Genomic DNA, 42021 nt, shown 5'->3' with positions numbered 1-42021 from the left:
CCGAGCGCGCCGAAGAGCGCCTGAAAACCCTGTTCCCCGATTACCCCGTCCTGCGCGTGGACCGCGACAGCACGTCGCGCAAGGACGCCATGCATCATTTGTTCACCACCATCCAGCGCGGCCAGCCGAGCATTCTGGTCGGCACACAGATGCTCGCGAAGGGGCATCACTTTCCGCGGGTAACCCTCGTGGCCATTCTCGATGCCGATGGCGGACTGTTCTCGGGTGATTTCCGCGCCAGCGAGCGCATGGCGCAACTGATCGTTCAGGTCGCCGGCCGTGCCGGGCGGGCCGAGGAGCCTGGCAAGGTGATCGTGCAGACCCACCTGGCCGAGCATCCACTGCTGGTGCAACTGACCGAGCAGGGCTATTTCGCCTTCGCCGAGCAGGCCCTGAGCGAGCGGCGCGCCGCTGGCCTGCCGCCCTTCTCGCACCTGGCCCTGCTGCGCGCCGAAGCGCACAAGCCCGGGCAGGCGGAAGCCTTTCTCGACGAGGCCTGCGCCGCCGCAGAGGCCGTGCTGGCCGAGCAGGGCTTGACCGGCATCGAGTTGCTTGGCCCCGTACCAGCCCCCATGGAGCGCCGCGCCGGGCGCTTCCGCGCGCAGTTGTTGATCCAGGCCAATGCCCGGGCGCCGCTGCATCGACTGATCAGCAGCTGGTTGCTAGTGTTGGAACAGATGCCGTCGGGGCGGCAGGTGCGCTGGTCGCTGGATGTGGACCCGGTCGATCTCTACTGAAGCCATGAAAGCCAGCGCAATCCTGCGCGAGCCGTAAAGGTTGGCAATCAAGCCCCGGCCACGGATAATGTTCCGTTTTTCCACCTGCGCATCGAAGCGCTGCACCGCGCTTGCGGTCGAAAAGAGAACCCGATGAAAGACACCATTCGCCAGCTGATCCAGCAAGCCCTCACCCAACTCGTCAACGAAGGTGTGTTGCCTGAAGGCCTGACGCCAGCGATCCAGGTGGAAAACGCCCGCGACAAGACCCACGGCGACTTCGCCAGCAACATCGCCATGATGCTGGCCAAACCGGCTGGCATGAAGCCGCGCGAGCTGGCCGACAAGCTGATCGCCGCCCTGCCTGCCAGCGCCGACATCAGCAAGGTCGAGATCGCCGGCCCCGGCTTCCTCAACTTCTTCCAGAACACCGACGCCCTGGCCAACCGCCTGAACGCGGCACTTGCAGACGCCCACCTGGGCGTGCGCAAGGCCGGCGCAGCGGAAAAAGTGGTCATCGACATGTCGGCGCCAAACCTGGCCAAGGAGATGCACGTCGGCCACCTGCGCTCGACCATCATCGGCGACAGCGTTGCGCGTGTACTGGAGTTCCTCGGCGACGAAGTGATCCGCCAGAACCATGTGGGCGACTGGGGCACCCAGTTCGGCATGCTGCTGGCCTACCTGGAAGAAAACCCCATCACCAGCGACGAGCTGTCGGACCTGGAAAACTTCTACCGCGCGGCGAAGAAGCGCTTCGACGAATCCGAAGACTTTGCCAACCGCGCCCGTGGGCTGGTGGTCAAGCTGCAGGCCGGCGACCCCGAGTGCATGGCGCTGTGGACGCGCTTCAAGGATATCTCGCTGTCGCACTGCCAGAAGACCTACGAACTGCTCAACGTCAAGCTGACCATGGCCGACGTGATGGGCGAAAGCGCCTATAACGCCGACCTCGCCAACGTGGTGGCCGACCTCAAGGCCAAGGGCCTGCTGGTCGAAAGCCAGGGCGCGCAGTGCGTATTCCTGGAAGAATTCAAGAACACCGAAGGCGAACCCCTGCCGGTGATCGTGCAGAAGGCCGACGGCGGCTATCTCTACGCCACCACCGACCTGGCCGCGGTGCGCTACCGCAGCAATGTGCTCAAGGCCGATCGCGCCCTGTACTTCGTCGACCAACGCCAGGCGCTGCACTTCAACCAGGTGTTCGAAGTGGCTCGCCGCGCAGGCTTCGTCGGGCACCCGATGAAAATGGAGCACATGGGCTTCGGCACCATGAACGGCGCCGATGGTCGCCCGTTCAAGACCCGCGACGGCGGCACCGTGAAGCTGATCGACCTGCTGAGCGAAGCCAAGGAACGCGCCTACGCGCTGGTCAAGGAAAAGAACCCGAGCCTGGCCGAAGACGAATTGCGTCATATCGGTGAAGTGGTCGGGATCGGCGCGGTGAAGTACGCCGACCTCTCCAAGCACCGGACCAGCGACTACAGCTTCAACTTCGAACTGATGCTCAACTTCGAAGGCAACACCGCGCCGTACCTGCTCTACGCCTACACCCGCGTGGCCGGTGTGTTCCGCAAGCTGGGCAAAGGTTTCGACGAAGTCGAGGGCGACATCGTGCTGCAGGCTGCCCACGAGCAGGACCTGGCCGCTCGCCTGGCGCAGTTCGGCGAAACGCTGAACAACGTCGCCGAAAAAGGCACCCCACACGTGCTGTGCAGCTACCTCTACGACCTGGCCGGCCTGTTCTCCAGCTTCTACGAGAACTGCCCGATCCTCGCCGCCGAAACCGCCGAACAGCAGCAGAGCCGCCTGCGCCTCGCCGCGCTGACCGGCCGCACCCTCAAGCAGGGCCTGGAACTGCTCGGCCTGGAAACCCTGGAGCGCATGTAAGTTGGCTGCCAAGAAAAAACCCGCGCCCAAGCGCGGCGCCAGCCGTCACCAGCCACCCGCCAAACAGCCGATCCCGGGCTGGGTGTGGCTGGCGGTCGGCCTGACCGTAGGCGCATTCATCGTCTTCCTGATGAAGCTCGAGCCCGGCGGCGACGACATCAAGCGTGCCAAGCCTGAACAGCAGAAGCCCGCCAAGGTCGCCGAGGCGACCAAAGGCACCGCGCCGACCACGCCGCAGCCGATCAAGCCCAAGTACGACTTCTACACGCTGCTGCCGGAGTCGGAAGTGATCGTGCCGCCCGAGGCGGTACCGGAAAAAACGCCGCCCGTGCCTGCCCAGCCGGTACAGCCCGCCACGCCGGTCACGCCAGCGGAAGCGGCAAAGATCGACACCGCCCGCGCCCAGGCGGCGCTGCTGGGCCAGACACCACCACCCGCACCACCGGTGATCAAACCCGCGGCCACGACACAGTTCTTCCTCCAGGCCGGCTCATTCCGCAAGGAGGCTGACGCCGACAAGGTGCGCGCGCAGATCATCCTGCTCGGCCAGGTGGTCAAGGTGGAATCGGGAACCGTGAAGGACGAGACCTGGTACCGCGTGCTGGTCGGCCCGTTCAGCAACCGCGAGCAGTTGACCGTGGCGCAGAAGCAGCTGGCCGGGGCAGGCTTCAACAACCTGCTGTTGCAGCAGCGACAGACCCGCCAATAACGAAAAAGGCCTTGCCGCACTGCGACAAGGCCTTTTTTCCAACGGCGTCAGCGCCGCCCGCTGTTGACCTCGGACACCTGGGTGTTGAGGGTCCAGAAGTCATACAGCACGCCAATCAGGAACAGACCGCCGGTAAACAGGTAGATGAGTGCGCTGATCCACTTGCCCTGGTAGAGCCGGTGAATGCCGAAGATACCCAGGAACGTCAGCAGCAGCCACGCCACGCTGTAGTTCACCTGCCCTGGCTGGAACCGCAGGTCAGCCTCGCGGTCCATGGACGGGATCAGGAACAGGTCGATCAGCCAGCCGATACCCAGCAGGCCCAAAGTGAAGAACCAGATGGTCCCGGTGATCGGCTTGCCGTAGTAGAAACGGTGCGAGCCGGTGAAGCCGAAGATCCACAACAGGTACCCGATGACCTTGCTGTGCGTGTCATGAAGCGGCGCACCCTGTTGATACGTATTCATTCAAAACCCTCGTGGGATAGCCGAAAATTTTCTAACGAAAAATGTGACTTTTTCGTTTTGCCCCGACGTATGGTACCCAGCCACACGACCAACGGATCAGAATTTGATCAAAAACCTGTTATAAAGTTGCGCGCCGACACCTATAAACATCCATAAAGAGCTTCAACTATGCCGCCTTTCTTCAAGACATGGCTGACCCTCTGCCTATTGTTACCCCTGGCCGCCCACGCCACCAACCGTGAGCAACGACTTCCCAACGGATTCACCGGCTACACCACCAACGCCGATGCTTCCGTGAAACGCGCTCCAGCCAAGCAGGTCAGCCTGCGCGCGCGCCCGGCCAATGCCGCCAAGAACCACGCGCTCCAGGTCGCGGCGATGTCGCCCAAGCAGAGCAGCGAAGTACTCAGCCGCGCGGTCAATGTGCTCGGCACCCCCTACCGTTGGGGCGGCAGCACGCCCGGCAAGGGCTTCGACTGCAGCGGCCTGGTCAAGTATGCGTTCAACGATGTCGCCGATGTCGACCTGCCGCGCACGTCCAATGCCATGGCCCAAGGGCATGGCGTCAAGGTGGCGCGGGACGACCTCAAGCCGGGCGACCTGATCTTCTTCAACATCAAGAGCCGTCGGGTCAATCACGTTGCCATCTACCTGGGCAACGACCGCTTCATCCACGCGCCGCGTACTGGCAAGCGGGTGAGCATCGACAGCCTCGAGAAGCCTTACTGGCAGAAGCACTACGTGGTTGCCAAGCGGGTGCTGCCCAAGGAGCAACAGGCGCTGCGCCTGGCCAAGCGCTGATCTGGATACTCAGGGGCTCACTGGACTCTTCGCGGGCAAGCCCGCTCCCACGAAGAGCGGTGAGGTATCTGTAGGGCTTGCTTCACCCTGCCCCCTGAATCACCCCTCGCGCCACCAGCGCCTGCATCGCCCCTTCCATCGTCACCATCCCCTGCGCCGCACCGGTCTGCATCACCGACTGCAACTGCGCCACGCGCCCCTCGCGAATCAGGTTGCGCACCGCAGGCGTCGCCACCAATACCTCCCGCGCCGCCACGCGACCGCCGCCCACCCGCCGCACCAGCACCTGCGCCACCACCAGACGCAACGACTCGGCCAGCATGGCGCGCACCAGTGGCTTCTCTTCGGCGGCGAAGACATCCACCAGACGATCGACACTGCTCGCGGCTGTTCGCGTATGCACCGTGGCCAGCACCAGATGCCCGGTCTGCGCCGCTCGCAGCGCCAGACGGATGGTTTCCAGGTCACGCAATTCACCGATCATGATCACATCCGGATCCTGGCGCAGGGCACTGCGCAATCCCTGGGCAAAGTCACGGCTATGGCGACCGATCTCACGCTGATTGATCAGGCAACGCTCGGCGCGGTGTACGAATTCCACCGGATCCTCCAATGTGAGGATATGGTTTGAGCGCTCACGATCAAGCTGCGCGATCAACGCAGCCAGGGTACTGGACTTGCCACTGCCGGTCGGACCACCTACCAGCACCAGGCCATCACGGCTCTCGGCAATGGCTCGAAACACTTCCGTGAGGTCGAGTTCTTCGACCGTCGGCACCTGTGCAGGTATCAGCCGCAAGCTCGCGGCCAGCCCCCGATACTGTCTGTACAGGTTCAGACGAAAACGCCCAAGCCCAGGCAAATCAAGGGCCAGGTCGATTTCGTCACCTGCCAGCCATTGGTGCAGATGAGGCGCATCGAGCCAAGCCGCCATGCCTTGCTCGATCATTTCACTTTGCAGCACGGGCAACGCCAGGCGCTGCAATTCGCCGTCCAGACGCCACAGCGGCGCCTCGCCCGCAGCCAGGTGCAGGTCCGAAGCCCCCGCCGCCACGGCCCGGGCCAGCAGGTCGGTCACATCCATGAGACTCCCCAAAGGCCATCAAGCAGGTAGAATGCCGCACACCACTGAGCTGCCGGCATCGATCCATGTCCACCCTAGCAGACAACCTTCGCGCTATCAGCGAACGCATCGACAACGCGGCCCGAGCCGCCGGACGCGACACCGCCAGCGTGCACCTGCTGGCCGTGAGCAAGACCAAGCCCGCCAGCGCCATTCGCGAAATCCACGCCGCTGGCGTACGCGACGTCGGCGAGAACTACCTGCAGGAAGCCCTGGCCAAGCAGGATGAATTGCGCGACCTGCCCTTGATCTGGCACTTCATCGGCCCCATCCAGTCGAACAAGACCAAGGCCATTGCCGAACACTTCGACTGGGTACACAGCGTGGATCGCCTGAAAATCGCCCAACGCCTGAGCGAGCAGCGCCCCAGCGGCCTGCCGGCGCTGAACGTCTGCCTGCAGGTGAACGTCAGCGGCGAAGACAGCAAATCCGGCTGCACCCCGGTCGACCTGCCGGCACTGGCCCAGGCCGTGGCCAAGCTGCCCAACCTGCGCCTGCGCGGGCTGATGGCGATTCCCGAGCCCAGCGACGACCGCGCCACCCAGGAGGCCGCCTTCGCCTGCCTGCGCCAGTTGCAGGAAAGCCTCGGCCTTGGCCTGGACACGCTGTCCATGGGCATGAGCCACGACCTGGAGGCGGCCATCGCCCAGGGGGCGACCTGGGTCCGTATCGGCACCGCCCTGTTCGGCGCCCGCGACTACGGGCAGCCCTGATTCCATGCTTTACTCACTCTCTCCTTCAAGGACCTGACATGAGCAAGACTCGTATTGCCTTCATCGGCGCCGGCAACATGGCCGCCAGCCTGATCGGCGGCCTGCGCGCCCAGGGCCTGGACGCCGCGCAGATCCGCGCCAGCGACCCGGGTGCCGAGACCCGCGCCCGGATCAATGCCGAGCACGGCATCGAAACCTTCGAAAACAACGCCCAGGCCATCGATGGCGCGGATGTGATCGTGCTGGCGGTCAAGCCACAGGTCATGAAGGCCGTGTGCGAAACTCTGAAGCCAAGCCTCAAGGCCGGCCAACTGGTGGTGTCCATCGCCGCCGGCATCACCTGCCAGAGCCTGCAGAGCTGGCTGGGCGAGATCCCGGTGGTGCGCTGCATGCCCAACACGCCATCGCTGCTGCGCCAGGGCGCCAGCGGCTTGTACGCCACTGCACAGGTCTCCGGCGAACAACGCCAGCAGGCAGAGCAACTGCTGACTGCGGTCGGCACCGCCCTGTGGCTGGAACAGGAACAGCAACTGGACGCCGTGACCGCGGTCTCCGGCAGCGGCCCCGCGTATTTCTTCCTGCTGATCGAGGCCATGACCGCTGCGGGCGAAAAGCTCGGCCTGCCGCGTGAAACCGCCTCGCAACTGACCCTGCAGACCGCCCTGGGCGCCGCGCACATGGCGGTTTCCAGCGATGTCGATGCCGCCGAACTGCGCCGTCGCGTCACCTCTCCAGCCGGGACCACCGAAGCGGCGATCAAGTCGTTCCAGGCCAACGGTTTCGAGGCCATCGTCGAGCAGGCGCTGCAGGCTGCGGCCACGCGCTCCGCCGAGCTGGCCGAACAATTGGGCAAATAAGGAGCTGTCGATGAATGCATTGTCCGGCGCCGCGATCTTCGTGGTGCAAACCCTGGTCAGCCTGTACCTGGTGATCGTCCTGCTGCGCTTCGTGCTGCAACTGGTCAAGGCCGACTTCTACAACCCGCTGAGCCAGTTCGCCGTGCGCGCCACCCAGCCGCTGCTCAAGCCGATCCGCCGGGTCATTCCCAGCATCGCTGGCCTGGACACCTCTTCGCTGCTGCTGGCGATCGTGATCCAGGCACTGCTGATGGCCTTCGTGCTGATGGTCACCTACGGCACCTTCGGCGACATCCTGCACCTGCTGATGTGGGCAATTCTCGGCATCACCTCGCTGTTCCTGAAGATTTTCTGGGTCGCGATGATCGTCATGGTGATCGTCTCCTGGGTCGCGCCGAACAGCCACAATCCCGCCGCCGAACTGGCCTACCAGATCAGCGAGCCGGTGCTGGCGCCGTTCCGTCGCCTGGTGCCCAACCTCGGCGGCATGGATATTTCGCCGATCTTCGCCTTCATCGCCATCCAGGTGATCCAGTCGTTCCTGATGCCACAACTGGCTGCCTATGCCGGCATGCCGCAAGAGCTGTGGCGGATGATCTGACCCACCGCGCCATCCAGCGGCAGCCTTTGCTTGCCGCTGGGGGTAGCGCTCTTTAGACTTACGCCTCCGTCAAGCGTGAGCAGGGTCGATGTCCACTGTCTTTCCCGAAGATTCCGTCGGTCTGGTAACCCCCCAGATCGCCCGGTTCGATGAACCGCTGGCCCTGGCCTGTGGCCGCGCCCTGGCCTCGTACGAACTCATCTACGAAACCTATGGCCAGCTCAACGCCAGCGCCAGCAATGCCGTGCTGATCTGCCACGCACTGTCCGGTCACCACCACGCCGCCGGCTACCATGCCGACACCGACCGCAAGCCGGGCTGGTGGGACAGCTGCATCGGCCCGGGCAAGCCGATCGATACCAATCGTTTCTTCGTGGTCAGCCTGAACAACCTGGGCGGCTGCAATGGCAGCACCGGCCCGAGCAGCATCAACCCGGCCACCGGCAAGCCCTATGGCGCGGACTTCCCGGTGCTGACCGTGGAAGACTGGGTACACAGCCAGGCCCGCCTGGCCGACCGCCTCGGCATCCAGACCTGGGCCGCCATCGTCGGCGGCAGCCTCGGCGGCATGCAAGCGCTGCAGTGGACCATCACCTACCCCGATCGCGTGCGCCACTGCGTGGACATCGCCTCGGCACCCAAGCTGTCGGCACAGAACATCGCCTTCAACGAAGTGGCACGCCAGGCTATCCTCACCGACCCCGAATTCCACGGCGGCTCATTCCAGGACCAGGGCGTGATCCCCAAGCGCGGGCTGATGCTGGCGCGCATGGTCGGGCACATCACCTACCTGTCCGACGATTCGATGGGCGAGAAATTCGGCCGCGAGCTCAAGAGCGACAAGCTCAACTACGACTTCCACAGCGTCGAGTTCCAGGTCGAGAGCTACCTGCGCTATCAGGGCGAGGAGTTTTCGGGGCGCTTCGACGCCAACACCTACCTGCTGATGACCAAGGCGCTGGACTACTTCGACCCGGCCGCCGCCCACGATGGCGACCTGGCCGCCACGCTGGCGCATGTCACGGCGCATTACTGCATCATGTCGTTCACCACCGACTGGCGCTTCTCGCCAGCCCGCTCGCGCGAGATCGTCGATGCCCTGATGGCTGCGCGCAAGAACGTCTGCTACCTGGACATCGACTCGCCCTACGGCCACGACGCCTTCCTCATCCCGACCCCGCGCTACATGCAGGGTTTCGCGAACTACATGAACCGCATCACCCTCTGAGGACCGCATGAGAGCCGACCTGGAAATCATCCACGACTGGATCCCCGCCGGCAGCCGGGTACTCGACCTGGGCTGCGGTAACGGCGAACTGCTGGCCTCGCTGCGTGATCGCAAGAACGTCACCGGCTATGGCCTGGAAATCGACGCCGACAACATCGCCGAGTGCGTGAGCAAGGGCGTCAACGTCATCGAACAAGACCTGGACAAAGGCCTGGGCAACTTTGCCAGCAACAGCTTCGACGTGGTGGTCATGACCCAGGCCCTGCAGGCGGTGGAGTACCCCGACCGCATTCTCGACGAAATGCTGCGGGTCGGTCGCCAGTGCATCATCACCTTCCCCAACTTCGGCCACTGGCGCTGCCGCTGGTACCTGGCCACCAAGGGGCGCATGCCGGTGTCGGACTTCATGCCATACACCTGGTACAACACCCCGAACATCCACTTCTGCACCTTCGAAGACTTCGAGAACCTGTGCCGCGAGCGCAACGCCAAGGTGCTCGACCGCCTCGCTGTCGACCATCTGCACCGCAACGGGTGGGGCGGCCGGCTTTGGCCTAATCTTCTGGGAGAGATCGGCATCTATCGGGTCAGCAGTCCTGGGCTGCAAGAGCATCAGGTCGCGGTCTGATCCACCTATCGGAGGAATGGCACCATGCGTCGTCTCGCACTTTTGCTGATCAGCCTGTGCCTGGCATGGCCAGTGCTGGCTGCCGATGCCGCCCGTCCCGAGCGCAAGCAGGACTTCGGCGACGTCACGGTGCACTACAGCGCCTTCACCTCGAGCATGCTGCAGCCGGACATCGCCGCAGCCACCGGCCTTGTCCGCAGCAAGAACCAGGGCGTGCTCAACATCGCCGTGCTCAAGGCCGGCAAGCCTGGCACGGCGGTGGTCAGCGGCACGGTCAAGGATCTCACCGGCCGCAGCAGCCCGCTGTCGTTCAGGCAGATCACCGACCAGGGTGCGGTGTACTACATCGCCCAGTTCAAGATCGCACAGGCTGAAACCCTGACCTTCGACCTCAACATCGAAACCGGCGGCGTCAGCCACACACTCAGCTTCAACCAGGAAGTGTTCCCAGGCGAATGATGAATTTCCAGCAACTCGTATTGGCCAGCCACAATGCCGGCAAACTGAAAGAACTCCAGGCCATGCTTGGCGGTTCCGTGCAACTGCGCTCGATCGGCGAATTCAGCCAGGTCGAGCCGGAGGAGACCGGCTTGTCATTCGTCGAGAACGCCATCCTCAAGGCTCGCAACGCCGCGCGCCTCTCCGGCCTGCCGGCACTGGCCGACGACTCGGGCCTGGCGGTGGACTTCCTGGGCGGCGCACCGGGCATCTACTCGGCCCGCTACGCCGACGGCAAGGGTGATGCGGCGAACAACGCCAAGCTGCTCGACGCCCTGAAGGATGTGCCCGAGGGGCAGCGTGGCGCGCAGTTCGTCTGCGTCCTGGCCCTGGTACGCCATGCCGACGACCCTCTGCCGATCCTCTGCGAAGGCCTGTGGCACGGCAGCATTCTGTTCGAGGCCAGCGGCGAGCATGGCTTCGGCTATGACCCATTGTTCTGGGTGCCGGAGCGCAACTGCTCCAGCGCCGACCTCGCACCGCTCGAGAAGAACCAGCTCAGCCATCGCGCCCGCGCCATGGCCCTGCTGCGTCAGCGTCTGGGCCTGGCATGACCGAACAGCCGTCCCTGCAGCCGGCGGGTCTGATCCTTCCAGAACTCCCGCCGCTGTCGCTGTACATCCACATTCCCTGGTGTGTGCGCAAGTGCCCCTATTGCGACTTCAACTCGCACCAGGCCGGCCCGACGCTGCCTGAAGACGACTACATCGACGCCCTGCTCGCCGACCTGGAGCAGGAACTGCCTGCGGTGCAGGGCCGCCCGATCAGCACGATCTTCTTCGGCGGCGGCACGCCAAGCCTGTTCAGTGCCGCCTCGCTGGGTCGCCTGCTGCGCGGTATCGAGCAACGTATCCCGTTCGCCCCGGACATCGAGATCACCCTCGAAGCCAACCCCGGCACCTTCGAGCAGGACAAGTTCAAGGCCTACCGCCAGACCGGCATCAACCGTCTGTCCATCGGTGTGCAGAGCTTCCAGCCGGCCAAGCTGGAAAAACTCGGGCGTATCCACAACGGCGATGAAGCCGTGCGCGCGGCAGACATGGCCCGCGCGGCAGGTTTCGACAACTTCAATCTGGACCTGATGCACGGCCTGCCGGACCAGTCGCTGGACGAAGCGCTGGGTGACCTGCGCCAGGCCATCGCACTCGCGCCTACGCACTTGTCGTGGTACCAGCTCACCCTGGAACCGAACACCGTATTCTGGAACCAGCCGCCCGAACTGCCCGAGGACGACATCCTCTGGGACATCCAGGAAGCCGGCCAGACGCTGATGGCCGACCACGGCTATCGCCAGTACGAAGTTTCGGCCTACGCCCAGCCAGGACGCGCGGCACGGCACAATCTCAACTATTGGCGCTTCGGCGATTTCATCGGCATCGGCGCGGGGGCGCACGGCAAGCTGTCGTTCCCGGACGGGCGTATCCTGCGCACCTGGAAGACCCGCCTGCCCAAGGACTACCTCAACCCGGCGAAACCCTTCAAAGCGGGCGAGAAGCTGCTGCCCGCCGATGAGCTACCGTTCGAATTCCTGATGAATGCCCTGCGTCTGACCGATGGCGTGGAGGCCGAGCTGTTCACCCGACGCACCGGCCTGCCGCTGGCACGGTTGGCAGAAGCTCGCCGTGGGGCCGAACAAAAGGGCCTTCTGCAGGTCGAACCCGATCGACTGGCGGCCACACCGCGGGGCCAGTTGTTCCTCAACGACCTGCTGCAGTACTTCTTGAATTAAGGATGACCCATGGACCTGGTACTTGACCTGCTCTCGACCGTTTCCCGCTGGAGCCGCAGCAACCTCTCGGAGATTTCCCTGGCACTCGTAGGGTGCTTGCTGGTGTTGTTCGGCACCGACCTCAAGGGCTGGGTCGACCAGCGCCTGGGCGGCCTCGCCGGCGCCCTGCGCGTGCCGTTCATGGCGCTGCTGGTGATGATCGGCAGCGGTGCGGCGCTGATCTATGCCACGCCCTGGGTGGTGAAGGCGCTGGCGCAATTCAACAACTATGCGTTGGCGCCAGTGCTGCTGGTGGTGCTGGTACTCATCGGGGTGGTAGCCGACCGCCGCGGGTAACAGGCCGCAAAATGAAAAAACGCCCATTCCAGGGCGTTTTTTTCAGTCCAGCTTCTCGAACTTGAGGTCCCAGACCCCGTGCCCGAGCCGCTCGCCGCGGCGCTCGAACTTGGTGATCGGACGCTCCTCGGGGCGTGGCACGTAAGCACCATCCGCCGCCTGGTTGCGATAGCCCGGCGCGACCTTCATCACCTCCAGCATGTGCTCGGCATAGGGTTCCCAGTCGGTGGCCATATGGAACACGCCGCCCACCTTGAGCTTGCGCCGTACCAGCTCGGCGAACTCGGGCTGGACGATGCGGCGCTTGTGGTGTCGCGCCTTGTGCCAAGGATCGGGGAAGAACAGCATCAGGCGGTCGAGGCTGTTGTCGGCGACACAGCGGTTGAGCACCTCGATGGCATCGCAGTCGTACACCCGCAGGTTCTTCAGCCCTTGGGTCAGCACGCCGTTGAGCAGCGCACCAACACCTGGGCGGTGCACTTCCACGCCGATGAAGTCCAGCTCAGGCGAAGCAGCGGCCATCTCCAGCAGCGAGTGGCCCATGCCGAAGCCGATCTCCAGGGTGCGCGGCGCCGAGCGCCCGAACACCTGGTCGTAGTCTACCGGGCTCTCGGCCAACGGCAGGATGAACAGGGGGCCGCCCTGGTCCAGGCCGCGTTGCTGGCCTTCGGTCATGCGGCCTGCGCGCATCACGAAACTCTTGATGCGGCGGTGCGGGCGCTCTTCGCCGTCGGCAGTGATCGGCGTTTCTTGCGATTCAGTCATCGGGGGCTCTTACTTGATCAGACCTTCCAGCGGCGAGGACGCGCTGGCATAGAGTTTCTTAGGCATGCGCCCGGCGAGGTACGCCATGCGGCCGGCAAGGATCGCGTGCTTCATGGCCTCGGCCATCAGCACCGGTTGCTGCGCGTGGGCGATTGCCGAGTTCATCAGCACCGCTTCGCAGCCCATTTCCATGGCGATGGTGGCGTCGGAGGCGGTACCCACGCCGGCATCGACCAGCACCGGTACTTTCGATTCTTCGAGGATGATCTGCAGGTTGTACGGGTTGCAGATCCCGAGACCTGTGCCGATCAGGCCAGCCAGTGGCATCACCGCGATGCAGCCGGCTTCGGCCAGCTGACGGGCGATGATCGGATCATCGCTGGTGTAGACCATCACGTCGAAACCTTCCTTGACCAGCACTTCGGCGGCCTTGAGGGTTTCGATGACGTTGGGGAACAGGGTTTTCTGGTCGGCCAGCACTTCCAGCTTCACCAGGGTACGGCTCTCGTGGGACTTGTGCCCTTCGAGCAGCTCACGGGCCAGGCGGCAGGTACGCACCGCTTCAACGGCATCGAAGCAGCCTGCGGTGTTCGGCAGGATGGTGTACTTGTCGGGCGACAACACGTCGAGCAGGTTCGGCTCGCCCGCATTCTGGCCGAGGTTGGTGCGGCGCACGGCTACGGTGACGATCTCGGCACCCGAGGCCTCGGTGGCCAGGCGGGTTTCTTCCATGTCACGGTATTTGCCGGTACCCACCAGCAGGCGCGACTGGAAAGTGCGCCCGGCCAGGACGAAAGGCTTGTCGCTGCGAACGTTGCTCATCGATGTTCCTCTGCAAAGGTTACGGGGCTTACGGGTGACTTGCCGGGGCGCGCTCAACCGCCGCCGATGGCGTGGACCACTTCGACCTGGTCACCCTCGTTCAACAGGGTGCTTTCGTGCTGGCTGCGCGGCACGATGTCCAGGTTCAGTTCCACCGCCACACGACGCCCGACCAGCTCCAGCCGGCTCAACAGGGCCGCGACGCTCTCGCCCGCAGGCAGTTCGTAAGGTTCACCGTTCAGTTGAATGCGCATGCGCACGGCCACCATCGTTCATTGGGGCCCGCATTCTAGCCCCGATCAGCCTTGCAACCCAAGGGCGACGCGCGCCATTAGTCGCGATTCTCGACCGCTTGGTCAGCCCAGGCGCCAGGCTGCCAGCCCCAGGCACAGCCAGCCGGCGAGGAAGCACAGGCCGCCGATGGGGGTGATGATGCCAAGCTTGCCCAACCCGGTGAGGGTCAGCACGTAAAGGCTGCCGGAAAACAGCAGGATACCGACTGCGAACAGCCCGCCCGCCCAACCGACCAGGCGGCCCGGCAAGTGCACCGAAAGCAGCGCGACCGCCAGGATCGCCAGGGCATGGACCAGTTGATACGTAACGCCGGTGTGGAAGATCGCCAGGTAATCGGCGGTAAGACGGTTCTTCAGGCCGTGTGCGGCAAAGGCACCCAGGGCCACACCCGTAAAGCCAAAGAACGCGGCGAGCATCAGGAAGCTGCGAAGCATGGGACGACTCCTCGAGACGGGTCTGTATAATGGCCCGTTCCATCGGTCCGGCCAAGCTATCGACATGCTGTCATCCCTGATCCGCCGTCTCGCCCGCGCCCTGCTCTGGTTCGCCGCCGGCAGCATCGTGCTGGTGCTGGTGCTGCGCTGGGTGCCGCCACCGGGCACCGCACTGATGGTCGAACGCAAGGTGCAGTCCTGGTTCAGTGGTGAGCCGATCGACCTGCAGCGCGACTGGACGCCCTGGGATGAGATCTCCGATGACCTCAAGGTAGCCGTCATCGCGGGCGAGGACCAGCGTTTCGCCAGCCACTGGGGGTTCGACATCCCCGCGATCCAGGCCGCGCTGGCCCATAACGAGCGCGGCGGCAGTATCCGCGGCGCCAGCACACTCTCCCAGCAAGTGGCGAAGAACCTGTTCCTGTGGTCCGGGCGCAGCTGGTTTCGCAAAGGTCTGGAAGCCTGGTTCACCGGCCTGATGGAGCTGTTCTGGTCGAAAGAGCGAATCCTCGAGGTCTATCTAAACAGCGCCGAATGGGGCCCGGGCGTATTCGGCGCCCAGGCAGCGGCGCGCTATCACTTCGGCGTCGACGCCAGCCGCCTCACGCGCCAGCAGGCCAGCCAGCTTGCGGCAGTGCTGCCCAGCCCGCTCAAGTGGAGCGCCAGCCGCCCGAGTACCTATGTCGCCAGCCGGGCGGGGTGGATTCGACGGCAGATGAGCCAGCTCGGGGGCACCAGCTACCTGATGCAACTGGAGAGCGCGCGCAAGCCTTGATGCTCCTGAAGCCCCGCGTGCCCCACAAAAAAGCCGCCTGCCCCGCGAGGGACAGGCGGCTTTTCAGTCAGGGCGCCGATCAGACCGTGATCAGTGCCTTGACCTTGCTCATCGCGTTCTTCTCGAGCTGACGAATCCGCTCGGCCGACACACTGTACTTCTCTGCCAGCTCGTGCAGCGTGGCCTTTTCCTCGGCCAGCCAGCGCTGATAGAGAATGTCGCGGCTGCGCTCGTCCAGGCCACTGAGCGCCTCATGCAGGTTGCTGTTGGAGTTATCGCTCCAATCGGCATCCTCCAGCTGCATGGCCGGATCGTAGCGGTGATCTTCAAGATAGTGCGCAGGCGACTGGAAGGCGCTGTCGTCGTCGGCATCGGCTGCCGGGTCGAAGGCCATGTCCTGACCGCTCAGGCGGCTTTCCATCTCGCGCACTTCCCGAGGCTCGACGCCCAGGCTTTCGGCGACACGGTGCACTTCGTCGTTGTTCAGCCAGGCCAGACGCTTCTTCTGGCTGCGCAGGTTGAAGAACAGCTTGCGCTGCGCCTTGGTGGTGGCGACCTTGACGATGCGCCAGTTGCGCAGGATGAACTCGTGGATCTCAGCCTTGATCCAGTGCACGGCGAAGGATACCAGGCGCACACCCATCTCGGGGTTGAAGCGCTTGACCGCCTTCATCAGGCCAACGTTGCCTTCCTGGATCAGGTCGGCCTGGGCCAGACCGTAGCCGGCGTAGCTACGGGCGATATGTACGACGAAACGCAGGTGGGCCATCACCATTTGCCGAGCGGCCTCAAGATCCTGCTCATAATAGAGACGCTCAGCCAGTTCACGCTCCTGCTCGACCGTCAGCAGCGGAATGCTGTTGACCGTGTGCACGTAGGCTTCCAGGTTTGCACCGGGCACCAGGGCATAGGCAGGTTGCAACGAAGTGGTCATTCAAGTACCTCCGACTCACTGGACTCGTGCCTTGTGGGCACTGCCATCATTGACCCGGAACCACGAAACAAGTTCCTGGATGAAAAAAAGTCAATGCTGGCAAGAAAGCATTATCGCGGTGCGAGCTCGTTCAAGTGGCGAGCGACCGCAATCCAAGCACCGATATACCCCAAGAGTACTGCACCAATCAAGAGTGACAGACCATCGGAGCCTGGCACCCCACCCAGGGCGAAGTCACTGTTGTACAGCCCGGAAAGCCCGACAACCGCGTCGTTCAGCCAGTTCAGGCCAAACGCCAGGATACCCCAGGCCAGCACGCCCGCACCCAGGCCATACAAGGCTCCCATGTAGAGGAAGGGGCGGCGTACGTAGCTGTCGGTGCCGCCGACCAGCTTGATCACTTCGATCTCGACACGGCGGTTCTCGATGTGCAGGCGAATTGTGTTACCAATTACCAAAAGCAGTGCGGAAATCAGCATGACCGCCAGGCCGAAGACAAAACGGTCACCCAACTTGAGAATCGCCGCCAGGCGCTCGACCCAAACCAGATCCAACTGCGCCACTTCGACCCGCGGCAACTCAGACAGGCGCTGGCGCAAGGCTTCGAGCGCCGGCTTGTCGACTTCGGTCGGCGTCACCACCACCACACCGGGCAGCGGGTTGTCCGGCAACTCGCGCAAGGCCTCGCCCAGGCCGGATTGCTGCTGGAACTCCTGCAGCGCCTGCTCGCGGCTGACATAGGTCGCCTCGGCCACGCCGGGCATGCCCTTGATCTCATCGCGCAGCGCTTCACCCTCCTTGCTGCCCGCGTCAAGCTTGAGGTAGAGCGAAATCTGCGCCGCGCGCTGCCAGGAGCCGCCGAGCTTCTCGACATTCTTCAGCAGCAGCGACAGGCCCATGGGCATGCTCAGTGCCACAGCCATCACCAGACAGGTGAAGAAGCTGCCGATCGGCTGCTTGCCCAGGCGGCGAAGGCTGTCGGCAAGGCTGGCGCGATGGCTTTCCAGCCAGGCGTTCAACAGAGTGCGGAAATCCGGGCCATCGTCGTCGTGGCCGCCGCGCTGTTTTTCCGGTTTCGGGTCGGCGGCCTTGGGCGCAACACGCTCGGAGACCTTTGGCGTACGCGTAGTGCTCATTGTCCGGCCTCCCCATCGCCGATCAGTCGTCCGCGCTGAAGCGTCAGCATGCGGTGACGCATGCGCGCGATCAGCGCCAGGTCGTGGCTGGCGATCAGCACCGTGGTGCCCAGGCGGTTGATGTCTTCGAACACGCCCATGATCTCTGCGGCCAGCCGCGGGTCGAGGTTACCGGTGGGTTCGTCCGCCAGCAGCAGCGCCGGCTGGTGAACGATGGCGCGGGCGATGCCCACACGTTGCTGCTGCCCGGTCGACAGATCAGCAGGGAACAGCTCGCCCTTGTCCGACAGCGACACGCGCTCCAGCGCCGAATCCACGCGCTTGGCGATCTCCACCTTGGACAGGCCGAGGATCTGCAGCGGCAACGCGATGTTGTTGAACACGGTGCGGTCGAACAGCAACTGGTGGTTCTGGAACACCACGCCGATCTGGCGGCGCAGGAACGGGATCTGCGCATTGCTGATCTGGCCCAGGTCCTGGCCGGCCAGCAGCAGCTTGCCGCTGGTCGGACGCTCCATCGCCAGCAGCAGGCGCAGCAAGGTGCTCTTGCCCGCGCCGGAGTGGCCGGTGACGAACAGGAATTCGCCCCGGCGTGCCCGGAAGCTCAGCTCATGCAGGCCGACATGGCCATTGGGGTAGCGCTTGGCGACCTGCTCGAATCGGATCATGGGTGCTCACGCTCGGCAAACAGGGCTTTGACGAAGGGTTCGGCCTCGAAGGTGCGCAGATCGTCGATACCCTCACCGACCCCGATGAAGCGGATCGGCAGGCTGAACTGCTTGGCCAGGGCGAAGATCACACCGCCCTTGGCGGTGCCGTCCAGCTTGGTCAGGGCCAGGCCGGTCAGCTCGACGCTCTGGTTGAAGTACTTGGCCTGGCTGATGGCGTTTTGTCCGGTCCCTGCGTCCAGCACCAGCAGGACCTCATGCGGCGCGTCGGCATCCAGCTTGCCGATGACCCGACGGACCTTTTTCAGCTCCTCCATCAGGTTATCCTTGGTGTGCAGACGCCCGGCGGTGTCGGCGATCAGCACGTCGGCGCCACGGGCCTTGGCGGCCTGTACGGCATCGAAGATCACCGAGGCCGAGTCGGCGCCGGTGTGCTGGGCGATCACCGGGATCTGGTTGCGCTCGCCCCAGACCTGCAACTGCTCCACCGCAGCCGCACGGAAGGTATCACCGGCAGCGAGCATGACCTTCTTGCCTTCGAGCTGCAGCTTCTTGGCCAGCTTGCCGATGGTGGTGGTCTTGCCCGCGCCGTTCACGCCGACGACAAGGATCACATAGGGCTTGCTCCGGGCTTCGATCTTCAGAGGCTGCTCGACCGGGCGCAGCAGCGCGGCCAGCTCTTCCTGCAGCGACTTGTACAGCGCATCGGCGTCTGCCAACTGTTTGCGGGCGACTTTCTGCGTGAGGTTCTGGACGATCAGCGAAGTAGCCTCGACGCCCACGTCGGCAGTGAGCAGGCGAGTTTCGATCTCGTCGAGCAGGTCGTCGTCGATGACTTTCTTGCCCAGGAACAGGCTGGCCATGCCTTCGCCAATACTGGCGCTGGTCTTGGACAGGCCCTGCTTGAGGCGGGCGAAGAAGCCGGGCCTGGACTGCTCGGTGGCGGCAACGGCGGGTTCTGGCTCGGCCAGGGCAGGCTCGGGCGCCACCGGTGCAGGCGCAGGCGTGACAACTACTGGCTCAGGCTCGATGACAACCGCCGCCACAGGTTCAGGGATCGCGACAGGGCGCTCGGGAATGGCTGGCGGTTCGCTCGGTTCCAGGTCAGGGACCAGCGCCACGGGTTCCTCGGCGACAGGCAATACCAGATTGCTGACTGGTGGAGGGGTTTCGACCTCGACAGGCTGCGCAGGCGTTGCCTGGGGAGCCTCTGCCGGTGCTGGCACTTCATCTGGCACAACCGGCGCATCGGCGACAACCGGCTCGAGCGCAGCGACAACGGCCTGCTCGACGGGCGTGGATGGCGCTACCGGCTCGTTAACGGGCTGCTCGGGGGCTTGCGGCTGTTCGGCGACAGGTTGCTGCGGCTTCTTGCGAAACCAGCCGAACAGGCCTTTCTTTTCACCGGCCTCGGCCGGCGCTTTCTTGTCGTCGTTGGAACCAAACATGGAAGACGGCTATCTCAGGGTGGCGATGCACCATCATTGGGCATCGGGAATTCTCTATACGCAGAACAGACTCTCTTGAAGCCGGCTGGTTCATGCGCAACGTTTTGTCGTAGTGTCCTGTGGGCCAGAACGGCGACAGGCATGGTCGCCAGGCAACCGGATCAGTATCCTAGCACCTCCTGGCCCGCCTACGCTAAACCCCGCGGGCCGTCGTACAGGTTAACCATCGTATGAATGCTCTAGCCCGCCGCGCCGCTGGCCTGTTGCTCGGCACGCTCTGCCTGCCGCTTGCGGCCCTGGCCGCCGATACGCAACCGACCCACGAATTCATCCTCGACAACGGCCTGAAGGTCGTGGTGCGCGAAGACCATCGCGCGCCAGTGGTGGTATCGCAGATCTGGTACAAGGTCGGCTCCAGCTACGAGACACCCGGCCAGACCGGCCTCTCCCACGCCCTCGAGCACATGATGTTCAAGGGCAGCGCCAAGGTCGGTCCGGGCGAGGCCTCACGCATCCTGCGCGATCTCGGTGCCGAAGAGAACGCCTTCACCAGCGATGACTACACCGCTTATTACCAGGTGCTGGCCCGCGACCGCCTGCCGGTGGCCCTGGAGCTCGAGGCCGACCGTCTGGCCAGTCTGCGCCTGCCGGCCGACGAGTTCAGCCGCGAAATCGAGGTCATCAAGGAAGAGCGCCGCCTGCGCACCGACGACCAGCCCAACGCCAAGGCCTTCGAGCTGTTCCGCGCCATGGCCTACCCCGCCAGCGGCTACCACACCCCGACCATCGGCTGGATGGCCGACCTCGAGCGGATGAAGGTCGAGGAACTGCGCCACTGGTACGAATCCTGGTATGCACCGAACAACGCCACGCTGGTGGTGGTGGGCGATGTCACCGTCGATGAGGTCAAGGGCCTGGCGAACAAATACTTTGCCGCCATCCCCAAACGCGCCATTCCTCCCGCCAAACTGCCACTGGAACTGGCCGAGCCCGGCCAGCGCCAGCTCACCCTGCACGTGCGCACCCAACTGCCGAGCCTGATCTACGGCTTCAACGTCCCGGGCCTGGCCACCGCCAAGGACCCACGCAGTGCCCAGGCCCTGCGCCTGATCTCGGCGCTGCTCGACGGCGGCTACAGTGCGCGCATGCCGGCACGCCTCGAGCGCGGCCAGGAGCTGGTGGCCGGTGCCTCGAGCAGCTACAACGCCTTCACCCGGGGTGACAGCCTGTTCCTGATCTCGGCCACCCCGAACGTACAGAAGCAGAAAACCCTCGCCGACGTCGAGAAAGGCGTCTGGCAGTTGCTGGACGAGCTCAAGAACACGCCACCCACCGCCGAGGAGCTGGAGCGCGTGCGCGCCCAGGTCATCGCCGGCCTGGTCTACGACCGCGACTCGATCAGCAGCCAGGCCACCACCATCGGTCAGCTGGAAACCGTGGGCCTTTCGTGGAAGCTGATCGACAGCGAGCTGGACGACCTCAAGCGCGTCACGCCGCAGGACATCCAGGACGCCGCACGCACCTATTTCACCCGCGAACGCCTGAGCGTTGCCCACGTTCTGCCCGAGGAGTCCGCTCATGAGTGATCGCCGCGCCCCCCGCTATACCCTGTTCGGCCTCGGCATCCTGGCTGCGATCGTGGCGCTGGCCCTGCTGCTGGCCCGCCCGGCGCAACCGGACAATGCCGCCGGTCAGCCCGACAGCAACGCCGCACGCCCGGCCAATACCCTGCAGTCGCTGGCCGAGCTCGACGGCAAATCCCCCAGCCGGCGCCAACTGAACATCCAGAACTGGACCACAGCCGAAGGCACGCGGGTCCTGTTCGTCGAAGCCCGAGAGCTGCCGATGTTCGACCTGCGCGTGACCTTCGCCGCCGGCAGCAGCCAGGACGGCAGCGTCTACGGTCTGGCCGCCCTGACCAACGCCATGCTCAACGAGGGTGTGGCCGGCAAGGACGTCACCGCGATCGCCCAAGGCTTCGAGGGGCTCGGTGCCGACTTTGGCAACGGCTCGTATCGCGACATGGCCGTGGCCACGCTGCGCAGCCTGAGCGCCCCGGACAAACGCGACCCGGCGCTGAAGCTGTTCGCCGACGTGGTCGGCAAGCCAACCTTCCCTGAAGACGCCCTCAAGCGCATCAAGAACCAGTTGCTGGCCGGTTTCGAGTACGAGAAGCAGAACCCCGGCAAGCTGGCCGGCAAGGCGCTGTTCGCCAACCTCTACGGCAGCCATCCCTACGCTCACCCCAGCGACGGCACCGCCGAAAGCATCCCGGGTATCACCCAGGTACAACTGCGCGACTTTCACGCGAAGGCCTACGCTGCCGGCAATGCCGTGATCGCCCTGGTCGGCGACCTCAGCCGCAGTGAAGCCGAAACCATCGCCGCGCAGCTCTCCGCCACCCTGCCCAAGGGCCCGGCACTGGCCAGCCCTGGCGAACCGTCGCAGCCCAAGCCGGGCGCGACTCATATCGATTTCCCGTCCAAGCAGACCCACCTGATGCTCGCCGAACTGGGCATCACTCGCCAGGACCCTGACTGGCCGGCGCTGTCGCTGGGCAACCAGATCCTGGGTGGCGGCTCTTTCGGCACCCGCCTGATGAGCGAGGTGCGGGAAAAACGCGGCCTCACCTACGGTGTGTACTCGGTATTCAGCCCGATGCAGGTGCGCGGCCCGTTCATGATCAACCTGCAGACCCGCGCCGAACTCAGCGAAGGTACGCTCAAGCTGGTCCAGGACATCCTCGCCGACTACCTGAAGAACGGCCCGACCCAGCAAGAGCTCGACGATGCCAAACGTGAGCTGGCCGGCAGCTTCCCGCTCTCGAATGCCAGCAACGCGAGCATCGTTGGCCAACTGGGCGCCATCGGCTTCTACAACCTGCCGCTGACCTGGCTCGAAGACTTCATGCAACAATCCCAGGCGCTGACCGTCGAGCAGGTCAAGACGGCGATGAACAAGCACCTGGCGGTGGACAAGCTGGTGATCGTCACCGCAGGCCCGAGCGTGCCGCAAAAGCCGCTGCCACCGCCCACAGACAAACCGTCCGAGCAGCCGCTCGGCGTACCGGAGCACTGATGGCAAGACCGTCCAACCCCGCCCAGCCCCAAAGCAAGGGGGCTGGCCACCTGCGCATCATCGCCGGCGAATGGCGCAGCCGTCGCCTGGCGGTGCCCGATGGTGAAGGCCTGCGCCCGACACCCGATCGCGTGCGTGAAACCCTGTTCAACTGGCTTGCCCCCTACATCGAAGGCGCCCGCGTGCTGGACGCCTTCACCGGCAGCGGAGCCCTGGTGCTCGAAGCCCTTTCGCGCGGTGCCGAAGATGCCGTGGCACTGGACAGCAACCCTGCAGCCATCGCCAACCTCAAGCACAACCTCGAGCTGCTGCGCTGCCCCCGTGGGCAGATCCTGCAGATTGACGCCCTGCGTTATCTCGGCGGCCCGGCCAAGCAGCAGTTCGATGTGGTATTCCTCGACCCGCCCTTCCACAAGGACCTGCTGGCCAACGTCTGCAACCTGCTGGAGGAGCATCAGTGGCTGCACGAACAGGCCTGGGTCTATACCGAGAGCGAAACAGCGCCGTCCAACCTGCCGATGCCCGGCAACTGGCGCCTGCACCGGGAAAAGAAGACCGGACAGGTGCATTACGCACTGTGGCAGCGGGGGTAACACCGGTTAATTAATTACCGCCTCCCCACCTCACCGATCATCGAGGCTGCTCCTGCCAACTCAATCAGGAGCAGCCCATGCCTCTAGCCCTTCCGAGCACCGCCGCTCGCGCCTCACACCTGCAGCACGCCACCCTGGCCAATGGCCTGCGCGTCTACCTTCAAGAAGATCACCGCGCACCTCTGGTCAGCGTACAACTGTCCTTACACGTCGGTGCCAGCCATGAGCCAGCCGGCAATTCGGGGCTTTCCCATGCCTTGGAACACTTGGTATTCGATGGCAGCAGCAAACTGGCCCAGGGCGAGTACATTTCCTTCATGAACCGACTGGGCGCTTCGCCAAATGCCTTCACCGACAGCGACAACACCTATTTTCCGTTGACCCTGCCGGCCAGCCGCCTTGAAATCGCCCTGGAGGCCCTGGCCGACATCACGTTCCGCCCGACACTGGAAGCGTCGGCCTTCACCAAGGTCCTGGAGATCGTCAAGGCAGAGCGTCGCAGCCATGTAGAGGGGACAGCCCTGGGCCGTGCCCTTGAGGCACACAAAACATTTTGTTATGGCAACGGAGCATACGCCACTCCCGTCATCGGGCGCCCAGAAGACCTGGACGCGCTGACAATCGACACCGCACGCGACTGGCACCGGCATTGGTATCACCCGAACAACGCCACGCTCGTGGTCGTCGGGGCCACGGACATGCCTCGCTTGCGCGAGCTGGTCGAGCGCCATTTTGGCGCCTTCGAGGCTGCCGAACTTCCGCCGCTCAAGCCGCTGGAAAGAACCGCAGCACCTGGGCGGCGCACGCAGACACTGCGTCTCAAGGGGCTGACAGAGGGATTGCTGATGAGCTTCGGCGTCCCCAGCCTGGCCACAGCGCCCTCCAACGAGGAGGCTTGCGCACTGCAGTTGCTGCCGAAATTGCTGGGCAAAGGTGCTAGCGCCTTCCTGCGCCAGCGACTGTTGAGCGACGAACTCATCTTGCTCAACTTGTCAGTGGACTATGACGCATTCAAACGCGCAGACAGCCTCCTGGAAATTCGGGCCCATACCAACACGTCCATAGGCACGCCTGCCCAGGCGCTCGACAGGATCATGCAGGAAATCGCCACGCTCCATCGCACCCCCCTCACTGAAAGGGACCTCAATCGCGCCAAGGTGCAATTCATGTCGAACAAGGTCTTTGCCCGCGATGACATCGCCAACCAGGCAGAGACCATCCGCCGCTACGCCGTCTGTGGCCTGGACCCGCACCTTTTGGAGCAGGAGCGACAAACGCTCGAAGCCGTGACCGTAGAACAGGTTCGCCAGGTGGCAAGCCTTTATCTGACCGAGGACCGGCTGATGGCCACCTTCATGCTCGAGGAGACGAATGATGAATGACATCCCGACAGGACTCACTAGCGCACAAGGCCTGAACCTCAATGCATTCGAGCAGATCAGCACCTCGGTGCAATCATGGCGGAACGATAACGGCACACGCGTGATGTTCGTGGAAACGCGGGGGCTGCCGATAGTGGATATCAAACTACGCTTCAAGGCTGGCACCTCGGCCGACCAGGACCACCATGGCCTCGCGGCCGTGACCTTGCACATGCTCGACAAAGGCAGCGACGGTCTGGAGGCGGCCGAACGGGACAGGCGGATGCAGGAACTGGGGGCCATCGTCAGCAAGGATATACGCCTCGATCACGCAACTTTCTCCCTGCGCACACTAAGTGCACCTGAAATTCTCACCCCCGCCGTGACACTGCTCGCCTCCATGCTCGCCCACCCCGACTTCCCGGCCGACGCACTCAAAACAATTAAGACCCGAGTCAACGCTCAGGACGGGGCGTGGCGAAAATCGCAACACTGGCAACCAGTAATCGAGCTGTATCACCACCTCTACCAAGGCCACCCCTATGAAAGCGTCTTGAGCACCCCTGAGCACGTCGACGCATTGACCGTCGATGACCTGAAGGCATTCCATCACAAGGCGTATTGCGCAAGTAACCTGGACATCGCGATTGTCGGCGATCTATCCCGGGAGGCGGCCGTCGCCCTGGCGCAGGACATCAGCTCGGCATTGCCCCAGGGGTGGACGGCCGCACACCTGCCACCGGTTCCCTCGTCAGTGGCGGCAACACGGCACCTGCCCTGGAGCGTACCCAACATCCTCGCTCAGTTGACACTGCCCATGAACGTGCCGCCCACCGAGGCCGAACATCTCCCGCTGCAGTTGGCCAACGAAGTGTTAGGTGGCGGCTTCAGCTCCCGCCTCATGCAAGAGCTCCGGCAACGCCTGGAACTGACCTACCACATCGACTCGGACTTCACAGCATCCAGCACCGCTGGCAGGTTATCGATCAGATGGGACGTCAAACCGCAGCATCTCCAGACCAGTGTCGAGCGGGTGGACGCTCTGTTGCTGGCCTTTGCTCAGGAAGGGCCAACGCTGGAAGAACTGCAACTGGCGCAACAGAGACTCGCAGGTAAATGCCTCAAGGAGGTCGCCACGAATGGCCAGCTTGCCGAGCGCTTGGCCTACCTTGCCAGTCACGACCTGCCAGACGACTACCTCGACACCTACACCGATCGGTTGCGCGAACAAACACCTGCAGTCGTCCACGAGGTGATCCGACGTCGATTCGACCTGGACCGCAAGATACTGATCACTGTGGGCGGGCCTGCCGACCAGCAACCACTCGCACCCTCGCCCAGCGACCAATAGCACAGGCATGACGGCGGGGTTTCATGGCATTCTAGGCAGGCACATCACGAGTTCCAGCATGTCCAGCCACGCCTTCACCTTTCGCCCCGCCGTCGGGCTGTCCAATCCGCACCTGCAGACCCTGTGGGGGCCGCTCTGGCGCAAGCCCCCAAGGCTTGAGCGCAGCCGCGAACGCCTGTGGCTGGCCGACGGCGACTTCCTCGACATGGACTGGCACGGCCCGCATCAGGCAGACACGCCGCTGGTGCTGATCCTGCACGGCCTGACCGGTTCCTCCGACTCCCCTTACGTAAAAGGCCTGCAGCAAGCGCTGCAGGCGCGTGGCTGGGCCAGCGTCGCGCTGAACTGGCGAGGCTGCTCCGGCGAGCCCAACCTGCTTGCCCGCAGTTATCACTCCGGCGCCAGCGAAGACCTGGCCGAAACCATCCGCCATCTGCGCGCGCAACGACCATTGGCGCCGCTGTATGCCGTGGGCTACTCGCTGGGCGGCAACGTGCTGTTGAAGTACCTGGGCGAAAGTGGCTCGGCCAGCCAGCTCGAAGCGGCGGTGGCCGTGTCTGTGCCATTTCGCCTGGATCAATGCGCCGACCGCATTGGCATGGGTTTCAGCAAGGTCTACCAGGCGCACTTCATGCGCGAGATGCTGGCCTACGTGCAGAACAAGCAGCGGCACTTCCAGGCCCGTGGCCACAGCGAAGGGCTGGCCGCGCTGGAGCGCCTGGGGCCGCTACGCAACCTGAGGACCTTCTGGGATTTCGATGGCCGGGTGACCGCGCCGCTCAACGGTTTCAGCGATGCCCACGACTACTACCGCCGCGCATCGAGTCGCTATTACCTGGGGGAAAACCGCACACCGACGCTGATCATCCACGCACAGGACGATCCGTTCGTGTTCGGCCACAGCCTGCCGGTGGCGCAGGAGCTGGCACCGCAGACTCATTTCGAATTGCACCGCCGTGGCGGGCACGTGGGCTTTGTCGACGGCAGCCTGCGTAATCCGGGGTATTACCTCGAACGCCGGATTCCGCAGTGGTTGCTGGAAGGACGCTGACGCTGGGTCGCTCAGTCGCCGGTAGCGACACCATGCTTGGGATCGTTGATCCATTCGCTCCAGGATCCTGCGTACAGGCGTCCCAGCGGGTATCCCGCCAGTGCCAGGGCAAACAGGTTGTGGCAAGCCGTGACGCCAGAACCGCAATACGCGACCAACTGTTCCGGCGCACGCCCCGCCAGCTTCTCGGCGAAGCGCTGCTTGAGCTGCTCGACCGGCAGGAAACGCCCGTCCGCACCGAGGTTGTCGGTGAACGCCGCGCACTGCGCGCCGGGAATGTGCCCGGCAACAGGGTCGATCGGCTCGACTTCACCGCGAAAACGCGGCAAGGCGCGGGCGTCGATCAAGGTCAGATCGGCGCTGCCCAGGCGCTTGGCCAAATGCTCGGCATCGATCAGCAGCTTCGCATCGGCCTTACCCTCGAAGTTGCCCTCGTGGTGCACTGGCGGGTCCAGGCTCAACGGCAGGTGCGCGGCATGCCAGGCCTTGAGGCCGCCGTCGAGGATGAACACCGCATCGCGCTTGCCCAGCCAGGCCAGCAGCCACCAGGCGCGGGCTGCGAAGGCACCAGGGCCGTCGTCGTACAGCACCACCTGGCTGTCATTGTCCAGGCCCCACTTGCGCAGGCGCTCGACCAGAAGGCTAGGCTCAGGCAGTGGGTGACGGCCGGTCTGCCCCTTGACCACAGGCCCGCTCAGGTCGCGCTCCAGGTCCGCGAAATGCGCACCGGCGATATGCCCCTCGGCATAGCTGCGCTGGCCGTAGTCCACATCCTCCAGGGCGAAGCGACAGTCGAGGATCACCAGCCCCGGCGAGTCCAGACGCTCGTCCAGCTGCTGCGGGGTGATCAGTTGCGCAAGAGGCATGACAATCTCCTATCGATGGCTCGAAAGGCCCGGATCAATGTTCCAGGGCCTGGTTGAACGGAACGTGAAATTCGCTGCACAGCGCATCCACGGCGGCGCGGGAGCTGGCGGTGACGAACCCCAGCTCCAAAACCAGCACCTGATAGACGCCGCGCTTGAAGGCTTCTTCACCCAGGTGCGCGGAATGCTCGCGGGTGGTGCTGAGAAAACGCACCCAGGAGGTGAGCACGATCCAGGCATTGATGGTCAGCGACTCGATCTGGGTCGGCAGCATGTTCAAGATGCCCGCTTCGACGAAGCCACGATAGATCGCCTGACCCTGCTGCAGGCAACGCTGGGAGAAGCGCCGGTAACGTGCGGCCAGCTCCGGGTCGCTCTCCAGCAGGTGCTCGAGGTCGCGGTGCAGAAAGCGATAGTTCCACATCGCCGCGAGCAATGCCTTGAGGTAGAAGCGCTTGTCCTCGACGGTGGCCGCCCGGCCTTGCGGCGGGCGCAGGAAGCTGTCCACCAGCTCTTCGTACTGGTTGAACAGCAACGCGATGATCGCCTGCTTGTTGGGGAAGTGGTAGTACAGGTTGCCGGGAGAGATTTCCATGAACGCGGCAATGTGATTGGTGCTGACGCTGCGCTCGCCTTGCTGGTTGAACAGTTCGAGGCTGCTTTGCACGATGCGCTCACGGGTCTTCATGCGCGGGGCCATGCGGGTATCCAGGTCTGCGGGCTTCGTATGACGAGCCATCTTACGGTTTATTCCACGGGCGGTGCACACCGCGGACATTCACAGATCGACGCCGATTAGAGTATAAGCTCGAGAACTCGCCCCTCTGCGCGGAGCTGCCATGCGTTCTTCCACAGCCATGCCTCTTGAGCCATCCGACCTTGTTCTTGAGCAGTTGTTCGCCGAGCAACGCCAGGCCTTCGCAGGCAACCCCATGCCGCCCGCCGCGCAGCGTATCCAGTGGCTGAAAAGCCTGCGTGAGGCCCTGGTTGCAAACCAGCAGGCGCTGATCGAAGCCGTCGATGCCGACTTCGGCGGGCGCAGTGCCGATGAAACCCTGCTGGCCGAGCTGCTGCCATCCGTGCAGGGCCTGCGCCATGCCGAGCGTCATGTGCGGCGCTGGATGAAACCTGCCCCGCGCCGCGTCGGCCTGGCCTTCCAGCCGGCCAGCGCGCGAGTGCTGGCGCAACCACTGGGGGTGGTGGGCATCATCGTGCCGTGGAACTACCCGCTGTTTCTGGCTATCGGCCCGCTGACCGGTGCCCTGGCGGCGGGCAACCGGGTGATGCTCAAGCTCAGCGAGGCCACACCACGTACCGGCCATGCCCTCAAGCAGTTGCTCGAGCAGGTTTTCCCTGGCGACCTGGTGAGTGTGGTGCTGGGCGAGGTCGAGGTCGGCCAGGCCTTTGCCCGCCTGCCCTTCGATCACCTGCTGTTTACCGGCGCCACCAGCATCGGCCGCCAGGTCATGCTGGCCGCCGCGCACAACCTCACGCCGGTCACGCTCGAGCTGGGCGGCAAGTCGCCCGCCATCGTCTCCCACGACGTGCCACTGGCCAGTGCCGCCGAGCGCATTGCCTTCGGCAAGACCCTCAATGCCGGGCAGACCTGCGTGGCACCCGATTACGTGCTGGTCCCGCGTCAGCGCCTGGACGACTTCGCGCAGGCCTATCGACGGGCGGTGCAGCGCCTTTTCCCACGCATCGCAGACAACCCCGACTACAGCGCGATCATCAACCCGCGCCAGTTGGAGCGCCTCGAGCGCCTGCTCGCCGAAGCCCGCGACAAAGGCGCCCAGGTACTCGACCTGTACCCCGACGAGCCGCGCCAGGGCCGCAGGCTGCCACCTCATCTGCTGCTGGATGTGAACGACGACATGCAGGTGATGCAGGACGAAATCTTCGGCCCATTGTTACCGCTGGTCGCCTATGACGCGCTGGATGAGGCCCTGGCCTACATCAATCAGCGCCCACGCCCGCTGGCGCTGTACTACTTCGGTTACGACCGCAGTCAGCAGGCGCAGGTGCTGCAGCACACACACTCCGGCGGGGTGTGCCTGAACGACACCCTGCTGCATGTCGCCCAGGACGACTTGCCCTTCGGCGGCATCGGCCCCTCTGGCATGGGTCATTACCATGGTCGCGAAGGTTTCCAGACCTTCAGCAAAGCCAAGGCGGTACTGGCCAAACAGCGTATCAACGCCGCCCGGCTGATCTACCCGCCTTACGGAAAAGCCCTGCAGCGCCTCGTATACAAGCTGTTCATCCGCTGAGCGCAAAGGGCGCATGACAGCCAATGGCCGTACTGTCTATAGTGCCATCATCCGGTCGCATGACTTGGCCGGGCAGCAGTCGCTGCGCTACCATCCGACTCCCCAACGCACTCCAGCCAGGATGACGCGATGAACCGAGTGTTGTACCCGGGCACTTTCGACCCCATTACCAAAGGCCATGGCGATCTGGTCGAGCGCGCCTCGCGGCTGTTCGATCACGTGATCATCGCCGTGGCGGCCAGCCCCAAGAAAAACCCCCTGTTCCCGCTGGAACAACGGGTCGAGCTGGCCCGCGAGGTCACCAAGCACCTGCCCAATGTCGAAGTCATCGGCTTCTCCTCCCTGCTGGCGCACTTCGCCAAGGAACAGGGCGCCAACGTGTTCCTGCGGGGCCTGCGTGCGGTGTCCGACTTCGAGTACGAGTTCCAGCTGGCGAACATGAACCGCCAACTGGCGCCGGACGTCGAGAGCCTGTTCCTCACGCCGTCGGAGCGCTACTCGTTCATTTCCTCGACGCTGGTCCGCGAGATTGCGGCGCTGGGCGGGGATATCACCAAGTTCGTCCACCCGGCGGTGGCCGAGGCGTTGACCGTACGCTTCAAGAAGTGATCGCAGCGGCCTGAGTTCGGCTTTGTACGCCACGTCGCCAACCGGCACTTGCGCGACAAAGCCTCGCGCCCGCGTGCACTGCGGGCGTTAATGCGGCACAATTGTGCCCATTGCTTTGATACATGCCCGGGCGCCGAGCCCCGGCCGGAGTCCCAATGTCCCTGATCATCACCGACGATTGCATCAACTGCGACGTCTGCGAACCCGAGTGCCCGAACGCCGCCATCTCGCAAGGCGAAGAGATCTACGTGATCGACCCGAACCTCTGCACCCAGTGCGTGGGCCACTATGACGAACCCCAGTGCCAGCAGGTTTGCCCGGTTGACTGCATCCCGCTGGATGAAGCCCATCCGGAAACCGAAGACGAGCTGATGGCCAAGTACCGCCGGATCACCGGCAAGGCCTGATGCCGTTCGTCGCCGCGATTGGCCGCGCATTGCTCGGCGCCGCACTGGCGCTGCTGGCCACCGCCGCCCTGGCGGACGGGCCCGGGCGCGCCGCCATTGCCAGCCCCCACGCCGATGCCACTGCAGCGGCACGAGAGGTTCTGGAGCAGGGCGGCAACGCGTTCGATGCCGCCATCGCCATCAGCGCCACGCTGGCGGTGGTCGAGCCCTATGGCTCGGGGTTGGGCGGCGGCGGTTTCTTCCTGCTGCGCGAACAGTCCGATACTGCGCACTACCGCTTCCTGGATGCCCGCGAGCGCGCGCCGGGTGCCGCCACCCCAGGCATGTACCTGGAAGACGGCAAGGTCCGGCAGGGGCTTTCGATCAACGGTGCGCTGGCGGCGGCCATCCCAGGTCTGCCCCAGGCGCTGGCAGATCTCGCGGCGACACACGGCAAACTGCCGCTCAGGGACAGCCTCGCGCCAGCCATCCGCCTCGCCAACCAAGGCTTTGCCGTAGACCGCATCTACCGCGATCGCGCGACCATGCGCCTGAACGCGCTGCGTGACGACCCGGAAAGCGCTCGGCTGTTCCTGCGCGAGAACCAGGTCCCCGCCCTGGGCAGCGTGATCCGCCAGCCGGAACTGGCCGCCACCCTGCAAGCAATGGCCGATCAGGGGCGCGACGGTTTCTACCGTGGGGCGGTTGGCCGCCAGCTTGTCGAGGGTGTGCGCCGCGCTGGCGGTGTCTGGACCCTCGACGATCTCGCCAACTACCGCACGGTCTGGCGCCAGCCACTGCGCTATCCCCTGGCAGACCAGCGCGAGCTGATCAGCAGCCCACCGCCGTCTGCCGGCGGCGTGGCCTTGGCGCAGAGCCTGGCGATGCTCCAGCGCCTGCCTTGGCAGAGCGCAGAACCGGTGCAACGCAGCCACTATGTGGTAGAAGTCCTGCGCCGCGCCTACCGCGATCGCGGCCTGCTCGGCGACCCGGACTACGTCACCAACCCGATCAACCGCCTGCTGGCACGCCACTATCTGACCGGACTTGCCGACAGCATCGACGTGCACGATGCCACGCCCAGCAGCGCCCTGCCGCCCGCGCCCGCCTGGCGCGAGGGCGACCACACCACTCACTTCAGCGTGATCGATGCTGCGGGCAATGCCGTGTCGGCCACGCTGTCGGTCAACCTGCCCTTCGGTGCAGCCTTTACCGTACCCGGCAGCGGCGTGGTGCTGAACAACGAGATGGACGATTTCGCCGCCGACCCCACAGGCAGCAACAGCTACGGCCTGGCCGGCAGCCAGGCCAATGCGGTGGCCGCGGGCAAGCGCCCACTGTCGAGCATGAGCCCGAGTTTCATCGAAAGTCCGTCACAGTTCGCCAGCTTCGGCACGCCCGGCGGCAGCCGAATCCCGAGCATGGTGCTGCTGTCGATGCTCGGCTTTCTCGAAGGGCGGCCGGTGAGCGAATGGCCGGCGATTCCCCGCTATCACCATCAGTACCTGCCAGATGTGATCGAGCACGAGCCCGGCACCTTCGATGAGCGGCAGAAAGCCGCGCTGCGTGCACGCGGCTATGAGCTCAAGGATGTGCAGCGCAGCTATGGGAACCAGCAGGTGCTGTACTGGGACAAACGCGCCGGGACGCTCGAGGCGGCCAGCGATCCGCGCGGGGTCGGTGAGGCCGCAGTGCTGGAGTGACCCGCAAAGCTGCGGCGCGCTGAATGGCTGTTCGCCGAACGAATCTCAGCGCTGACAGCGCGGGCAGAACACGCTAGCGCGCTGCCCCAGCTTCACGTCCCGCAGCTCGGTCCCGCACACCTTGCAGGCCTCACCGCCACGCCCATACACGAACAGTTCCTGCTGGAAATACCCCGGCTGCCCATCGCCACCGATGAAATCGCGCAACGTGGTGCCACCACGCTCGATGGCCGCCGCCAGCACGCGCTTGATCTCGATCGCCAGCTTCAGATAACGCGCCCGGCTGATCCCGCCCGCCTCGCGGCGTGGATCGATGCCCGCGGCGAACAGCGCCTCGGTGGCGTAGATGTTGCCCACCCCCACCACCACGGCGTTGTCCATGATGAACGGCTTGACCGCCATCGACCGCCCGCGTGACAGCTGGAACAACCGCTCGCCGTCGAACAGGTCGGTCAATGGCTCCGGCCCCAGGCGCACCAGCAGCTCGTGACCCAGCGGGTCCTGGCTCCAGAGCATGGCGCCGAACCGACGCGGGTCGGTGTAGCGCAGCATCAGCCCCGACTCCAGCTCGATGTCCACATGTTCATGCTTGGCCGCCGGCAGCCCGAGCTCGACCAACCGCAGGTTGCCAGACATCCCCAGGTGGCTGATCAAGGTGCCCACCTCGGCGTTGATCAGCAGGTACTTGGCCCGCCGCTCGACGCTGACGATGCGCTGCCCCGACAGGCGCACATCCAGATCCTCGGGGATCGGCCAGCGCAGGCGCCGGTCACGCACCACCACGCGGCTGACTCGCTGGCCTTCCAGGTAAGGCGCGATCCCGCGCCGGGTGGTCTCGACTTCTGGCAACTCAGGCATGGATCAGTGGCCACTCATTTCACGGATGTTCTGCTTGAGGCTCTCGAAGTCGTACTCCGACAGCCCGATGTAGTCCAGCACCAGCGGCCCGACGACGTTCCACTCGTGGTCGACGCTCTGGTTGCCCAGCACGCGGTACGACGCACAGATGTGTTCGGCCATTTTCAGCACCGCCAGCAGGTTCTTCAGCTGGGTCTGGGTGTTGCGTGAAGACTCGTCGCGGAATACCGCCAGGGCGTTGTGGTGGTTGGCGATGGCCGCGCTGATATGCTCCGGCAGGCGCCACGACTTGGCGGTGAAGTAGCCCACCACCGAATGGTTGGTGTTGAACGCGCGGTTCTCAGTGTCCACCACCCGCGTTTGTTCGTCGGCCTTGGCGTAGGCGTCCTCCAGCACTTCCATGTAGGTCGGGAAGCGCTTGAGCATCAGCGGCACGCCGCAATCATGGAACAGGCCAAGGGTGTAGGCCTCGTCCACCGCCTGGATGCCGGTGCGCTTGGCCAGGGTCAGGCAGGTCATCGCGACGTCTTGGGCGGTGTCCCAGAAGCGGTTGAGGGTGACGATGGTTTCGTCGCTCATCTCGCCCTTGATCGACTGCGCGTTGATCAGGTTGATGATCGAGCGGCTACCCAACAGGTTTACGGCGCGCTGGATCGAGCCAATCTTGTTGGCCAACCCGAAATGCGGGGAGTTCACCAGCTTGAGCAGTGCACCGGCCAGACCAGGATCCTGCGCTATCAGCTTGGCGATCGTCTCCAGGTCCGGATCGGGCATGTACTGCTCGAACTGCAGGTCCACCATGATCTGCGGCTGCGGCGGAATGGTGATGCCTTGCAAGGCTTGCTGGATCTGTTCGGCGGAAAGTTCCTGGGACATGGGTACACACTCGGAAATGACGAGAGATTCTAACCCTGTACTCCTGCAGGGCACCAACCACTGGATCGTTCCCTGGGCGGTTAACTTTAGCCGGGATGAGGCCGACACTTCATCCAGCCCACCAGCGAACCCCAGGCCAACGCGGTATACTCCCGCTCTTTTTTCCGGAGCGACGTCATGTCCCTGCCCAGCCTTCGCCTCAAAGCCAATGCCGACCGCCGCCTGCGCGCCGGCCACCTGTGGGTCTACAGCAATGAAGTCGATGTCGCCGCGACTCCGCTGCAAGGCCTGAAGGCCGGGCAGCAGGCGATCCTCGAGGCGGCCAACGGCAAGCCGCTGGGCGTGGTGGCGGTGAGCCCGAACAACCTGATCTGTGCCCGCCTGCTGTCGCGCGATGCCAAGCTGCCGCTGGACAAGTCGCTGCTGGTGCACCGCCTGAACGTCGCCCTGTCGCTGCGTGAGCGCCTGTTCGACAAACCCTGCTACCGCCTGGTCTACGGCGACTCCGACCTGCTGCCGGGCCTGGTGGTCGACCGCTTCTTCGACATTCTCGTGGTGCAACTGGCCTCGGCCACCATGGAAGCTCACAAGGATGAGGTGATCGCTGCCCTGGTACAGGTGCTCAAGCCCAGCGGCATCCTGTTCAAGAACGACTCCGCCGCGCGCGATGCCGAAGGCCTGGAGCGCTATGTCGAGACCGTCTACGGCGAAGTATCCGACTGGGTCGCGCTGGAAGAGAACGGCGTGAAGTTCGAAGCGCCGGTACGTGAAGGCCAGAAGACTGGCTGGTTCTACGACCACCGCATGAACCGTGCGCGCCTGGCGCCCTACGTCAAGGGCAAGCGAGTGCTCGACCTGTTCAGCTACATCGGTGGCTGGGGCGTACAGGCCGGGGCCTTCGGCGCCAGCGAAGTGTTCTGCGTCGATGCCTCGGGCTTTGCCCTGGATGGCGTCGAGCGCAATGCCGCGCTCAACGGCATTGCCGAAAAGCTGACCTGCATCGAAGGCGACGTGTTCGAGGCCCTGCGCGAACTCAAGGCCGCCGAAGAACGCTTCGACGTGATCATTGCCGACCCACCCGCCTTCATCAAGCGCAAGAAGGACCTGAAGAACGGCGAGGCCGCCTACCGCCGCCTCAACGAGCAGGCCATGCGCATGCTCAACAAGGACGGCATCCTGGTCAGCGCTTCGTGCTCCATGCACCTGCCCGAAGATGACCTGAACAACATCCTGCTGACCAGTGCCCGCCACCTGGACCGCAACCTGCAACTGCTCGAGCGCGGCGGCCAGGGTCCGGACCACCCAGTGCACCCGGCAATCGCCGAAACCCGCTACATCAAGAGCATCACCTGCCGGTTGCTGCCCAACAGCTGACCCACCTGCCTGGGGCTGGCCTACAGCCCCAGGTCATGCAATGTGTGGTGATTGTTGGCGATGATGTTGGCGATCAGCGACTCCCCCGGGAAGTCGGCCATGATGATGCCCACGGTCCTGACCGTTGGCTGCGGGCCGTTGAGATCCTCGATATCGTCCCGCGCCAGGGTGTTCATACCTTCAAAGGAAATGGTGCACAGCTTCCCCACGCACGTGGTGCGGGGAAAATGCGGAAACCAGTCGGACTCGCCCAGCGCAAGCAGCCCCGTAGACAGCCTGGGCGCGGCAGTACCCGGGCTGGAGTGGCCGCTGGCCACGAAGTAAGGGAACGACCCCACGCTGCCCGACAGGTAGTTGATGTAGAACGTCTCCGCACTCCCAGCCGAAGCCCGGTGCAACTGGCGCCTGACCTTGAGGTACTTCTCGTGCAGGTCCCAGTTGCTCGTCAGGGTCGAGTCGTCCTGGATATCGAAGCTGCTGTAGCTCAGCCCATAAGGGTTGAGGTTGGAGATGTTGGACAACACCACGAACTTGCCACGAGCCTCACCCAGCGTGAGGCTTTTTCGCGGCTCGCGCAGATAGACCTCCGAGAACTGCTGCATGTACTGGTCGAACACCTCCGGTAACAGCCGATTGGCATTGCTGTCTGGCGTGTGTTCCTCCTTGATCCTGAACAGCACGGTTTCACTGGGGTTGGCCTGCAGGAAATTACGGATAGACTGCAGCGCGCTGCCAAACATCTTGTCCAGGTACACCGGCCCGTGGTGCAGCGCAAATGCATCGCCCGTACGCCGGATGCGCAGGTCGAATACACGGATACCGTACTTCAACTGCTCGTCGAAGTTCAGCACCTGAGTGGTGACGATGTCATCGACCACCGGAAATACGCTGACATCGAAGGTCGCCGAGTCATGGGTGCCGGGCAACGCCAGCTCGCTCAGGCGCACGTCGTCGCGGATGGCTTGCATCCAGCGGCTCTTGTCGGTGAAGGGGTCTTTGCGGTCGTGGGCGTAGGCATCGTCCTCATGGGCGAAGGTATTGCCGGAAAGACAGCACAGCAGGCAGGCAAAGCCCGCCAGGGAGTGAAAAAAACGCATGATTCAAGTCCTTTGCGAGCGCAAGAAGACTTCAGGTTAATGACCCGGCGGGCAGCCGGACACTAGATAACTACCGACTGTCCATGATCGCAACGCCGCCCTGGCAAAACACTGCTCAGATATCCAGCACCATCGACGCGATACCAAAGTAGATCAACATCCCCACGGCATCCTGATCAGCGCCTAGTGCTCCGTGCACCTACCCGGGACCGCCTCAACAGGCGGTCCATCAATCAATTACGGACATATAACGACCTGGTATTTTTGTCAGTAGACAGTCCCGCAACGCCATACTCTAATCAGACCGAATATCAATCCGCCGCTGCAGGCACCGCTCGGTCTATAGTTGAGGTTGGAAATGGAACGTTCCAGGAATCAAGCACCTGCTGCGCCATACATTGTGGAAGCCAAAAACGGTTTCGTAGATCTGGATGACCTGAAGCGCGGCATCCATGTGAAGGTGAATCACAAACCCACCGATACATTTATAGGTTTGCAAGTTTTATTGAAGACCCAAGCAGGCCATGAAGTATCGAAAGTGATCTTTAAAAAAGACTACGACGACACCCCTGTTGCCTTCTCCGCCGAGCAGCTCAAGCGACTGTTGGGTGAGCGCGTCGAGCTGTCCTACATAGTGTGGCCAGAAAACGAATATTCTGAACCCGTCGAGTATGAATTCGATGCGAAATGGTATATGCCACAGGTACCCGCGATCCGAGACGGTCAGGTGTCGTGGGAAGATCTGGACAAAGGCCTTGAGGTCATTATTCGGCCCTACAAGGACATCCGTGTGGGGGATCGCGTGCGAGTGATGATGGCAGGGACGAATGCCAATTCCAGCGAAATTATCGAAGCCGTTGTCGTCGATACCAACACTCCACTCACCGTTCGTTTTTCCGCCGAAAAGACGCGCCTGACTGCCGGCGGCAAAACGACGGTCTTCTACCAAGTCGATGGCCATCACATCATTCCGTTTTCAGTGTCGTTCAACGGGGCACGGCAAGTTCCACTCGTGGAGCCAAAGCACATTTTGCGCGACAGCAATTACTCGCCAGCCGTGATGGCACCGGTCGAAGAGTCTGGAGGCTATCCGTTCGTTCTGAATTTCGATACTGCGCCAAACATTGGCGACACCGTCTTGGTGTGGGCGTTGGACGACCATAACCAAGTAGCAAAGATTTCCGAACACACGGTCTCCGAAAATCCCTTGACCCTCTACCTCGCGCCAGAAACATTCAATACATCCCTCACGATGGAAATAGTGGTCGTCATGCCCCCCAATGGCAACTCTCTCTCGTCTCCGAGAGTAGCAATCGAACTAAACAGATAGACGGGTACAAAGTGATTGCCATTCAACAACCTTCATCGCGTTAATAGCGAAGAGCAGCAGCTCACAAGCGCTGCTGCTCTTGTATAGCGTACTCAGATATCCAGCACCATCGACGCGATACCAAAGTAGATCAACACCCCCACGGCATCGGCAATCGAGGTCACCAGCGGCCCGCTGGCCGTCGCCGGGTCAAGCTTCAGGCGACTGAGCATGAATGGCAGGCTCATACCGATGAGGCTGCCGATCAGCACGATCACCAGCATGCTGCTGGCCACGATCAGGGCGATTTCCGGGCCGCCGCGCAATACCCCCAACGAAGCGACAGCCAGTGCCATGGTCCCGCCCAGGGCAAGCGCAACACCGCACTCGCGCGTGAGCATGCGCAACCAGTCACGCAGCACCACTTCGCCCGTGGCCAGGCCGCGCACCATCAGGGTTGCCGACTGGGCGCCGGCATTGCCGCCGCTGTCTACCAGCAACGGCAGGAAGAACACCAGGGCGATATGCGCGGCGATGGTGTCCTCGAACGCTGCGATTCCCGCACCTGAAAACAGGTTGCCGAATACCAGCAGTACCAGCCACAGCACGCGTTTGCGGTACATCAGGCTGACGGTTGCATCCTTGAGATTGCCGATGTGATTGGTGATCGATGCGCCCTTGTGAAAGTCTTCGGTAGCCTCCTCCACCATCACATCCAGCGCTTCGTCGCAGGTGACGATCCCCACCAGCCGCCCCAACTCATCGAGCACCGGTACCGCCAGCAGGTCGTGATCGCCAATCAAGCGGGCGACCTCTTCCTGACGGGTCGCCGTGGTCACGCAGATCACCTGGCGCACCATGATGGCCTCGATCGGCTGGTCGGGCGGCGCCAGGATCAGTTCACGCAGCGACAGCGTGCCGAGCAGGTTGCGCTGGGCATCGAGGACGTAGGATTGATAGATGGTTTCGGCGTCTGCGGCTTCGCGCCGCAGCATGTCGATGGCCTGGCGCGCGCTCAGGCCACTGTCCAGGCTGGAGTACTCGCTGATCATCAGCGCGCCGGCGCTGCCGTCTTCGTACAGTGCATGCTGCAGAAGCCGATCGCGTCGGGCCTGGGCCGCCTGGCGCAGGTCGAGGGGTGTGGCGAGGGTGTCGGTCGGATGTTGCATGGGAGGTTCTCCAGGCGCCGAAGCAGGCGCCCGCAGACCTCAGCCACGCGGGCTCAAGCCTCCGGATGCCCTGGCGACGGTGCGCTCAGTGCCAGATTGCAGGTTCGCGATGAACTGAAACTGGGAAGGTCCATTGGGGGCTTGGCTCGTGAAGCCGCACATGCGGCGCGGGGATGATAGGTGCAGCAAGACCAGGAAAATACCGCCGGGAGAGCATTTGGGAGATGTCCTACATCACCCTGTCCAAATGACGAAAAGCACCGTCCAGACACATCGTCATTCCCTCGTCGCGCCAGCGGTGTAGAATCGGCCTATTCATCGCCAGACATCCCCAGGCGGGTTTATGAGCTCTGGCCAAGCACGCGGCGATCCCGCGCTGTCTTCGGCCCCATCCGTGCCAGCGGCAACCGGCCTTCGGCGCAAAGGACAAGAGAAGCTCACTCCCCTTTCCAGAGACCTGATTAAGCCGCCAGGAGTGCTTCATGCCTGATTATCGTTCCAAGACTTCCACCCAGGGCCGCAACATGGCGGGTGCCCGCGCACTGTGGCGCGCCACCGGGATGAAGGACGAAGACTTCAAGAAACCGATCATCGCCATCGCCAACTCGTTCACCCAGTTCGTCCCGGGCCACGTGCACCTGAAGGACCTGGGCCAGCTGGTCGCCCGCGAGATCGAGCGCGCCGGTGGCGTGGCCAAGGAATTCAACACCATCGCCGTCGACGACGGCATCGCCATGGGCCACGACGGCATGCTGTACTCGCTGCCGAGCCGCGAGATCATCGCCGACGCCGTCGAGTACATGGTCAACGCCCACTGCGCCGACGCCATCGTCTGCATCTCTAACTGCGACAAGATCACCCCCGGCATGCTGATGGCTGCCCTGCGCCTGAACATCCCAGTGATCTTCGTCTCCGGCGGCCCAATGGAAGCCGGCAAGACCAAGCTGGCCAGCCACGGCCTGGACCTGGTCGACGCCATGGTCATCGCCGCCGACTCGACCGCCAGTGACGAAAAGGTCGCCGAGTACGAGCGCAGCGCCTGCCCGACCTGCGGTTCGTGCTCCGGCATGTTCACCGCCAACTCGATGAACTGCCTGACCGAAGCCCTGGGGCTCGCCCTGCCGGGCAACGGCTCCACCCTGGCCACCCACGCCGACCGCGAGCAGCTGTTCCTCACCGCCGGACGCACCATCGTCGAGCTGTGCAAGCGCTACTACGGCGAGAACGACGAGTCGGTACTGCCGCGCAACATCGCCAACTTCAAGGCGTTCGAGAACGCCATGATGCTCGACATCGCCATGGGCGGTTCGACCAACACCATCCTGCACCTTCTGGCTGCCGCCCAGGAAGCGGAGGTCGACTTCGACCTGCGCGACATCGATCGCCTGTCGCGCAAGGTGCCACAGCTGTGCAAGGTGGCGCCGAACATCCAGAAGTACCACATGGAAGACGTCCACCGCGCCGGCGGCATCTTCAGCATCCTCGGCTCGCTGGCCCGTGGCGGCCTGCTGCACACCGACCTTCCGACCGTGCACAGCCGCAGCATGGAAGAGGCCATCGCCAAGTGGGACATCACCCAGACCGATGACGAAGCCGTGCACACCTTCTTCAAGGCAGGCCCGGCCGGTATCCCGACCCAGACCGCGTTCAGCCAGTCGACCCGCTGGGAAACCCTCGACGACGACCGCGAGAACGGCTGCATCCGCAGCTTCGAACACGCCTACTCGCAGGAAGGTGGCCTGGCCGTGCTCTACGGCAACATCGCCCTGGACGGCTGTGTGGTCAAGACCGCGGGCGTCGACGAGTCGATCCATGTGTTCGAAGGCACCGCGAAGATCTTCGAAAGCCAGGACAGCGCCGTGCGCGGCATTCTCGCCGACGAAGTGAAGGCCGGCGACATCGTGATCATCCGCTACGAAGGCCCGAAAGGCGGTCCGGGCATGCAAGAGATGCTCTACCCGACCTCGTACCTGAAGTCCAAGGGCCTGGGCAAGGCCTGCGCCCTGCTCACCGACGGCCGCTTCTCCGGCGGCACTTCGGGCCTGTCGATCGGCCACGCTTCGCCGGAAGCGGCCTCGGGCGGCGCCATCGGCCTGGTCAAGGACGGTGACAAAGTACTGATCGACATTCCGAACCGCTCGATCAACCTGCTGGTCAGCGACGAAGAGTTGGCCGCACGCCGTGTCGAACAGGACAAGAAGGGCTGGAAACCTGCCGAAGTGCGTCCACGCAAGGTGACCACTGCACTGAAGGCCTACGCCCTGCTGGCGACCAGCGCCGACAAGGGCGCTGTGCGTAACAAGGCGATGCTCGACGGGCTGTGAGGCTTTGAGGGCATGAATGAAAAACCGGCGCCTTGAGCGCCGGTTTTTTTATGCCTGTGGAAAAGTATTGGCCTATTCGCGGGAAAGCCCGCTCCCACAAATACAGCGCAACCCTGAAGACCATGAAACCCCTGTGGGAGCGGGCTTGCCCGCGAAGAGGACGGCATAGCCGCT

At 63.9% G+C, this 42021-nt stretch carries 43 protein-coding genes; 27 read left to right on the top strand and 16 right to left on the bottom strand.

What is annotated here, in order from left to right; all coding sequences use genetic code 11:
* The 3 genes from ACPZMI_RS06465 to ACPZMI_RS06455 form a co-directional block, all read left to right on the top strand.
* Positions 1 to 737: helicase-related protein (locus tag ACPZMI_RS06465; RefSeq protein ID WP_426351891.1), on the top strand; the 737-nt coding region annotated here is incomplete at its 5' end.
* Between the two features lie 132 nt (positions 738 to 869).
* Positions 870 to 2606: an arginine--tRNA ligase gene (gene argS / locus ACPZMI_RS06460; protein ID WP_186721479.1), complete on the top strand. Its 1737-nt coding sequence runs from the start codon at positions 870 to 872 to the stop codon at positions 2604 to 2606.
* 1 nt (position 2607) lies between these two features.
* The gene (locus ACPZMI_RS06455; RefSeq protein WP_186665608.1) at positions 2608 to 3315 is read left to right on the top strand and encodes an SPOR domain-containing protein; all 708 of its coding nucleotides are present in this window, start codon (positions 2608 to 2610) and stop codon (positions 3313 to 3315) included.
* A gap of 47 nt (positions 3316 to 3362) precedes the next feature.
* Here the strand turns inward: ACPZMI_RS06455 and ACPZMI_RS06450 are convergent, their stop codons facing one another.
* Positions 3363 to 3782 (bottom strand): NINE protein, encoded by a 420-nt coding sequence (locus ACPZMI_RS06450; protein ID WP_288376468.1) that lies wholly within the window; start codon positions 3780 to 3782, stop codon positions 3363 to 3365.
* Between the two features lie 168 nt (positions 3783 to 3950).
* On the opposite strand from ACPZMI_RS06450, the gene ACPZMI_RS06445 reads away from it, so the two are divergent.
* Positions 3951 to 4583: a C40 family peptidase gene (locus ACPZMI_RS06445; RefSeq protein ID WP_186665606.1), complete on the top strand. Its 633-nt coding sequence runs from the start codon at positions 3951 to 3953 to the stop codon at positions 4581 to 4583.
* 82 nt (positions 4584 to 4665) lie between these two features.
* Here the strand turns inward: ACPZMI_RS06445 and ACPZMI_RS06440 are convergent, their stop codons facing one another.
* A complete protein-coding gene (locus ACPZMI_RS06440) occupies positions 4666 to 5667 on the bottom strand; it encodes a type IV pilus twitching motility protein PilT (protein WP_186665605.1) in 1002 nt (333 codons plus the stop codon).
* Positions 5668 to 5732: 65 nt separating this feature from the next.
* On the opposite strand from ACPZMI_RS06440, the gene ACPZMI_RS06435 reads away from it, so the two are divergent.
* The 9 genes from ACPZMI_RS06435 (at position 5733) to ACPZMI_RS06395 (ending at position 12296) form a co-directional block, all read left to right on the top strand.
* On the top strand, positions 5733 to 6419 hold the full coding sequence (locus ACPZMI_RS06435) for a YggS family pyridoxal phosphate-dependent enzyme (RefSeq protein ID WP_186665603.1): 687 nt from the start codon (positions 5733 to 5735) through the stop codon (positions 6417 to 6419).
* Between the two features lie 38 nt (positions 6420 to 6457).
* Positions 6458 to 7276: a pyrroline-5-carboxylate reductase gene (gene proC / locus ACPZMI_RS06430; RefSeq protein ID WP_186665601.1), complete on the top strand. Its 819-nt coding sequence runs from the start codon at positions 6458 to 6460 to the stop codon at positions 7274 to 7276.
* A gap of 10 nt (positions 7277 to 7286) precedes the next feature.
* Entirely contained in the window at positions 7287 to 7877 is a 591-nt protein-coding gene (locus ACPZMI_RS06425; protein WP_288376464.1) for a YggT family protein, read from the top strand.
* A gap of 88 nt (positions 7878 to 7965) precedes the next feature.
* On the top strand, positions 7966 to 9105 hold the full coding sequence (metX, locus tag ACPZMI_RS06420; RefSeq protein WP_186665597.1) for a homoserine O-succinyltransferase MetX: 1140 nt from the start codon (positions 7966 to 7968) through the stop codon (positions 9103 to 9105).
* Positions 9106 to 9112: 7 nt separating this feature from the next.
* Entirely contained in the window at positions 9113 to 9733 is a 621-nt protein-coding gene (gene metW, locus ACPZMI_RS06415) for a methionine biosynthesis protein MetW (RefSeq protein ID WP_186665596.1), read from the top strand.
* Positions 9734 to 9757: 24 nt separating this feature from the next.
* Complete coding sequence (locus tag ACPZMI_RS06410; RefSeq protein WP_186665594.1) at positions 9758 to 10192, top strand: DUF4426 domain-containing protein; 435 nt, start codon at positions 9758 to 9760, stop codon at positions 10190 to 10192.
* Positions 10189 to 10785, top strand: a complete 597-nt coding sequence (gene rdgB / locus ACPZMI_RS06405; RefSeq protein ID WP_186665592.1) for an RdgB/HAM1 family non-canonical purine NTP pyrophosphatase — start codon at positions 10189 to 10191, stop codon at positions 10783 to 10785. Before ACPZMI_RS06410 ends, rdgB begins: the two co-directional genes overlap by 4 nt.
* Positions 10782 to 11960, top strand: a complete 1179-nt coding sequence (hemW, locus tag ACPZMI_RS06400) for a radical SAM family heme chaperone HemW (RefSeq protein WP_426351890.1) — start codon at positions 10782 to 10784, stop codon at positions 11958 to 11960. Before rdgB ends, hemW begins: the two co-directional genes overlap by 4 nt.
* A gap of 9 nt (positions 11961 to 11969) precedes the next feature.
* The gene (locus tag ACPZMI_RS06395) at positions 11970 to 12296 is read left to right on the top strand and encodes a DUF3392 family protein (protein WP_054891168.1); all 327 of its coding nucleotides are present in this window, start codon (positions 11970 to 11972) and stop codon (positions 12294 to 12296) included.
* 42 nt (positions 12297 to 12338) lie between these two features.
* On the opposite strand, the gene trmB is transcribed toward ACPZMI_RS06395, so the two are convergent.
* The 4 genes from trmB to ACPZMI_RS06375 all read right to left on the bottom strand — a co-directional run bounded on the left by trmB (position 12339) and on the right by ACPZMI_RS06375 (position 14611).
* A complete protein-coding gene (trmB, locus tag ACPZMI_RS06390; RefSeq protein ID WP_186665587.1) occupies positions 12339 to 13061 on the bottom strand; it encodes a tRNA (guanosine(46)-N7)-methyltransferase TrmB in 723 nt (240 codons plus the stop codon).
* Between the two features lie 9 nt (positions 13062 to 13070).
* Positions 13071 to 13883: a thiazole synthase gene (locus ACPZMI_RS06385; RefSeq protein ID WP_186665585.1), complete on the bottom strand. Its 813-nt coding sequence runs from the start codon at positions 13881 to 13883 to the stop codon at positions 13071 to 13073.
* A 53-nt stretch (positions 13884 to 13936) separates the two neighbouring features.
* Positions 13937 to 14137: a sulfur carrier protein ThiS gene (gene thiS, locus ACPZMI_RS06380; protein WP_426351889.1), complete on the bottom strand. Its 201-nt coding sequence runs from the start codon at positions 14135 to 14137 to the stop codon at positions 13937 to 13939.
* 102 nt (positions 14138 to 14239) lie between these two features.
* A complete protein-coding gene (locus tag ACPZMI_RS06375) occupies positions 14240 to 14611 on the bottom strand; it encodes a DUF423 domain-containing protein (RefSeq protein WP_054891165.1) in 372 nt (123 codons plus the stop codon).
* 64 nt (positions 14612 to 14675) lie between these two features.
* On the opposite strand from ACPZMI_RS06375, the gene mtgA reads away from it, so the two are divergent.
* Positions 14676 to 15386 carry a monofunctional biosynthetic peptidoglycan transglycosylase gene (gene mtgA, locus ACPZMI_RS06370; protein ID WP_186665584.1) on the top strand — a complete coding sequence of 237 codons (711 nt, stop codon included), beginning with the start codon at positions 14676 to 14678 and terminating at the stop codon, positions 15384 to 15386.
* A gap of 79 nt (positions 15387 to 15465) precedes the next feature.
* Here mtgA and rpoH read toward each other — a convergent pair whose 3' ends face one another.
* The 4 genes from rpoH to ftsY form a co-directional block, all read right to left on the bottom strand.
* The gene (gene rpoH, locus ACPZMI_RS06365) at positions 15466 to 16320 is read right to left on the bottom strand and encodes an RNA polymerase sigma factor RpoH (RefSeq protein ID WP_186665582.1); all 855 of its coding nucleotides are present in this window, start codon (positions 16318 to 16320) and stop codon (positions 15466 to 15468) included.
* A gap of 110 nt (positions 16321 to 16430) precedes the next feature.
* Positions 16431 to 17456: a permease-like cell division protein FtsX gene (ftsX, locus tag ACPZMI_RS06360; protein ID WP_063541629.1), complete on the bottom strand. Its 1026-nt coding sequence runs from the start codon at positions 17454 to 17456 to the stop codon at positions 16431 to 16433.
* Positions 17453 to 18124, bottom strand: a complete 672-nt coding sequence (gene ftsE, locus ACPZMI_RS06355) for a cell division ATP-binding protein FtsE (protein WP_186665578.1) — start codon at positions 18122 to 18124, stop codon at positions 17453 to 17455. Before ftsE ends, ftsX begins: the two co-directional genes overlap by 4 nt.
* Complete coding sequence (gene ftsY, locus ACPZMI_RS06350) at positions 18121 to 19572, bottom strand: signal recognition particle-docking protein FtsY (protein WP_426351888.1); 1452 nt, start codon at positions 19570 to 19572, stop codon at positions 18121 to 18123. The genes ftsE and ftsY overlap by 4 nt, the downstream gene beginning before the upstream one ends.
* 230 nt (positions 19573 to 19802) lie before the next feature.
* Between ftsY and ACPZMI_RS06345 the strand changes: the two genes are divergently transcribed.
* From ACPZMI_RS06345 to ACPZMI_RS06320, 6 genes are all read left to right on the top strand, one after another.
* Positions 19803 to 21158 (top strand): M16 family metallopeptidase, encoded by a 1356-nt coding sequence (locus ACPZMI_RS06345; RefSeq protein ID WP_054891160.1) that lies wholly within the window; start codon positions 19803 to 19805, stop codon positions 21156 to 21158.
* Entirely contained in the window at positions 21151 to 22650 is a 1500-nt protein-coding gene (locus tag ACPZMI_RS06340; RefSeq protein WP_288376452.1) for a M16 family metallopeptidase, read from the top strand. The genes ACPZMI_RS06345 and ACPZMI_RS06340 overlap by 8 nt, the downstream gene beginning before the upstream one ends.
* A complete protein-coding gene (rsmD, locus tag ACPZMI_RS06335; RefSeq protein ID WP_186665570.1) occupies positions 22650 to 23243 on the top strand; it encodes a 16S rRNA (guanine(966)-N(2))-methyltransferase RsmD in 594 nt (197 codons plus the stop codon). The genes ACPZMI_RS06340 and rsmD overlap by 1 nt, the downstream gene beginning before the upstream one ends.
* 77 nt (positions 23244 to 23320) lie before the next feature.
* Positions 23321 to 24625 (top strand): M16 family metallopeptidase, encoded by a 1305-nt coding sequence (locus ACPZMI_RS06330; RefSeq protein ID WP_426351887.1) that lies wholly within the window; start codon positions 23321 to 23323, stop codon positions 24623 to 24625.
* Positions 24615 to 25955 (top strand): M16 family metallopeptidase, encoded by a 1341-nt coding sequence (locus ACPZMI_RS06325; RefSeq protein ID WP_426351886.1) that lies wholly within the window; start codon positions 24615 to 24617, stop codon positions 25953 to 25955. Before ACPZMI_RS06330 ends, ACPZMI_RS06325 begins: the two co-directional genes overlap by 11 nt.
* Positions 25956 to 26013: 58 nt before the next feature.
* Positions 26014 to 27006: a hydrolase gene (locus ACPZMI_RS06320; protein WP_186665565.1), complete on the top strand. Its 993-nt coding sequence runs from the start codon at positions 26014 to 26016 to the stop codon at positions 27004 to 27006.
* An 11-nt stretch (positions 27007 to 27017) separates the two neighbouring features.
* On the opposite strand, the gene ACPZMI_RS06315 is transcribed toward ACPZMI_RS06320, so the two are convergent.
* Positions 27018 to 27872, bottom strand: a complete 855-nt coding sequence (locus ACPZMI_RS06315) for a sulfurtransferase (RefSeq protein WP_426351885.1) — start codon at positions 27870 to 27872, stop codon at positions 27018 to 27020.
* A gap of 34 nt (positions 27873 to 27906) precedes the next feature.
* Complete coding sequence (locus ACPZMI_RS06310; protein WP_186711563.1) at positions 27907 to 28572, bottom strand: TetR/AcrR family transcriptional regulator; 666 nt, start codon at positions 28570 to 28572, stop codon at positions 27907 to 27909.
* Positions 28573 to 28711: 139 nt separating this feature from the next.
* Between ACPZMI_RS06310 and ACPZMI_RS06305 the strand changes: the two genes are divergently transcribed.
* The 4 genes from ACPZMI_RS06305 (at position 28712) to ggt (ending at position 32840) form a co-directional block, all read left to right on the top strand.
* Positions 28712 to 30142: a coniferyl aldehyde dehydrogenase gene (locus ACPZMI_RS06305; RefSeq protein WP_426351884.1), complete on the top strand. Its 1431-nt coding sequence runs from the start codon at positions 28712 to 28714 to the stop codon at positions 30140 to 30142.
* Between the two features lie 129 nt (positions 30143 to 30271).
* A complete protein-coding gene (gene coaD / locus ACPZMI_RS06300; RefSeq protein ID WP_063541647.1) occupies positions 30272 to 30751 on the top strand; it encodes a pantetheine-phosphate adenylyltransferase in 480 nt (159 codons plus the stop codon).
* 155 nt (positions 30752 to 30906) lie between these two features.
* Entirely contained in the window at positions 30907 to 31158 is a 252-nt protein-coding gene (locus ACPZMI_RS06295; protein WP_011531711.1) for a YfhL family 4Fe-4S dicluster ferredoxin, read from the top strand.
* Positions 31158 to 32840 carry a gamma-glutamyltransferase gene (gene ggt, locus ACPZMI_RS06290; RefSeq protein WP_426351883.1) on the top strand — a complete coding sequence of 561 codons (1683 nt, stop codon included), beginning with the start codon at positions 31158 to 31160 and terminating at the stop codon, positions 32838 to 32840. The genes ACPZMI_RS06295 and ggt overlap by 1 nt, the downstream gene beginning before the upstream one ends.
* Positions 32841 to 32885: 45 nt before the next feature.
* Here the strand turns inward: ggt and mutM are convergent, their stop codons facing one another.
* Positions 32886 to 33698 carry a bifunctional DNA-formamidopyrimidine glycosylase/DNA-(apurinic or apyrimidinic site) lyase gene (mutM, locus tag ACPZMI_RS06285; protein ID WP_063541651.1) on the bottom strand — a complete coding sequence of 271 codons (813 nt, stop codon included), beginning with the start codon at positions 33696 to 33698 and terminating at the stop codon, positions 32886 to 32888.
* A gap of 3 nt (positions 33699 to 33701) precedes the next feature.
* Positions 33702 to 34520 (bottom strand): HDOD domain-containing protein, encoded by an 819-nt coding sequence (locus tag ACPZMI_RS06280; RefSeq protein ID WP_411384516.1) that lies wholly within the window; start codon positions 34518 to 34520, stop codon positions 33702 to 33704.
* Between the two features lie 231 nt (positions 34521 to 34751).
* Here ACPZMI_RS06280 and ACPZMI_RS06275 point away from each other — a divergent pair, with 231 nt between their 5' ends.
* Positions 34752 to 35948, top strand: coding sequence for a class I SAM-dependent rRNA methyltransferase (locus ACPZMI_RS06275; protein ID WP_411383467.1), 1197 nt, complete (start codon positions 34752 to 34754; stop codon positions 35946 to 35948).
* A gap of 20 nt (positions 35949 to 35968) precedes the next feature.
* Here ACPZMI_RS06275 and ACPZMI_RS06270 read toward each other — a convergent pair whose 3' ends face one another.
* Complete coding sequence (locus tag ACPZMI_RS06270) at positions 35969 to 37045, bottom strand: phosphatidylinositol-specific phospholipase C (protein WP_426351882.1); 1077 nt, start codon at positions 37043 to 37045, stop codon at positions 35969 to 35971.
* Between the two features lie 358 nt (positions 37046 to 37403).
* Here ACPZMI_RS06270 and ACPZMI_RS06265 point away from each other — a divergent pair, with 358 nt between their 5' ends.
* Positions 37404 to 38375: a hypothetical protein gene (locus tag ACPZMI_RS06265; protein ID WP_426351881.1), complete on the top strand. Its 972-nt coding sequence runs from the start codon at positions 37404 to 37406 to the stop codon at positions 38373 to 38375.
* Positions 38376 to 38467: 92 nt separating this feature from the next.
* Here the strand turns inward: ACPZMI_RS06265 and mgtE are convergent, their stop codons facing one another.
* On the bottom strand, positions 38468 to 39523 hold the full coding sequence (gene mgtE / locus ACPZMI_RS06260) for a magnesium transporter (protein WP_411383470.1): 1056 nt from the start codon (positions 39521 to 39523) through the stop codon (positions 38468 to 38470).
* 482 nt (positions 39524 to 40005) lie between these two features.
* Here mgtE and ilvD point away from each other — a divergent pair, with 482 nt between their 5' ends.
* Complete coding sequence (gene ilvD / locus ACPZMI_RS06255; RefSeq protein WP_054891146.1) at positions 40006 to 41847, top strand: dihydroxy-acid dehydratase; 1842 nt, start codon at positions 40006 to 40008, stop codon at positions 41845 to 41847.
* Positions 41848 to 42021 lie beyond the last annotated feature (174 nt).

Origin of the sequence: Pseudomonas wayambapalatensis (assembly GCF_049942315.1) — a bacterium.
Taxonomy (GTDB): domain Bacteria; phylum Pseudomonadota; class Gammaproteobacteria; order Pseudomonadales; family Pseudomonadaceae; genus Aquipseudomonas; species Aquipseudomonas wayambapalatensis.
The sequence above is the reverse complement of the archived record's forward strand: the minus strand, read 5'-3'. Positions and strand labels throughout refer to the sequence as shown.

Bases quoted from the DNA above. Each gene is read 5' to 3' on its own strand.
- argS (WP_186721479.1), top strand. From the start codon at position 870: ATGAAAGACACCATTCGCCAGCTGATCCAGCAAGCCCTCACCCAACTC.
- ACPZMI_RS06450 (WP_288376468.1), bottom strand. From the start codon at position 3,782: ATGAATACGTATCAACAGGGTGCGCCGCTTCATGACACGCACAGCAAG.
- ACPZMI_RS06445 (WP_186665606.1), top strand. From the start codon at position 3,951: ATGCCGCCTTTCTTCAAGACATGGCTGACCCTCTGCCTATTGTTACCC.
- ACPZMI_RS06440 (WP_186665605.1), bottom strand. From the start codon at position 5,667: ATGGATGTGACCGACCTGCTGGCCCGGGCCGTGGCGGCGGGGGCTTCG.
- ACPZMI_RS06435 (WP_186665603.1), top strand. From the start codon at position 5,733: ATGTCCACCCTAGCAGACAACCTTCGCGCTATCAGCGAACGCATCGAC.
- proC (WP_186665601.1), top strand. From the start codon at position 6,458: ATGAGCAAGACTCGTATTGCCTTCATCGGCGCCGGCAACATGGCCGCC.
- ACPZMI_RS06425 (WP_288376464.1), top strand. From the start codon at position 7,287: ATGAATGCATTGTCCGGCGCCGCGATCTTCGTGGTGCAAACCCTGGTC.
- metX (WP_186665597.1), top strand. From the start codon at position 7,966: ATGTCCACTGTCTTTCCCGAAGATTCCGTCGGTCTGGTAACCCCCCAG.
- metW (WP_186665596.1), top strand. From the start codon at position 9,113: ATGAGAGCCGACCTGGAAATCATCCACGACTGGATCCCCGCCGGCAGC.
- ACPZMI_RS06410 (WP_186665594.1), top strand. From the start codon at position 9,758: ATGCGTCGTCTCGCACTTTTGCTGATCAGCCTGTGCCTGGCATGGCCA.
- rdgB (WP_186665592.1), top strand. From the start codon at position 10,189: ATGATGAATTTCCAGCAACTCGTATTGGCCAGCCACAATGCCGGCAAA.
- hemW (WP_426351890.1), top strand. From the start codon at position 10,782: ATGACCGAACAGCCGTCCCTGCAGCCGGCGGGTCTGATCCTTCCAGAA.
- ACPZMI_RS06395 (WP_054891168.1), top strand. From the start codon at position 11,970: ATGGACCTGGTACTTGACCTGCTCTCGACCGTTTCCCGCTGGAGCCGC.
- trmB (WP_186665587.1), bottom strand. From the start codon at position 13,061: ATGACTGAATCGCAAGAAACGCCGATCACTGCCGACGGCGAAGAGCGC.
- ACPZMI_RS06385 (WP_186665585.1), bottom strand. From the start codon at position 13,883: ATGAGCAACGTTCGCAGCGACAAGCCTTTCGTCCTGGCCGGGCGCACT.
- thiS (WP_426351889.1), bottom strand. From the start codon at position 14,137: ATGCGCATTCAACTGAACGGTGAACCTTACGAACTGCCTGCGGGCGAG.
- ACPZMI_RS06375 (WP_054891165.1), bottom strand. From the start codon at position 14,611: ATGCTTCGCAGCTTCCTGATGCTCGCCGCGTTCTTTGGCTTTACGGGT.
- mtgA (WP_186665584.1), top strand. From the start codon at position 14,676: ATGCTGTCATCCCTGATCCGCCGTCTCGCCCGCGCCCTGCTCTGGTTC.
- rpoH (WP_186665582.1), bottom strand. From the start codon at position 16,320: ATGACCACTTCGTTGCAACCTGCCTATGCCCTGGTGCCCGGTGCAAAC.
- ftsX (WP_063541629.1), bottom strand. From the start codon at position 17,456: ATGAGCACTACGCGTACGCCAAAGGTCTCCGAGCGTGTTGCGCCCAAG.
- ftsE (WP_186665578.1), bottom strand. From the start codon at position 18,124: ATGATCCGATTCGAGCAGGTCGCCAAGCGCTACCCCAATGGCCATGTC.
- ftsY (WP_426351888.1), bottom strand. From the start codon at position 19,572: ATGTTTGGTTCCAACGACGACAAGAAAGCGCCGGCCGAGGCCGGTGAA.
- ACPZMI_RS06345 (WP_054891160.1), top strand. From the start codon at position 19,803: ATGAATGCTCTAGCCCGCCGCGCCGCTGGCCTGTTGCTCGGCACGCTC.
- ACPZMI_RS06340 (WP_288376452.1), top strand. From the start codon at position 21,151: ATGAGTGATCGCCGCGCCCCCCGCTATACCCTGTTCGGCCTCGGCATC.
- rsmD (WP_186665570.1), top strand. From the start codon at position 22,650: ATGGCAAGACCGTCCAACCCCGCCCAGCCCCAAAGCAAGGGGGCTGGC.
- ACPZMI_RS06330 (WP_426351887.1), top strand. From the start codon at position 23,321: ATGCCTCTAGCCCTTCCGAGCACCGCCGCTCGCGCCTCACACCTGCAG.
- ACPZMI_RS06325 (WP_426351886.1), top strand. From the start codon at position 24,615: ATGATGAATGACATCCCGACAGGACTCACTAGCGCACAAGGCCTGAAC.
- ACPZMI_RS06320 (WP_186665565.1), top strand. From the start codon at position 26,014: ATGTCCAGCCACGCCTTCACCTTTCGCCCCGCCGTCGGGCTGTCCAAT.
- ACPZMI_RS06315 (WP_426351885.1), bottom strand. From the start codon at position 27,872: ATGCCTCTTGCGCAACTGATCACCCCGCAGCAGCTGGACGAGCGTCTG.
- ACPZMI_RS06310 (WP_186711563.1), bottom strand. From the start codon at position 28,572: ATGGCCCCGCGCATGAAGACCCGTGAGCGCATCGTGCAAAGCAGCCTC.
- ACPZMI_RS06305 (WP_426351884.1), top strand. From the start codon at position 28,712: ATGCGTTCTTCCACAGCCATGCCTCTTGAGCCATCCGACCTTGTTCTT.
- coaD (WP_063541647.1), top strand. From the start codon at position 30,272: ATGAACCGAGTGTTGTACCCGGGCACTTTCGACCCCATTACCAAAGGC.
- ACPZMI_RS06295 (WP_011531711.1), top strand. From the start codon at position 30,907: ATGTCCCTGATCATCACCGACGATTGCATCAACTGCGACGTCTGCGAA.
- ggt (WP_426351883.1), top strand. From the start codon at position 31,158: ATGCCGTTCGTCGCCGCGATTGGCCGCGCATTGCTCGGCGCCGCACTG.
- mutM (WP_063541651.1), bottom strand. From the start codon at position 33,698: ATGCCTGAGTTGCCAGAAGTCGAGACCACCCGGCGCGGGATCGCGCCT.
- ACPZMI_RS06275 (WP_411383467.1), top strand. From the start codon at position 34,752: ATGTCCCTGCCCAGCCTTCGCCTCAAAGCCAATGCCGACCGCCGCCTG.
- ACPZMI_RS06270 (WP_426351882.1), bottom strand. From the start codon at position 37,045: ATGCGTTTTTTTCACTCCCTGGCGGGCTTTGCCTGCCTGCTGTGCTGT.
- ACPZMI_RS06265 (WP_426351881.1), top strand. From the start codon at position 37,404: ATGGAACGTTCCAGGAATCAAGCACCTGCTGCGCCATACATTGTGGAA.
- mgtE (WP_411383470.1), bottom strand. From the start codon at position 39,523: ATGCAACATCCGACCGACACCCTCGCCACACCCCTCGACCTGCGCCAG.
- ilvD (WP_054891146.1), top strand. From the start codon at position 40,006: ATGCCTGATTATCGTTCCAAGACTTCCACCCAGGGCCGCAACATGGCG.